Origin of the sequence: Yersinia sp. Marseille-Q3913 (assembly GCF_963892745.1) — a bacterium.
Classification (GTDB): Bacteria; Pseudomonadota; Gammaproteobacteria; order Enterobacterales; family Enterobacteriaceae; genus Yersinia; species Yersinia bercovieri.
In genome coordinates, this window is the sequence record NZ_CAWQAF010000003.1 from 1 (window position 1) to 57671 (window position 57671).

The following is a 57671-nucleotide window of genomic DNA, read 5'->3' on the forward strand; positions in this document are numbered from 1 at the left end:
TTGATGCCTTTTTCTGGTGTGGCGGTGGCCACAGCTTCAGGGGCAACACTATTTTCCGCAGCGGCATCATCCTCAACAGGTAAAATGTGTTCGGATGGACTCACTTCGGACATCAGGTTTTGATCATCGACCACTTTTTGATCCGGCAGGATCTTCTGCCTGATCGTCAGCCAGGTGTGCAGCAATGGCTGATAAACCCGATTACTTTTCCTTCTCCTGGGCGCGATTCTGCCCATGGTGACCTCTCTTCAACGGCGTAAAACGACATAAAAAATAATATGGTGGTGGATCTTAAAGTCTTCTAAGTATATACCCTTCCTACCTAAAATTGCCGCGTTGCTAACTGTCTGATGGCAAAAGGCAGAAGATTATAATACCTAAAAGGGGTATTTCCCGTTAGCCTGCTGTCATTGTTTCTTTTTCTACGACAAAAGTCATCATTCACCACGCAAGATTTTACCGCGCTCCCCTGCTGCTGTTATGCTTGCGGCTTCGACATAAATAAGCGACTAAAGGAAAATCCATGACAACCCCTTCTTTTGATAGCGTTGAAGCGCAAGCGAGCTACGGAATTGGTTTACAAATCGGGCAGCAATTGCAAGAGTCCGGGCTGGAAGGTTTATTGCCAGAAGCACTGTTGGCAGGTTTGCGTGACGCGATGGAAGGGAATACACCGACTGTCCCTGTTGATGTGATACATCGCGCGTTACAAGAAGTGCACGAAAAGGCTGATAAAGTGCGTGTTGAGCGCCAGCAAGCACTGGTAGAAGAGGGGAAAACCTTCCTGGAAGAGAATGCCAAGCGTGATGACGTCACCACCACTGAATCTGGCTTGCAGTTCTCTGTGTTGCAGGCTGGCGACGGCCCAATCCCATCTCGTCAGGACCGTGTTCGTGTGCACTACACTGGCCGTTTGGTTGACGGTACGGTATTTGATAGCTCTGTTGAGCGCGGTCAGCCAGCAGAGTTTCCGGTCAGTGGCGTTATCCCCGGCTGGATCGAGGCGCTGTCCATGATGCCTGTTGGCGCTAAATGGAAGTTATATATCCCCCACAATCTGGCCTATGGCGAACGTGGCGCGGGTGCAACTATTCCACCATTTAGCGCATTGATGTTTGAAGTCGAGCTGCTGGAAATTCTGTAATTTTTATATTTTCCAGATGCAGTGTTATGACAAAGGGCGACGTGATGTCGCCCTTTGGCTGTTTATTTGCTGTGATAATCAATGCCCGCTAAATCATTCACCCTTTAGCGCACGAGGGAACAGCAAATTATTTTCCAGATGAATATGTTCCATTAGATCAGTCATGAATTCATTGATGCCAGTGTAAAGCGCGCGCCAGGTATTGCAGGCACCTTCTGGCGGGGTCACATTTTGCGTCAGCTGTTTTACCACTTCCAACTGTTGTCCAACCGCATCGTGTTCAGCTTCCATCACAAATATCGGGCCGCCCGCCTGAGAGCCCATACCACGCTGGATCATTGGGAACAGGATCTGCTCCTCTTTGTACATATGCTGGGTTAGCTCTTCTAAAATAGCGGTGAGTTCTGCCGCTAATCCACGTGGACATGCCGGCTTCTCGCCATGTACCCGTTCAACTTTCTCCGCCATCAGAATCAATTCCGGTAACTGCTCGCGATGGCGGTTATGGTAGCGGCTGATAATGAAATCAATGAGGTTTGTCAGCGGCTGCTGTTGCCAATCTTCAGATGATTGCGGCTCAGCTTGTAATGCACTCAGCTGTGCTTCCAGCTCATCAATATCCAACTCTAATTTATTCGCCGCGCGTAATAGTGTTTGCTTACCCCCGCAACAGAAATCGAGTTGATAATGACGAAATAGCTTTGTAGCCCGTGGAATGGCGATAGCCAGCGCACCCAGAGATTGATTGCGGTAATCCATAATGACACCTCATTGAGTAATTAAATATCTATAAGATGTATAATAAATACATGTTATATATTGTGATATAACCATAAAGAGGTATAAAGGAAACCACAGCACCCGGTAGAGCGCTGTGGCCAGAGATTATTTATGCTGTAAATCGAGTCGATAAACTTCAAAGCCAATCTCATCAGTACCCTGTGCTGTCATTGGATACTGCGCTTTTTGTTTAATAAATTCAGCGGCTTTGGTGCCTGGCGAGGTTTCAAAGCGGATATCCAGTGGCTGTTTGCTCTCCAACGTTGCCAGACGCCAGTTATTATCAGCTTGTGGGGTCACCTGCCCATGTTTTTTGGTTTCAGCGCTGATATAGGCAGACAGCACGGCTCGGTTTTCATCTGGTGACGCGAAAGCAATGTGACTATCACCCGTGCCAGCAAACTTACCGCTGTAAGCACGGTAATTATTGGTGGCGATCAGGAACCTGGCTTTGGGATCGATAGGTTTGCCATTAAACGTCAGATTTTTAATACGCTCGGCTTTATCGTTGATCAGCGCACATTCACCGTCATAGCGTGCCGGTTGGCTGACATCGATCTCATATTTAACTCCATCAATGACATCGAAATTATAGCTGCGGAAGCCATCCCAATTGATTAGTGATTGCGGCTTACTGCTGTTCACATCAATTTGATTGAATTGCGCCGCAGAGCACTCTAGCCACTGTTTCACTTCGGCACCACTGGCTTTCACCACCACCAGCGTATTCGGGTAAAGGTAGAGATCAGCGGCATTGCGGAAGGTCAGCTCCCCTTTTTCGACTTCGACAAAACTGGCGGGATCATTTTTGCGGCCACCGGCTTTAAACGGCGCAGCGGCAGAGAGCACCGGCAGTCCGGCCAAATCAGGATCGCCCTGGATAAAGTGCTCGGTATAGGCGCGCTGGGCATTATTCACGATCTGCACCGTTGGATCATCTTGGATCAATGCCAAATAGCTGTACATATTATCTGACGCTTTGCCGATCGGCTGGCTAACAAAATCCCGCGTCCCCTGATGGTCTGCCGCCAGCACTTTGACCAAATCCGCATTTTCTGCGGCTAGCGATTTTTGCGCGGTTTTATCGTAAATAGGGCGAGCTTCTGCTTTGGCCTGAGTCACCTGCCACTGGCCCTGGTCGTTATTCAACACAAAATCGACCACCCCCAGATGGTCACCCCACTGGCCCGGCATCACCGCCGGAACACCGTTTAAGGTGCCCTGCGCGATATCTGCCCCTTTAATGGCGGCAAAATCTTTGCTTGGGAAAACGGCATGGGCATGGCCGAACATGATGGCGTCAATGCCCGGCACTTGGCTGAGATAATAAACCGAATTCTCAGCCATGGTTTTATACGGATCGCTGGAGAGACCAGAGTGCGGGATTGCCACCACCAAATCTGCCCCTTGCTTGCGCATCTCTGGCACCCATTTTTTAGCGGTTTCGGTGATGTCGTTGACGGTGACTTTGCCGCTGAGGTTCGCTTTGTCCCAAATCATCACCTGCGGAGGCACAAAACCAATATAGCCGATGCGCAGGTTATGGGTTTTTCCCTCACGATCTTTTACTGGCGTGTCGACAATCAAATAGGGCTGGAATAGCGGCTTACCACTCTTAACATCAATCACATTGGCATTCACATAGGGGAATTTGGCACCCGCCAGTGATTTTTTCAGGTAGTCCAAACCGTAGTTAAACTCGTGATTACCGATGTTACCCACCGCATAATTCAGTGTATTCATCGCCTTATAAACAGGATGAATCTCACCGGCTTTCAATCCCTTAGCGGCCATATAGTCGCCAAGCGGGCTGCCCTGAATAAGATCGCCGTTATCCACCAGTACACTGTTGGTCGCCTGCTGGCGAGCCGCCTCAATCAGACTTGCAGTACGCACCAGGCCGAACTTCTCGGTAGGTTTATCTTTGTAGTAATCGAAATCCATCATGTTGCTATGCAGGTCGGTGGTTTCCAGAACGCGCAAATCAACGGTGGCGGCCTGTGCCGTGGCCACCGACACGGATGTCGCGACAGCAATCAGGCTGGCAAGCAGGGATAACGTCAGGGGACGCTTGATCATGGCTTTCTCCATTAAGAACTATTAGACGTGTATCGCAAAAGAACATGTAACTTTAAATAATTGCTAAAGCAAAGTGTGAAGTTTGGCAGAAAGTAGCAGCGGATACCGCGCAGAAGTTCACAGTTGTAGCAGGTTAATGCCACTGATTTTATAAGCAGTTTTCTTGCGAATATGGCTATTTAGCAGGAATATTATTAGTCTGCAGGGGGTGGATAAGTCTTGAGATGATTAATGCTTTACGTTCTAAAATGAATATAAGACCAGTGAACAGTTCCAGGAGCCACTATCGATAACGTGTATTCTGACTATCAATATTCAATACCAAGGGGTGGATGATGTTAGAGCAAATTTGCCAGTTAGCCCGCGAAGCAGGCGTGGCGATTATGGCGGTCTATCAGGGTGATAAGCCCCTTGATGTGGCCCATAAAAAAGATGATTCACCGGTGACTGCGGCTGATCTCGCGGCTCACCAGATTATCAAAGCCGGATTAGCCACATTGACCCCTGATATTCCGCTGCTGTCTGAAGAGGACCCGCCGGCTTGGGAGGTGCGTCAGCATTGGCAGCGCTATTGGCTGGTTGATCCGCTGGATGGCACCAAAGAGTTTCTGAATCGCAATGGCGAGTTTACCGTCAATATCGCATTGATTGATAAGGGTGAGCCGGTACTGGGCGTGGTGTACACCCCGGTGACTGAGGTGATGTACAGTGCCGAAAATGGTCAGGCCTGGAAAGAGGAGGGTGGGCGGCGTATGCAGATTCAGGTGCGTGATGCACTGCCGCCGCTGGTGGTCGTGAGTCGCTCCCACAGCGATGCTGAACTGGAGGATTATCTGGCGCAACTGGGCGAACATCAGACAGTATCGGTCGGTTCGTCACTCAAGTTTTGTTTGGTGGCAGAAGGGAGGGCCCAGCTCTATCCTCGCTTTGGGCCAACAAATGTGTGGGACACCGCGGCGGGACATGCCATTGCCCTTGCTGCCGGAGCACAGGTTCACGATTGGCAGGGTAAACCGCTCTCTTATATCCCACGTGAATCATTCCTGAACCCCGGCTTTAGAGTGTCGCTATTCTAATCTATTGCTTAACCAACTGGTGCAGGTGGTCGATGACCTGCTGCACCTCTTCTGGTGTCAGTGCGCCATCTTTGACAAAATTCACATTCCCTTGCTGATCCAGCACCACGATGGTGGAGCCTTTATCCGCTAAGGCCCATGCCTTTTTGACATTGCCGTTGCTGTCGACCACAAACTGCGACCAAGGGAATTCGCGTTTATTGCTTTCAATGCTATTACGCACAAACATGGCGGTGCCAATAATGGCGTCATCAGTATTGACGATTGTCGTCGTTTGGTAATGTTCGTGTGGCAGATTAGCGTGCTTGATGGCTTCCACTAAGGGCGCATTCAGCTCTTTTGCTGAGGTCCGCCCAGCGATATGTTGGATGACTCGCACTTTGCCGGGCAGCTGCGAGCTATTCCAGTTTTTATAGCTAAACTGATCAGTAGCCTTATCGTAATTCAGTTCGCCTTTATCGCTGACACCAACCGGTGGCACACGTTGGTTGTTTTGAATGGAATGGGCGCTGACCAGTAGCGGTGTGAATAGTAGCGACAGTATCAGCAGGCTATTTTTTATCATGTAATGTCCTTGGGGATCTTATGGGTAGACTCGACTTATCCCTGAATACAGGCTACAGGTAAGTTTTCCAATCATAGGTGCTGATCAGTGGTCTGTCCTGTCAGTTGAAAAAAATTATTTCCGACAGTAACTAGATGGTTATTCTGTTAATAAGTCTCATTTTATCTATCTGATACTGTAATTTTATGTAAACCCAGCATCAATGACTGAATATGGGGGAACTTAAGCCCATACTCTAGGTCTATTACTCTGCAATTATCTTACGCTACCTGTGATCTTGGTCGCTAATGCGCCAGAGGGTGTGTATTGGTGTTATGGAGGAAAGTAAAACAATGAGGATCTTCTCACGCTACAACCCGGCAAAAGTCGCGATGTATGTTAAAACGTTATTCCGTGGCCGTCTGTACATCAAGGATATGGGGGCTTTTGAGTTTGATAAAGGCAAGATTTTAATCCCGAAAGTTAGGGATAAACGCCACTTTGAAGTGATGTCGGAAGTGAATCGGCAAGTGATGCGTTTGCAGTCTGAAATGGGCTGACACCCACTTAATTGAAGTGACGGTGTTGTTAGCAGCACAGGTGCTGTCTAGCTGTCACTCTAATGACTTTGGGTATGACACTACTCTGAACAAAATTAATTGCGGCCCCTATATTGGGGCCGCTAATGTTTTACCGGGTAACTCAAGCAGTAGATTTATGCATCACTGCTTTCGTGCGGGGCTTTTGGCAGTATGGGCGCGGGTAGGTCGCTGAGTTTGGTCACCAGTAGCTGATCGATTTTGTAGCTATCGATATCCACCACTTCAAACTTGTAGCCAGCATATTTGACGAAATCAGTGCGTTTTGGAATTTTGCGCAGCATATACATCATAAAGCCGCCGATGGTTTCATAATTACCCGATTGCGGGAATTCATCAATATGCAGTACGCGCATGACATCTTCAATTGGGGTGCCCCCCTCAATCAACCATGAGCTTTCATCACGGGCGACAATCTGTTCTTCCTGCCCTTGCCCCACCAAATCTCCCATCAGCGTGGTCATCACGTCATTCAGGGTAATTATCCCAACCACCAATGCATATTCGTTGAGAATAACGGCAAAATCTTCACCGGCAGTTTTAAAGCTCTCAAGCGCCTCAGAGAGTGTCAGGGTGTCCGGGACAATCAGTGCTGAGCGAATTTGCACTCCACTGCTCAATACCAGACTCTGATTGCCCAATACCCGGTTCAGCAAGTCTTTGGAGTCAACATAGCCCACTACCTGATCGATATGACCATCGCAGACTAAGAATTTTGAGTGTGGATGGGTGGAAATCTTCTCTTTTATGCTGTCTTCGCTCTCCCGCAGATCAAAATAGATCACACTTTCGCGCGAGGTCATGGAGGAGGGAACTGTGCGTGACTCCAACTCGAAAACGTTTTCAATCAGCTCGTGCTCTTGCTTGCGTAACACGCCGGCCAATGCACCAGCCTCTACCACGGCATAGATATCATCTGATGTGATGTCATCATTACGAACCATTGGCAGCTTAAATAGACGGAAGATCAGATTCGCCATCCCATTGAAGAACCAAACTAATGGGCGACAAATCATCAGGCAGAAGCGCATCGGGTTGACGATCCGAACGGCAACCGCTTCAGGCGAAATCATACCGATGCGTTTCGGGGTTAAGTCGGCAAACAGAATAAATAAGCTGGTGACCAGAACGAATGAGCAAATAAAGCTGACCTGGTCGGCAAGTTCAGGTGACATAAAGCGTTCAAACACCACTCTGAAAGAGGGCGAGAACGCAGCATCACCGACGATACCCCCGAGGATGGCCACGGCATTCAAGCCAATTTGCACCACGGTGAAGAAAATTCCCGGTGTTTCCTGCAATTTAAGGACCCGTGTGGCGTTGATATCGCCATCATCGGCCAGAAGTTTTAACTTAATTTTGCGCGAAGCGGCCAATGAAATCTCTGATAACGAGAAAAAGGCGCTCACCGCAATTAAAAAAAGAATCAGTAAAATACTGTTTAACATAATCTATCCGTGTCGTACCGACGATGCGCCGGCGATCGTAAGGAAGGGCGATACTGCTTAATTGGGTTAATTCAATTGGTGCAATGTTGTATTCAAGATAATGGTAGAAAACCGCTTTCGGGCTGAGTGAACAGCCCGAAAAGAGTATAGCAGCAGCGATAAGAGCGCCGCCAGCCTTACAAATTGGGTGGCATACAAACACCAATACCACCCAGCCCACAATATCCATGTGGATTCTTATACAAATATTGCTGATGGTCATCCTCGGCATAGTAAAACGGCAGGGCAACGGCAATCTCACTGGTAATCGCACGATGATCACCGGCTTGCGCCATCGCTTGCTGGAACTGGGTTTTGCTCTCGTTAGCTTGTGTTTCCTGCTCAGGAGCCAAAACGTAAATTGCTGAACGATATTGTGTGCCAATATCACCCCCCTGGCGCATTCCCTGAGCCGGATCGTGATTTTCCCAGAAGATCTGCAATAGCTGTTTATAGCTGATGATGGCGGGATCAAAGACCACACGAACCACCTCTGCATGGGCAGTGCGGCCGCTGCAAACCTCATGATAGGTGGGGTTCGGCGTATAGCCACCGCTGTAACCGGCTGCGGTGCTATAGACCCCCGATTGTTGCCAGAACAGGCGTTCGACACCCCAGAAGCAGCCCATGGCGAAGATGGCCACTTCCATCCCCTCAGGAATATGAGTCATTGAGTGACCATTCACCACATGGAGAGTTGCGACCGGCATTGGCGTCAGTCGTCCCGGCAAAGCATTTGCCGCATCAATGACGGCAGATTTATCAAAATTTTGCACCAAAATAGTCTCCAATGTGTACAGTGAATCCTAAGTTTACAGTAAATTACTAACAAGATGTTTACAGTGAATGGCGATAGACAGTTGTATCTGATTACGAGTTTGCACACAATAAGAGCCATCCTGCGATAATGTAGCGGTTTAAAGTGGAATTTTAGGCATAACGCGCTTAAATCTGGCTTTAAGTGCGGGATGATTGTGTCAGTGATGAAACGTCCGTGAGATGGTTTTTTACAGGAAAGTATACCCAACAGGTTTCAATATGCGGGAAGGGCGCGCGAAGGCAGCCGGCCACCGACAACCTGAAACACGAAGGGAATAAAATTAATTAGGAGCGCGCGTGCCACGATACCCAATCTTGTGTTTTTTGTGCGTATTGCTCGCCACACCTCTCGCCTATGCTGCCAATGTGCGGTTGCAGGTTGAAGGTCTTAGCGGGGATTTAGAGAGAAACGTCAGGGCACGTTTATCCACAATTGGGACTGATGAAGTCACCGCCGATGGTCGTTTCCGCTCGCGGGTGGATGAGGCTATTCGTCAGGGGCTGCGCGCTTTAGGCTATTACGACCCCACTATCACCTTTGATTTACAAGAGCGCCCAGCGCCTGCTCGTTCTATTTTAATTGCCAAAGTGGTTCCCGGCGAACCGGTATTGATTGCCGGTGTTGATATCGTCTTGCAAGGCGGGGCGAAAACCGACCCCGACTATCTGGCACTGGTGCGCCGCGATACCCCAAAAATAGGCTCGGTCCTCAATCATGGCGATTTTGATAATTTCAAAAGTTCGCTGACCGGTTTGGCACTGCGCCGTGGTTACTTCGACGCCAATATGATCAAAAGCCAGTTGGGTGTTGCCGCCGAGCTGCGCAAAGCATTCTGGGATATCGATTTCGACAGTGGAGAGCGCTACCGCTTTGGCAAAGTTGTCTTCCAGGGATCGCAAATCCGCGAGGATTTCCTGCAAAATTTAGTGCCTTTTCATGAGGGTGAATACTATACCTCTGATGAGCTGGCTGAGCTAAACCGCCGTCTGGCGGCGACTAACTGGTTTAACTCGGTGGTGGTCTCACCTGATTTCCGTGATGCGCGAAAAACCAAAATCCTGCCACTTGATGCGGTTGTCACCCCGCGAACAGAAAATACCATCGAACTGGGGGGCGGCTATGCCACTGATGTGGGGCCACGCCTGACCGGCAGTTGGCGCAAACCATGGATGAACTCCTACGGGCACAGTCTGACCACCAGTACCACACTCTCCGCACCTGAGCAAACACTGGATTTCAGCTATCGTATTCCGCTGCTGAAGAGCCCGCTCGAACAGTATTACCTGCTACAGGGCGGGTTTAAGCGCACTGACCTCAATGACACCAACTCTGATACCACCACGCTGAACGTGGCTCGATTCTGGGATCTCTCCAGTGGTTGGAAGCGCTCGGTTAACCTGCGTTGGAGTCTGGATCACTTTACCCAAGGTAGTGTCACCGACACCACCATGCTGCTCTATCCGGGGGTGAGTATTAGCCGTACCCGCCAGCGGGGCGGGGCGATGCCAGTCTGGGGGGATAGCCAAAATTATTCCATTGACTGGTCTGATACCACATGGGGGTCTGATGTCGATTTCGGCATATTCCAGGCGCAAAACGTCTGGATTCGTACCCTGGGCGAGAAAAACCGCTTTGTGGTGCGCGGTAATTTGGGCTGGATCGAAACCAATAATTTTGACCGTGTGCCCCCCTCACTGCGCTTCTTCGCTGGGGGTGACCGCAGTATTCGTGGCTATAAATTCCGAGATATCTCACCACGCGACAGTGAAGGCAAACTGACCGGTGCCTCTAAATTGGCCACCGGTACACTCGAATATCAATATAACGTGACGGGCCGCTGGTGGGGCGCGGTATTCGTCGATTCAGGTGAAGCCGTTAATGACATTCGCAAGAGTGATTTCAAAACCGGTGCCGGGGTGGGGGTACGTTGGGCCTCTCCGGTCGGCCCGATCAAGCTGGATATCGCCAAACCTATTGGTGACAACACCGCACATGGCGTGCAATTTTACATCGGTTTGGGGCCTGAACTATGAGGTGGATAAAGAGACTTAGCATCGCATTTTTGCTCATTATCCTGCTGTTGGTGGGGGCGCTGGCGGGTCTGCTTGGCACCACCAGTGGTTTGCATTTGCTGATTAACAGCGCTGCGCGTTGGGTGCCGGGCCTGGATATTGCCAGTGTCAGCGGCGGCTGGCGTGATCTCACCCTAAAAGGTGTTCAGTACCAAATGCCGGGTGTCACCGTGCAAGTGGGCCAATTTCATCTCTCATTGCAGCTATCTTGCCTCAAGCGTAGCGAGCTATGCGTCAATGCCCTGACCGCGCAAGATGTAGATGTGGTGGTCGATACCAAAGCCCTGCCTCCTGCGGCAGAAACACCGGCTAGCACTGAGCCGATGGGTGAGCTGAGTACCCCGTATCCCATCACTTTGCGCATGTTGTCGCTGAATAATGTCAAAGTCGCCATTGATGACACCGCGATTTCGTTGGATGAATTCCGCACTGGCGCGCACTGGCAGCAGCGCGCGCTCAACTTAATGCCAACTAAAATCAGTGGGTTATTGATTGCATTGCCGAAAACGGTGCCCGCCATTGTCCCTGATGCTGCCAAACCGGCGGTTGAAACCGCCATTGCGGTAAAAGAAGCGGTTGAGCAGCAAGCGGCACCCCCTGCCCCTACCGCGCCGGAGACCCCGCTCGGTGAAAGCTTAAAAGCCTTATTTGCCAAACCGTTATTACCAGAGCTGCCGGACTTCCGGTTGCCACTGGATTTGCAGATTAAATCGATCAGCGGGCAGCAGCTTAGGCTGACGGGTGATACCGATGTGCTGATCAGTAGTCTTTTGTTGCAAGCCAGCACTCAGGATCAGCGCATCACACTGGATATGCTGGAGATTAAGTCGCCACAGGGCGGGCTGTCAGCCCAAGGTGAGGCGACACTGGCCGATAAGTGGCCGCTGAGTATGGTGGTCAACAGCACCTTGAACGTGGAGCCACTGAAAGGCGAAAAAATGAAGCTGACCCTCGGTGGCGCATTACGCGAGCAACTCAAAGTGGCGCTGAATTTATCTGGCCCGGTGAGTGCGCAATTGGATGCGCAGACCTCACTGGCACAGGCGGGTTTGCCATTGGCGTTAACCCTGCAAAGCAAGCAACTGCGCTGGCCGCTGACGGATGAATCTGAGTATCAAATCGATAATCTCAGAATGCGTCTCAATGGGCAGGCGACAGATTACGCACTCTCGATCCGCACTGATTTGAAAGGCACCGACTTGCCGCCTGCGGTATTGACGTTCGATGGCAAAGGGAATGTCGAGCAATTCAATTTGACACGTCTACGTCTGGCGGCGCTGCAAGGCAACACTGACCTGACCGGTGTGGTGGACTGGAGCAAGGCGGTGAGTTGGAACTCGGTATTGACCCTGTCGGGCATTAACACCGCGAAACAGTGGCCGGAGTGGCCAGCAAAACTGAATGGCAAGATTGTAACGCGCGGCAGTATCCACGGCGGCAGCTGGCAGTTACAGGTGCCAGAGCTGACGCTAGACGGCAATGTAAAACAAAACCGGGTGACGGCACGTGGTTCATTGACGGGGAATGCGGCGGGTCAGTGGCATATTCCGGGCATCAATCTGGCATTGGGCCGTAACAAGCTGGATGTGAGAGGTGATCTTAACGATCAATGGCAGCTTGATGCCAATATTGATGCACCACAGCTGGACGGGGCACTGCCTGGATTGGCCGGTGTGGTGAAAGGGACGTTGAGATTACGCGGCAACCTTAAAGCGCCGCAACTGCTGGCGGATCTCACCGCCAACCGCCTGCAATGGCAAGAGTTGAGCATCAATCGAGTGAGGATTGAGGGGGACGTTCGTTCGACAGATCAAATTCAGGGCCAGCTCGCCATCAGGGTTGAGCAGCTCAAGCAAGCTGATTTAGTGGTCGGCCTATTGACGCTGGATGCCCGTGGCAGTGAACAACAGCATCAGTTGCGGCTGAATATGCAGGGTGGGCCGGTCTCCGGTCAACTGGCGTTGGAGGGTAGCTTTGACCGTCAGCAAGAGCGCTGGCGCGGCACCCTCAACAATACGCGCTTCGATACACCGGTAGGTGAATGGCGTTTAAGTCGTGCCATCGCCCTGGATTACCAAAATACTTTACAGCGGGTCACTATCGGGCCGCATTGCTGGCTTAATCCGAATGCGGAACTTTGTGTTCCAAGGGCTATTGAAGCTGGCCCTAGCGGGCAGGCGAGTGTGGTGCTTAATCGCTTTGATTTAGCCATGATAAAACCTTTCCTCGGCCCGGATACCACCATGAGCGGGGTGTTCACTGGGCGGGCGGATGTCAGTTGGAAAGCGGGTGGTAGCCTGCCGGATGTGCGGGTATCACTCAGTGGTAACGGCGTCAAAGTGCAGCAAGTGGTGCAGGGTAATCCGCTGCCCATCGCATTTGAAACTTTGAATCTAAATGGCGGGTTGGCCAATGGGCAAGTGCGGGCCGACTGGCTTATCAAGCTGGTGAATAACGGCCAGTTCTCCGGGCAGGTGCAGGTCGCAGACCCGGAAGGGCGGCGTAATTTATCCGGTAACATTGCTATCAGCAATATCTCACTGGCAATGATTAATCCGATTCTCAGTGATGGTGAAAAAGCCGCTGGCCTACTAAATGCCAATCTACGCCTGGGGGGCAATGCCAAAAGTCCGTTAGTTTTCGGTCGCTTAGCGCTGGATAATGTGGATGTCGATGGCAGTTGGATGCCATTTGATATTACCGAAGGGCGGCTGGCGATGAACTTCGACGGCATGACCTCAACCTTGGATGGCTTGATTCGTACTTCTCAGGGGCAGCTCAATCTATCCGGCGATGCCGATTGGCGTGATATCAATGCCTGGCGCGCCCGCATCGCGGCAAAAGGCAACAAATTGCGTGTCACTATCCCACCGATGGTGCGAATAGATGTCTCTCCAGACATTGTTTTTGAAGCCACGCCGCAGCTGTTTACTCTTAATGGTTCGGTGGATATCCCGTGGGCGCGTATCACGGTGCAGGAAGTGCCTGAAACGGCGGTTGGCGTCTCATCAGACGAAGTGATGCTCAATAACGATCTGCAGCCAATTTCGCCACGTTCGACCAGCATCCCTATCAACAGTAATCTGGTTATTCGGGTCGGTAATGATGTTCGTCTGAATGCCTTTGGCCTGAAAGCCCGCTTGCAGGGCGATTTGAAAATGGTTCAAGATCAGCGCGGATTAGGTTTGAACGGGCAAATTAACATCCCATCCGGTAGCTTCCGGGCTTATGGACAGGATTTGATCGTCAATAAAGGGGTATTGCTGTTCTCCGGCCCGCCGGATCAGCCGTTGCTTAATATTGAAGCCATACGAAATCCTGATGCGACCGCTAACGGTGTGACCGCTGGCGTGAGGGTGACAGGGATGGCGGACTCGCCACGGCTGGAGATATTCTCAGATCCTGCGATGTCACAGCAAGAGGCGCTATCTTACCTGCTACGTGGGCAGGGGCTGGGTAATTCAGGGGCCGACAGCGGCCTGATGACCTCAATGCTGGTCGGCATGGGGGTTGCGCAAAGTGGTAAGCTTGTGGGTAAAATCGGCGAGGCATTTGGTGTCAGCAACCTGGCACTGGACACTCAGGGGGTTGGCGATAGCTCGCAAGTGGTTGTGAGCGGTTATGTCACCAAGGACCTGCAAGTAAAATATGGTGTGGGTATATTTGACTCGCTGGCAACGTTAACATTACGTTATCGGTTGATGCCAAGGTTGTATCTGGAAGCGGTGTCTGGTATTGATCAGGCATTAGATGTGCTTTATCAGTTTGAGTTCTAACAATGCGAATTATTGTCTACGGTAGTTTACGACGCAAACAAGGTAATAGTCATTGGATGACGGACGCTCAGTTGTTGGGCGAACATGATCTCGAAGGCTATGAAATGTACAATTTAGGTCACTATCCGGCGGTTATCCCCGGAGACGGCACTGTGCATTGTGAAGTTTATCGAATTAACTCGTCGATTATGAATGAGTTAGATGAGCTTAAAAGTAATACCAAAGATTATCGGCGTGAATTGATTCAGACGCCTTATGGCAGTGCGTGGATATATCTTTATCGTTTACCGATCGAAGGGGTGCCACGTATCTACAGTGGCGATTGGCTTAAACGCCATGAAGAAAGTGATAAACCGTAACTTTTGATTGTAACCAATACGAGTTTGAAATAAAAAAACACCGCCCAGATGAGCGGTGTTTTTTTTCGACTAAACAAAGAGTTACTTCTTCGCGCGTTCGAAAGAAGACAAGATCTCGGCTTTAGCCGCTGCGGTATCTTCCCAACCGTCAACTTTTACCCACTTGCCAGTTTCCAGATCTTTGTAATGCTCAAAGAAGTGCTTAATCTGCGCTTTCAGCAGTTCTGGCAGGTCTTGCACGTCTTTAACGTGATCGTATTCTTTGGTCAGTTTGCTGTGCGGAACAGCCACCAACTTGGCATCTTCACCCGCTTCATCAGTCATTTTCAACACGCCAACTGGGCGGCAACGAATAACGGCACCAGGCTGCAACGGATAAGGTGTTGGCACCAGCACATCAACCGGGTCCCCATCTAATGACAAGGTGTTGTTGATGTAGCCGTAGTTGCATGGGTAGAACATGGCGGTAGACATGAAACGGTCTACGAACAGAGATCCAGTCTCTTTATCGATCTCATATTTGATCGGGTCAGCGTTAGCAGGGATTTCGATCACAACATAAATATCTTCTGGCAGGTCTTTACCTGCGGGTACGTCGTTCAAGCTCATGTCGGTTTCCTTTTATCAAACCAGAAATGGAGTGCTGGCTATTATAGCCAAGTCTTATGTGAATTCCCGCCCTTTTCACTGCTATACCACGGTGAGATTGCCTGAATCAGGGCCATTTCATTGAGATAAAATCCCGTCATTAGCTAAATGCATCTATTTTAAGCTGTTTTTCCGGTGATTGTTCAAGCCGACTCATGTATAGCCGATAACTTAATCAAACAATAAGAGAGTCCGCTGTACTGCTAACGCTTTGTAATCTTAACCATTTGCACACAACCGGAAAAAAACCGATGTTAAAAAAGATTACCATTAAGAGTGGGCTTATTGCCCAGTTATGCCTTATGTCATTGATTCTATTAGTTGTCAGTGTAATCGGAATTAATTCAATTCAGGAAAGCTCACGCTCATTGCAAATCATCAATCAAATTCAGGGGGAGGAATTAGGGTCTTTGTCGAATAGCTTCACTGCCACATTGAGCGCCAGAACTGAAGCGGCACTGGCGATCCATCAACTAGAAATTGGTTTGATTGATGAGTCGTTACAAACTGCAAAGCAGGCAGAAGGCTCACTGGCATTATCGCAAAAAGAGATGGCCCGTTTTGTTAGCGCGGTATCTGAGCGGGGAGATGGACAGAAACTGGCGACTAACATTCAAAAAAGCTATAAAAATTATGTTGATAAAGGCGTGTTACCTATGCTTGCTGCCATCAAGGCGGGTTATGCAGACGAGTATTACGAGGTGCTGGAAAAGAGTATCACTGATATCAGCAAAGTTTTTAATAATGACGTTGCGACCTTTCGCAGCTATGCACTGGATGCCGGCCAACTGCAAATCGATCAAGCTAACAGTGCTGCCAAAATCAAGTTGGCAATTATTGTTGCAGCGGGTGTGATCACTTTGATCTCCGCAGTGCTTGCATGGTTTGCACTCAAATACATTATTTTGCAGCCCTTGGAGCAATCAATTCATCAGCTGGAATTTATAGCCTCTGGCGATTTGACCCACAATATCAACAGTGAGGGCAATACGGAACTGGCGCGGCTAGCCAAAGCGTTACAGGTCATGCAGCAATCGCTGGTGGAGTCAGTGAGCAATGTACGCGATGTTGGGGGACAGATCGGTATCGGTTCGCGGGAGTTGGCAGCAGGTAACACTCATTTGGCGGAACGTACCGAAGAGTCGGCATCTTCACTGGAGCAAACGGCGGCCAGCATGGAGCAGTTGACCTCGACGGTAAAAATGAATGCTGAAAACTCCGATCAGGCGAATCGTTTGGCGATGAGTGTATCGGACATTGCCAATAAAGGCAGTGAAGCCGTCAGCCATGTGGTTGATAAGATGCAGGCGATTACCTCCAGTTCACGGCGTATTTCCGACATCATTGCCGTGATTGACGGTATTGCATTTCAGACCAATATTCTGGCGCTGAATGCCGCGGTTGAAGCCGCCAGAGCCGGTGAGCAGGGGCGGGGTTTTGCTGTGGTCGCCGGCGAAGTCCGTAATTTGGCCCAGCGCAGTGCGCAATCAGCCAAAGAGATCAAAGATCTGATTGTGGAATCACAAAATAGAGTGCGGGAAGGTGCAGACATGGCGGGATCTGCGGGTAAAACCATGCATGAGATCGCCAGTGAAGTCAGTCGGGTGACGGCATTGATGCGCGAAATATCAGCCGCAAGTTATGAGCAAAGTAGTGGGATTGAGCAGGTGAATGTAGCTATCGCGCAAATGGATCAGGTTGCCCAGCAGAACGCGACATTGGTTGAACAAGCTGCGGCAGCAACGCGCTCATTAGAAGAGCAAGCTGATGCATTAGCAGCCAGCATGGCGGTATTTAAGTTGCAAGGGGATAAATTGGCGATTAAAGCATAAAAAAACAGCGGCTTAGGGCCGCTGCTTTCTGTCGCCAACGGCTAATTACTTAGCTTCTTCATCCGGGAATTTGGCAATAAAGCCTTCCGCGTCTTCAACCATGGATTTAGTACCCACGAAGAACGGCGCGCGCTGATGCAGTTTCTCCGGCACGATATCCAGAATGCGGTTAACCCCATCCGTTGCTTTACCACCGGCTTGTTCCGCCAGGAACGCCATTGGGTTGCATTCGTACAGCAAACGCAGTTTCCCTTGTGGGTGGCTGGCGGTGCTTGGGTAAATATAGATGCCGCCTTTCAATAGGTTACGGTGGAAGTCCGCTACCAATGACCCAATATAGCGCGAAGTGTATGGGCGCTGGGTGGCCTCATCCTGCTCCTGGCAATATTTGATATATTTCTTCACACCTAGTGGGAATTTAATGTAGTTCCCTTCGTTGATGGAGTACATGCAACCGGTTGCGGGATAACGCACTTTTTCGCCGGATAAACAGAAAACGCCCAGCGATGGATCATAAGTGAAAGTATGAACACCATAACCGGTGGTATACACCAACATGGTTGAAGAGCCGTAGACCACATAACCTGCCGCCACCTGTTTGGTGCCAGGTTGCAAGAAGTCAGCTTCAGTAATTGGTGTGCCAAATGGGGTGATGCGACGATAGATAGAGAAAATAGTACCGACGGACACATTCACGTCAATATTTGATGATCCATCCAGCGGATCCATCAGAACCACATATTTGGCATTTTCTGCCCGCCCACCATCAAAGATAACAATGTCATCTTCTTCTTCAGAGGCGATACCGGCAACTTCACCGCGTGCTTTTAGGGCCGCTTTCAATTTTTCATTGGCAAACAGATCCAGTTTCATCTGGTCTTCGCCCTGAATATTGGAAACACCGCTGGCACCTAAAATATCAACTAAACCTGCTTTGTTGATATCACGATGAATAATCTTTGCGCCGAGTTTGATTGCTGAAAGTAATGCAGTTAATTCGCCGGTGGCGTGAGAGAAGTCTAGCTGTTTCTCAACGATGAATTCGCCTAACGTTTTCATGACTCAATCCCTGGATCTACGGTTAAATATCGATTTATTAACGAACAACTCACCTGATGGCAGCAGTGTAGCCCAAAGATAAGAATGATTCATAGGCAATTCCATTTCTTCTCTTTGATTCTGAGCGGTAGAATAGCTGCAAACTCGAAGCTTATTAATACGGAAAATTTATGCGCATTCACATATTAGGTATCTGCGGCACTTTTATGGGCGGTCTGGCAATGCTTGCTCGTTCATTAGGTCACGAAGTGACGGGAGCGGATGCTAACGTGTATCCACCGATGAGCACACTGCTGGAGAATCAAGGAATTGACTTGATCCAGGGATACTCTCCGGCTCAACTGAATCCCGCCCCGGATTTGGTGATAGTCGGTAATGCCATGACCCGTGGTAACCCTTGTGTCGAGGCCGTATTAGAGCAAGGTATTCCTTATGTTTCGGGGCCACAATGGCTACATGACCATGTGTTGCCAGAGCGCTGGGTATTGGCGATTGCCGGCACTCATGGCAAAACCACCACGGCCGGAATGGTTACCTGGATATTGGAAGCCTGCGGCTATGAGCCAGGTTTTGTGATTGGCGGCGTGCCGGGCAATTTCGATGTCTCAGCCCGTTTAGGCAACAGCCCATTCTTTGTTATTGAAGCTGATGAATATGATTGTGCCTTCTTTGATAAGCGCTCTAAATTTGTTCACTACAGTCCAAGAACACTGGTGATGAATAATCTTGAGTTCGATCATGCTGATATCTTTGATGATCTTAAGGCGATTCAGAAGCAATTCCACCATCTGGTGCGTTTAGTTCCGGGTAAAGGCAAAATCATCGTGCCAGATAATGATAATCATCTGAAGCAAGTGATGGCGATGGGGTGCTGGAGTGAGCAAGAGTTGGTGGGTGAAACGGGCAGCTGGTCTGCACGTAAAGTTTCTACCGATGCCAGTGTTTATGAAGTGTTTCTCGACAATGAATTAGTGGGCGAGGTCAGTTGGTCACTGGTGGGTGAACACAATATGCATAACGGCCTGATGGCCATCGCCGCCGCCCGTCATGTGGGTGTCTTGCCAGCAGATGCTTGCCGGGTTCTGGGTGATTTTATTAATGCCCGCCGCCGCCTGGAGCTGCGCGGCGAAGCCCATGGTGTCACGGTCTATGATGATTTTGCTCATCATCCAACCGCCATACTCGCTACTTTGGCGGCACTGCGCAGTAAAGTCGGTGGCACCGCACGGATTCTGGCGGTTTTAGAGCCGCGTTCTAACACCATGAAATTGGGGTTATGTAAGAACGAGCTGGCACCTTCATTGGGTCGTGCGGATGAAGTGTTCCTGTTCCAACCGCAGCATATTCCCTGGCAAGTGGTGGAAGTGGCGGAAGCCTGTATTCAGCCGGCGCATTGGAGTGCTGATATCGATACGCTAGTCGATATGATTGTGAAAACAGCCCAACCCGGTGATCACATCTTGGTGATGAGTAATGGCGGCTTTGGTGGTATTCATGACAAGCTATTGAGTTCACTGAGTAAAAAAGCAGAGTTAGAAGCTGAGTCTCAGGATTAGACAGGACAAAAAAAGCCCCCGCATAGCGGGGGTAAAAGGGTTCGTCGGATAGACGACAAGGGATTATTCTGCTGCTGCGGTGCTCACTGGGTTCACCGGTTCAATTAATACTCTATTCAGTCGATTTAAAATTAATTTTCTCTCTATTTTCAACCGATTGAATCAACCATCAAACTCGAAAGTATGCCCCTCGAACGGGGCATAGAATTTCATTCTTAGCACATATTCTTATTTGTAAGCTTTAGCCGTAGCGTGCCAGTTATTTTCTTCACGCACTTCGATGACTTTATAAGCTTTAGCGCCCATTGCATCTGCTTTATCAGACAGTGCCTGACGGATATCAGAAGGTGCGCCATTAAGGCCACTGACGGTAATGGTGCCAATTGGCTGCATGTTAGCGGCTTGAGAATCATTGATGGAATCAGCTGCAAACACACCAAATGACAGTGCAGATAGAACGCTCATGGTTGCGATAGTCGTTTTAATATTCATCTTATTGCCTCTATTTATTCTTTTATCACTTCAAAGGAAGTGTGATTTACGTCACGAAAATGAGTATACATCTAGTAACTGAGAATATTAATAGCGCACTAATAATATTTAACGTCACTTTATCGGTGGTTACTACTTTTTAAGAACGAAATGGAATAAAAAATGGCTAAAAAACAGCAGATTTTAGTTAAAAGCTAACATTTTCAAATGGATAAGTGTTTTTGACTAAAAGTGCGAATTAATATGGTGAATTTGACCATGAAGAGATAAAAAGCAGTGTTATCTTGAGGTTTTAAAATAATTAGGCAGTGAGATGCCCTATTTGATTGTGAGAGTTTAAGATGAGGAGTTAGGGACGATAGGCGTTAAATAGCAACAATGCGGCACATAGGGCCGCATCTATACACACCAGATATTAAAGAGTGGTATTAAAGCTCTTGATCGAATAGCCCGAGGATGGCTTCATGCAGCTGCTTAACGGTAAAACCTCTGGCTGGTGTAGTGAAGATAGTATCATCACCGGCAATACTCCCCAGAATACCTTCAGCCTTGCCTAATGAGTCCAGCAGGCGGGCGATCAGTTGGGCCGCACCTGGGCTGGTATTAATCACAACCACTGAATCATTATAATCAACATCTAGTACCAGGTTCTTTAGCGGGCTGCTGGTTGTCGGTACGCCTAACTCTGCGGGTAGGCAGTAAACCATCTCCATTTTTGCATTACGCGTCCTGACTGCGCCGAACTTGGTCAACATGCGTGAAACTTTGGATTGGTTAATATTTTCAAAACCTTCTTCCTGCAAGGCCAAAACGATCTCACCTTGAGAACTGAATTTCTCTTCTTTCAATAACGCTTTGAACGCCTTGATAAGATCTTCTTGTTTTGCGGGATTACGCATTTGTTATGCCCTGAGTAGTCAACAGTGAATAGGATTATTATGCATATAAATGAATTTTTATTCAACATGACTCTGGAGTATTGGTGATAAAAGCATTGATATCAAGCAATGGCGAAATTTTAACATCACCATACTGTTACGATTATGCTAAATCATCACTTATTGAGATTTAGTTTAAGTAAGCAAAATGTTATTAAAATGATGTTGTTTTGATGTTGCGGAAGGGTGTAATGTAACCGCGGATTAACCTGTCATGAATACTCCAGTAAATTTTAGAATAATGTGCGCTATATCATTAACGAATAAGCGATTTAATCTAAAATACATAAGCCCTATGCGCCTTTTTGATGCGTGATATCTCAATCTGACTGTTAATAGATTGTGTTTAAAATTACAATAAATTAAGGTGCGTAACTAGATGAATTCACGGCAAATTTAAATTAAATATAACAAGGAGTATAGGATGAAAGTTGCAGTTCTCGGTGCCGCTGGTGGTATCGGCCAGGCCCTCGCTCTTCTTCTCAAGACCCAGCTTCCTTCAGGTTCAGATCTCTCTTTATATGACATCGCGCCAGTAACCCCTGGTGTTGCGGTTGATCTGAGCCATATCCCGACCTCTGTTAATATCAAAGGCTTCAGCGGCGAAGATGCTACCCCAGCACTGCAAGGGGCAGATATTGTTCTGATTTCTGCTGGTGTTGCTCGTAAACCCGGCATGGATCGTTCAGATCTGTTCAATGTTAATGCCGGTATCGTTCGTAATCTGGTTGAGCAAATTGCACGTACTTGCCCTAATGCTTTAATTGGTATCATTACCAACCCAGTTAACACGACGGTCGCGATCGCCGCGGAAGTGCTGAAAAAAGCCGGTGTTTACGACAAAAATAAATTATTTGGTATTACGACACTGGATACCATTCGCTCTAACACCTTCGTTGCTGAATTAAAAGGTAAGCAGCCTCAGGATATCGAAGTGCCCGTTATCGGCGGTCACTCTGGGGTTACCATCCTGCCATTGCTGTCACAAATTCCAGGCGTTAGCTTTACAGAGCAGGAAGTTGCCTCTCTGACTAAGCGCATTCAGAACGCAGGGACTGAAGTTGTTGAAGCAAAAGCCGGTGGCGGGTCAGCGACACTCTCTATGGGGCAGGCTGCGGCACGTTTTGGCCTTTCTCTGGTTCGTGCTCTGCAAGGCGAAAGCAATGTAGTTGAGTGCTCTTACGTTGAAGGTGATGGCAAGTATGCCCGCTTCTTTGCTCAACCAATCTTGTTGGGTAAAAACGGCGTTGCAGAACGTAAAGACATCGGCAAACTGAGTGCTTTTGAGCAGCAAGCGCTGGAAAGTATGCTTGATGTATTGCACCAAGATATCGAGTTGGGCGAAAAGTTCGTCAATAACTAATATACCTTTTTACATGGCGTTGCAGAGGTGCAAACGATCCCATTCACCATTGAGCTAGCTTATTGGGGTTTGTTCGTTTACCACCTTATTGCAACGCCACTGACTTTAGGTATATGTGTGGAGGCAGGGGTAGCTCTACCCTTAAAATGACATTATCAACCGCCGAAGCAACTCATCGGCGGTTTTTTTATGGCTTGCCGTATCCTCACTTTTCGATCGAGAAGGGCTCCTGTTTTGGAATCAAAATAGCGTGTTGGCCAGATTTCGGAAGGATGAATGTTCAGACATTCTGCAATCAACCATTCCCCTTTTGGCCAGGGGCGAGTCAATGCATTGGCAAGTGTGGATGAACTTAATCCCGCTTTGCGAGAAAGTGCGGCCAGAGTTGTGCCTTCTTTACGTAGTGCAGCAATGATGTCGGCTGGGTGCCAATCAGATTTCCTTAAAATCATCTTTAATCCTTTTTTTTTCTAAGCAGCTGACGCGTTAGTGATATAAATAACGGTACATTGTTAATCGGAACGTGAACACAAAGTGACCATTTAGAAAGATCATATCATTTATTTTCCCAAAAATTTTAAATGTTTTCTAAATATTCCTTTTTTGTGTCACAACGCATATTAGGAAGCAACGCCATGAAAAAAGAGTGGTTTGCCGCTAAGGAATTGGCAGGTCTTGAGGGGTTACCGTCATCACCACAAGGAGTAAACCTCATGGCTAAACGTGAGGGATGGGAGCAGCGTCGCCGTCGTGGTGTTCAGGGAAAGGCGGTGGAATATCATGTTGAAAGTTTGCCCAGCACGATACTGAATTCATTACAACTCAGGGAAGAACCAGCGCAATATACGCCGGTACGGCAAGATCCAGTGAATATATGGATAGAAGCCTATTACCAACTCACAGAAGCTGAACGTGCACAGGTCATCGCATTTTTGCTGCGTGAAGGAATTGGGGCGTTAATGAAACGCTTGGTTTGAGAATAAAAAGGTGTCAGTGCGGGAGTAAAAAGAAACTCGGGCAGCAATGCCCAGAGTTTCTAGATAGTTTCTTAAAATGCGCGCTGTACAGCAATATGTGCCAGCCCTTCTAGTGCTAGTCGATATTCACTCTCTGGCAGGATCTGTAATGCGGCAATGGCTTTATCTGCCTCTTCTTCGGCGCGCTGGCGAGTGTAGTCCAGTGAGCCACACTGCTGCATTGCGGCCAACACGGGCTCGAGTAGATGGCGGCCATTCCCCTGTTCAATGGCTTGTCGAATCATTGTTTCTTGCTCTGGAGTGCCATTACGCATCGCATGTAGCAATGGGAGTGTCGGCTTACCTTCGTTCAGATCATCACCGGTATTTTTACCCAAGGTGGTGCCATCAGAGCTGTAATCCAGCAGATCATCAATCAACTGGAAAGCGGTCCCCAGATAGCGGCCATAATTCTGCAATGCCAACTCCTGCTCTTCACTGGCATCCGCCAATACAGCCGCTGATTGTGAGGCGGCTTCGAACAAGCGAGCTGTTTTGCTGTAAATAACCTGCATATAATTTTCTTCAGTGATATCAGGATTATTACAGTTCATTAACTGCAACACTTCACCTTCAGCAATGACATTCGTCGCTTCTGACATCAATGTAAGAACACGCAGTGACTCCAGACTCGTCATCATCTGGAATGAGCGGGTATAGATATAGTCACCCACCAATACGCTGGCAGCATTACCAAATGCCGCGTTTGCTGTAGCCTTGCCACGGCGCATGTCGGACTCATCAACCACATCATCATGCAGCAGTGTTGCTGTGTGGATAAATTCAATCAATGCTGCGACAGTGATATGCTTACAGCCCTGATAGTGCAAAGCTCGAGCGACCAACACGACGATCATGGGGCGGATTCGTTTTCCACCGCCACTGATGATGTAATGGCCCAATTGATTGATAAGGACAACATCAGAGTTCAATTGCTCGAGAATTGTTGTGTTTACTGCCGCCATATCTGGCGCGGTTAACTCGATAATCTTTTCTAGGTTCATTGTTATATTCAGCTGTTTTTCTCTTTAACTGCGATGAGATTACCGCCCACATTATTACATGACGTTCCCTGAGACCATGATTGTACTTGAAAAATCCAGCAAATAAACGAGATGTAAGAAACTGTGCTTTTTTTCTTCTCTTGTGCTGATTATATACTTGTCATTCACTACGTTTTTGCGTAGAATTCGCGCCCTATTGTGAATATTTATAGTGCGCTCTGGACTACAAAAGTGGAGTGTGCGGAAAGCGGAGTTTTATATGTACGCGGTTTTCCAAAGTGGTGGTAAACAACACCGAGTAAGCGAAGGTCAGACCATTCGCCTGGAAAAGCTGGACATCGCAACTGGTGAAACTGTTGAGTTTGACCAAGTTCTGATGATTGCTAACGGTGAAGAAATCAATATCGGCGCTCCTTTAGTCGATGGTGGCAAGATCAAAGCTGAAGTGGTAGCTCACGGTCGTGGCGAGAAGATTAAGATTGTTAAATTCCGTCGTCGTAAGCATTACCGTAAGCAGCAAGGTCATCGTCAGTGGTTCACTGATGTTAAAATCACCGGCATCAGCGCTTAAGATTTAGGAGAGCGGACAAATGGCACATAAAAAGGCTGGTGGCTCGACCCGTAACGGTCGTGACTCCGAAAGTAAACGTCTTGGCGTAAAACGTTTTGGCGGCGAAGCAGTATTGGCAGGCAGCATCATCGTTCGTCAGCGTGGAACTAAATTCCACCCAGGCACCAACGTAGGTTGCGGTAAAGACCATACTCTGTTTGCTTTGTCTGACGGTAAAGTCAAGTTCGAAATTAAAGGCCCGAAAAACCGTAAGTTTATCAGCATCGAAGCTGAATAAGTCTTTCGCGTCTTGCAAATAGATATAAGCCCTGCAATTTTGTTGCGGGGCTTTTTACATTTCTGGCTCCTCCCACCCGGTAAAAAATGGATACGAAACAGCAGGCTGGTTTAGGTATTTTTCTGGCATTAACCACTGCCGTATTCTGGGGTGCGCTGCCGATTGCAATGAAGCAAGTGCTTGAGGTTATGGAGCCTTTTACCATTGTCTGGTATCGCTTTACCATGGCGGCTATCGGCTTGGGGATCATTCTGGCTTCGCGTCGTCAATTGCCCTCCCTTAAACTTTTTCGCCAACCTCGCTGGCTGCTATTACTGATCGTTGCGACCTGTGGCCTGCTGGGGAACTTCATCTTCTTCAGCTCATCATTACAATACCTTAGTCCGACGACATCTCAGGTTATTGGGCAACTCTCACCGGTAGGGATGATGATTGCCAGTGTGCTGATTTTAAAAGAGCGGATGCGCGTCACTCAGGTTATTGGTGCGGGTATGCTGATTTGCGGTCTGCTGCTATTTTTTAATACCAGTCTGCATGAAATATTTACCCGCCTGACTGATTACACGCTTGGCGTAGTATTGGGCGTCTGTGCAGCAACGGTCTGGGTCAGTTATGGTGTTGCCCAGAAAGTGCTATTAAGACGTATGGCATCGCAACAGATATTATTATTGCTCTATGTATTGTGCGCGATTGCATTGTTCCCAATGGCAAAGCCAGCCGTTATTTTTCAGCTCAATGGGTGGCAGTTCGCCTGCTTACTGTTTTGTGGGGTTAATACTCTGGTCGGTTATGGCGCTTTAGCTGAAGCCATGGCACGCTGGCAGGCCGCGCAGGTGAGCGCGCTCGTCACATTAACGCCGTTGTTTACCTTGTTTTTTTCAATTCTATTGGCGCTAATTTGGCCCGATAACTTCGTCGCACCGTCCCTCAACCTTGTGGGATATGTGGGGGCATTTGTTGTGGTGGCTGGAGCTATGTTCTCTGCCATTGGGCATCGTTGGTGGCCACGTCGGGCAGAAATAAGCCTGGTGATCCCGCCAAAATAGCCGTTCAGTGTGCTCTGTTTGTCGAGGTATTGATAAGCTGCTAACTACCATCTCAGCCAAGAGGGTGCTTTTTTCGGGTTGATTGTCTATTTTTAATACAGATGAAATTTCCCATAGAAGCGAGTATAATACGCGCCCTTGTTCGTGCCGGTTCTGGTGCGTTCGTGTTTTTACGATATGCTGTATACGTTTGGTGTATCACGAGAGCTAGAAAATACGCCGAAAAGAACCGATAAAGTTAATGTAAAACAAGTAGATAAAATCTATTGGTTTTTTACGGAGAAAGTAAATGAAGTTTGTAGATGAAGCTACAATTTTGGTTGTAGCCGGTGACGGTGGTAACGGTTGTGTTAGCTTCCGCCGTGAGAAATATATCCCGAATGGTGGCCCTGATGGTGGCGACGGTGGCGACGGTGGCGATATTTATCTGCTGGCTGATGAAAACCTCAACACACTGATTGATTACCATTTTGTGAAATCTTTCCGTGCTGAACGTGGGCAGAATGGTCAGAGCCGTGACTGTACTGGCAAACGGGGTAAAGATATCACCATTAAAGTTCCTGTCGGTACACGCATTCTGGATCAGGGAACCGGTGAGATTGTGGGTGATATGACCCGCCATGGTCAGCGCCTGATGGTAGCAAAAGGGGGGTTCCACGGATTAGGTAATGCCCGTTTCAAATCCTCAGTTAACCGTGCCCCGCGCCAGAAAACGATGGGTACTGAAGGCGAGACTCGTGACCTGACGTTAGAGCTGTTGCTACTGGCTGATGTGGGGATGCTGGGGCTGCCTAATGCCGGTAAATCTACCTTTATCCGCGCAGTTTCTGCGGCTAAGCCAAAAGTTGCTGATTATCCATTTACTACCCTGATCCCAAGCCTGGGTGTAGTGCGTATGGATTACGAGCAGAGCTTTGTGGTTGCCGATATTCCTGGTTTGATTGAAGGCGCTTCAGAAGGTGCTGGTCTGGGTATTCGTTTCCTGAAACATTTGGAACGTTGCCGCGTACTGTTGCATTTAGTGGATTTGGCGCCGATTGATGAATCTGATCCGGTCAAAAATGCCAAAGTCATTATCAATGAGTTGCAGCAATACAGTGAAAACCTCGCTGAGAAGCCACGCTGGCTCGTTTTCAATAAGATTGACCTGGTAGACCCTGAAGAGGCTGAAACCCGCGCTAAAGCCATTGTAGAAGCACTGGGATGGGAAGGTAAGTATTATATGATCTCTGCTGCGAATCGCGAAAACGTGAATGCGCTGTGCTGGGATGTAATGAACTTCATTAATTCACAGCCAAAAGAGATGGCTATTGCTGAAAGCGCGCCAGAAAAAGTTGAATTCATGTGGGATGATTATCACCGCGAACAACTGGCTGAAGTGGAAGCAGAAGCGAAAGCAGAAGATGACGATGATGATTGGGACGAAGAAGACGACGACGGCGTAGAGTTCATCTACGAACGTTAAGTTCCCTCCCCAATGAAGACTCGGTAATATCGCATGATTCGAACAAGGGCTGCCATTTTGTGGTGGCCCTTTTGTTTGAGCTGATATCAGCTAAATTTAGGCAACACCTTGCTATGGGTGGTTGCAGGTATCCAGCATTGCGCTTTTAACCCGGAACGGTCAGTGCGGTTCTCCAGTGTTAGCCTGCCTTGGTGTAACTGAACTGTGCGGATCACGATATTCAATCCTAAACCACTGCCTCCGTAGCGCTGATCCATGCGACGGAAAGCTTGGGTCAGCTCACCGGCTTGTTCTTGCTTTATTCCTGGCCCTTCATCGATGACTTGTAACAGTGCGCCCTGAGTTTCAGCGGAGAGTTTGACCCAAATTTGGCTAGCTACCGGGCTATAGCGATGTGCGTTCTCAACCAGATTACGCAGCATCAAACGCAGCAAAGTGGCGTCACCCTCTGTTTGGGCGCGAGGGGGAAGTTCCCACATGATGGTTTGCTGGCGAAGCGCACACATCTCCTCCAACTCCTCTTGCAGCGGTTGCACCACATTTTCAACCCAATCCAGTGTTTGATACAGGCCACTGGCAAAATTCTGCCCCGCTCTGGACAACATCAGTAATTGTTCGATGGTATGCATTAACAAGTCGATACGGTTAATGAGCGACTTACTTTCCGTGATCCCCTGTTGCTCCATCAACTCAAGGTGCAGGCGGATCCCAGCAAGCGGTGTGCGCAGCTCATGTGCAGCATCTGCGGTGAACAGGCGCTCCTGCTGAATGGTATTCGCGAGGCGAGATAACAACTGATTCAGTGTCGACGTCACAGAGACAATTTCTTGCATATCACTGTTAACAACCACTGGTGTGAGATTATCAGCCGAACGTTCCGCCAATTTTTGCTGCAACTGATCGAGTGGGCGGATAATCCAACTGATTGCCCAGAAAGAGAGTAATAAAGTAATGGTCATCATGATGAGCGAGGGGGCAAGCAGTGAAGCAACGGCTTCTGCTATCTCGGTGTCAACCCGCTCATTACGCACTTTAGCGCTCAGTGTCTCATCAACCAAAAAGCTTATTTGCTCCTGACTTTCATGCCATAGCCAGAATGCGCTGATTAATTGCGTAACCAGCAATATTAGCGCCAGCATTAAGATCAGACGGCGGCGCATACTGATCATGATTGTGCTTCCAGACGATAGCCGATGCCACGGATGGTGCGGATACGATCTTTACCTAATTTACGGCGCAGATTATGGATATGCACTTCTAGGGTGTTGGAGCCGAGATCATCATTCCAGGTGTAGAGATCCTGCTGCAACAATTCACGATTGACGGTTTGGCCCGCTCGCATGATGAGGCGCGAGAGGATAGCAAACTCTTTGGGGGTGATCTCCAGCGGCTGATCCTGCAAACAGACTTGCTGGGTGGATAAGTTGAGGCTCAGGTCATCTTGTTGCACCAAATTGTCACTCTGCCCTTGGTAGCGGCGGATCAGCGCGCGAACACGGGCCAGTAACTCAGCGAGCGCGAATGGCTTGATCAGGTAATCGTCCGCACCTGCATCCAACCCGTCAACCCGGTCTTCGAGTGCATCACGGGCGGTGAGTATCAGCACGGGCAGAGTGACATGTTGACGACGCCATTGGCGTAGCAATACAGCACCATCCTGATCCGGCAAGCCGAGATCGAGAATGACCATGCTGTACTGACTGCTTTGTAACAAACCCTGCGCTTCTGCTGCCGTACCGGCACAGTCACAGGCGTAGCCCTCGCTGGTCAGTGCCATTGCGATGCCTCGTTGCAGCAGTTCATCATCCTCAACAATCAGTAGTTTCATGGTTCTCAGTTATTCTGATAAATATCTTTATACAGGCGGCTTTCGAAGCGGACCAATGGCGCCCGACGATTTTTTTGATCTTCTGGTGGGACCGCGTAGCCGGACAGAAATTGTACAAATGCCATGCGTTGCCCACTGGCCGTGGTGATAAATCCGGCCAAATTGTACACGCCTTGCAGTGCACCCGTTTTTGCCGACACCTTGCCGTCAACGCCCGCTTCATGTAGCCCGCCACGATAGCGTAACGTGCCGTCATAGCCGGAAAGTGGCAGCATTGAAATAAAGTTAAGCTCTTGATCATGCTGAGCAATATATTGCAAAGCCTGCATCATAGTTGCTGGTGAAATCAAATTATGGCGTGATAAGCCAGATCCATCCACAACAATGCTGTTGCCCAGATCCACCCCCGCTTTCTGACGTAAAACCTGCCGCACTGCATCAGCACCCGCACGCCACGTGCCTGGCACCCCAAAACGCTGATGGCCAATTGTTCTGAAAACAGTATCGGCAATCATATTGTCCGATTTTTTTAGCATGATTTTCAGTAAATCATGCAGCGGTGCTGATTGGGCTTGTGCCAACACGCTTCCTGCCGGGCTCGGTGTTGTCTGGCGGCGCAGGCTGCCATCAATCTGGATATCAGCCTTTTTCAGCTCGTCTTTCAAAATAGCCCCGGCATAGCTGGCCCCATTTTGCACGGCGAAGGCCAGTGGCAGGGGTTCACTGCGCTGAGTTAGGCAGCCGGTGAGTGTGAAGCGGTTTAACTCGCCAGGAACGACGTCTAATTCGCAATATTGCGCATCAGGCGAGCCTTTGGCTAAGGTGCGGACTTCACTGAACATCTGCACTGGATAGTAGGAGGCGACTCGGATAAATGCCATGTCACCAGGGTTCGGCGCGCTGTAAAGAGAGACGGAAAAACAGTTACGATCGACGATAGCCGCAGCAGGAGGCACGCTAAAGCATTGCGTCATATCATTCCATGGCCAACCCGGCGCTTTGTCATGGCTGGCGAAAACGGAAGTGTCGATAATTAAGTCGCCAGCAACTTGCTTAACACCCGCTTTTCTTAAGGTGGCAACCATATTTCGCAACTGTTGGCGTGTTAACGTCGGATCGCCATCAAAACGGGCAATTAAGTTACCCTGCAATACACCATCAGTTATCGTGCCATGGCTCTCTAACGTGGTCACGAAGCGAAAGTCTGGGCCGAGCTGTAATAACGCAGCCAGGGCCGTCAGTACTTTTTGCGTACTGGCGGGTAACGCCATCTGCTGGGCGTGATAGTCTATTGCCGGGCTTGTCGCCCCGATTTTTTGTACGATTAGTGCAAGATTTGCCCCATCAGGCAGATACTGTGTGTAATTTTCGACCTGAGCCGCATTGGCGTTAGATATGCTGATATTGAGCGCAATAGCACAGGCCAATCCACTGACAATTCGTGAAAAATGCATAATTTCGGTATAACTGCTGGATAATGTGTTGCCATACTACGGTGCAACGAGGGCGAAAGTAAACGATGACCCTAAAGGAACTCTACGTTAAAATGCATATCAAAATGCAAAATTGATCCTGACTTGGGTTTTTTGCTCCAGGGGTGATTATTTTTGTTTATCACCAGGAGGCGGGTAGGATATCAAGCTAACCGTATTTTCATTCGATGACGTTAGGATGACGGTTTTTGAACAGGATAGATTTAGAGGTATTTAAAAGATGAAACAGATTCCGATGACGGTACGTGGCGCAGATAAACTGCGTGAAGAACTGGACTTTTTAAAAGGCGTTCGTCGCCCTAAAATTATTTCTGATATTGCCACCGCCCGTGAGCATGGCGATTTGAAAGAGAATGCGGAATATCACGCAGCCCGCGAACAGCAAGGGTTCTGTGAAGGTCGTATTCAAGAAATTGAAGCAAAGCTCTCTAATGCGCAGGTGATTGATATCACCAAAATGCCAAATAATGGCCGCGTTATTTTTGGTGCCACTGTTCGTGTATTAAACGTGGATATCGAAGAAGAGCAGCAGTATCGGATTGTGGGTGATGATGAAGCTGATTTTAAACAAAATCTTATTTCAGTGAACTCACCTATCGCTCGTGGCCTGATTGGTAAAGAAGTCGATGACGTCGTTGTTATTCGAACTCCAGGCGGCGAAGTAGAATATGAAATTCTTAGCGTGGATTATGTGTAATACTTGTTCATCCGAGCAGATCTTTCGCATTATTTCTCAAAAATGAAGTTGTAAAGAAAAGTAAAAGGCCGCATGCGGCCTTTTATCAGAACAAAGTGCATGGCACCTTTTCTCTAAAACAAGCGTCATTAACGCGGTAAAATAATTTTGCGCTCTTTCGCCGGGCGATAAAGCACTAAAATATTACCGATGATTTGGACGTTAACGGCACCGGTTTCACGCACGATGGCATCAGCAATTAGGGCTTTGGTTTCACGCTCTTCAGCAGTGATCTTCACCTTAATAAGTTCATGATGTTCCAGCGTTTGTTCGATTTCAGCCAGCACACCTTCGGTTAGTCCGTTATTGCCCAGCATCACTACTGGTTTTAACGGATGGGCCAAGCTTTTCAGGTGCTGTTTTTGTTTGTTATTCAGATTCATCGTCTTTTTTGCTTAAGTTGGGATTGAAAACGGTTCATTCTACCGCCATCTCATGTGTATCACCAAATCGGTCTACGTCGATGGGGAGTTTACGCGAGCTAAGCAATAGATGCGCGGGCTCTTAATTAAGATAGTTGGAAAAATAGATGTCTAATAAAAAGCGTTCGGGTAGCTCCAGTCGCTGGTTGCAAGAACACTTTAGCGATAAATACGTCATTCAGGCGCAGAAAAAGGGGCTACGCTCTCGCGCCTGGTTTAAACTTGATGAAATACAACAGAACGATAAACTTTTTAAGCCCGGTATGACAGTTGTCGATTTAGGCGCTGCACCTGGTGGTTGGTCCCAGTATGTTGTAACCCAGATCGGTGGTAAAGGGCGGATCATCGCATGTGATCTTCTACCAATGGATCCTATCGTTGGTGTCGATTTCCTTCAGGGCGATTTTCGTGATGAACTGGTCCTGAAAGCTTTACTTGAGCGCGTTGGGGATAAAAAAGTTCAGGTGGTCATGTCTGATATGGCCCCGAATATGAGTGGTACTCCGGCAGTCGATATACCTAAATCAATGTATCTGGTTGAATTAGCTTTGGAAATGTGTCGTGATGTACTTGCACCAGGCGGAAGTTTCCTGGTGAAGGTGTTCCAGGGAGATGGCTTTGATGAATACCTACGGGAAATTCGCTCCCTGTTTACGAAAGTTAAGATTCGTAAGCCAGACGCTTCTCGTGCGCGATCGCGTGAAGTGTACATTGTAGCGACAGGGCGGAAACTGTAGTACCCTAACGCTGTTTGTTAACACAGTTGTAATATGAGGTTAATCCCTTGAGTGACATGGCGAAAAACCTAATTCTCTGGTTAGTTATTGCAGTCGTACTGATGTCTGTATTCCAGAGCTTTGGACCCAGCGAATCGAATGGCCGTAAAGTGGATTACTCTACTTTCATGTCCGACGTAACCCAAGAGCAGGTTCGTGAAGCACGTATCAATGGACGTGAAATCAACGTCAGTAAAAAAGATAACAGCAAATATACGACTTTCATTCCGGTCAACGATCCAAAGCTGTTAGATACCTTATTGACTAAAAATGTGAAAGTTGTTGGTGAGCCACCGGAAGAGCCGAGCTTGCTGGCCTCTATCTTTATTTCTTGGTTCCCAATGCTGCTGCTGATTGGGGTCTGGATCTTCTTTATGCGTCAAATGCAGGGCGGCGGTGGCAAAGGGGCAATGTCCTTTGGCAAGAGCAAGGCCCGAATGTTGACCGAAGATCAGATAAAAACCTCTTTTGCTGACGTTGCTGGTTGTGACGAAGCAAAAGAAGAAGTCAGTGAATTGGTTGAATATTTGCGCGAACCAAGCCGTTTCCAAAAGCTGGGCGGTAAGATTCCGAAAGGCGTGTTAATGGTCGGTCCTCCAGGGACAGGTAAGACCTTGCTGGCGAAAGCTATTGCAGGCGAAGCCAAAGTGCCATTCTTCACCATCTCCGGTTCTGACTTTGTAGAGATGTTTGTTGGTGTGGGTGCATCCCGTGTCCGTGACATGTTTGAACAGGCTAAGAAAGCCGCGCCTTGTATCATCTTTATCGATGAAATCGATGCGGTCGGCCGTCAGCGTGGCGCTGGCTTGGGTGGTGGTCATGATGAACGTGAACAAACCCTGAACCAAATGCTGGTCGAGATGGATGGCTTTGAAGGTAACGAAGGCATCATTGTCATCGCAGCAACTAACCGTCCAGACGTTCTTGACCCAGCTTTGCTGCGCCCAGGCCGTTTCGACCGTCAGGTTGTGGTTGGTTTACCGGATGTTCGTGGTCGTGAACAGATTCTGAAAGTCCACATGCGCCGCGTACCATTAGATACTGATATTGATGCTTCCGTGATAGCTCGTGGTACACCTGGTTTCTCTGGTGCTGACCTGGCGAACCTGGTCAATGAAGCCGCATTGTTTGCCGCTCGCGGTAACAAACGCGTCGTTTCAATGGTTGAGTTTGAGAAAGCGAAAGACAAAATTATGATGGGTGCGGAACGTCGCTCCATGGTAATGACAGAAGCACAGAAAGAGTCTACGGCATACCATGAAGCAGGGCACGCGATCATTGGTCGTCTGGTGCCTGAGCATGACCCAGTACATAAAGTGACTATCATTCCACGTGGTCGTGCGCTGGGTGTGACCTTCTTCTTACCAGAGGGTGATGCGATTAGTGCTAGCCGCCAGAAACTGGAAAGCCAGATCTCTACCTTGTATGGTGGTCGTCTTGCTGAAGAGATCATTTATGGCCCGGAAAAAGTCTCTACCGGTGCATCAAATGATATCAAGGTTGCTACGTCTATCGCGCGTAACATGGTGACACAGTGGGGCTTCTCCGAGAAGTTAGGGCCATTGCTGTATGCTGAAGAAGAGGGTGAAGTATTCCTCGGTCGTTCCGTCGCAAAAGCCAAACATATGTCTGATGAAACCGCGCGTATTATCGATCAGGAAGTTAAATTGCTCATTGAGCGCAACTATCAGCGTGCACGTAAATTGCTGTTAGAAAACATGGATGTTCTACACTCCATGAAAGATGCGCTGATGAAGTATGAAACGATTGATGCGCCGCAGATTGATGACTTGATGAATCGCAAAGAAGTTCGGCCGCCAGCCGGTTGGGACGATGCGACCAAAGCTAAATCATCTGACAATGACAGCACGCCAAAGGCACCTACGGCGGTTGAAGAACCACGTACGCCAAGCTCGGGCAATACAACGCCAGGTAACACAACGCCAGGCAACACAAATAACATGCCAGAGCAGTTGGGTGATAAGTAAGTCAACAGTTGGCATCTAAAAGCGTTGTGATTAATATAAACCTCGGGCTTGCCCGGGGTTTTTCTTTTTCTTCTATCGATTTCTCTTTTTTTATTGATATAGCATCAAAGTGAATTGCCACTTTTAAGGCGTAAACACATGCAGTTAACTGCCAGAGGCCGGGTTTTGGATCTCTCTCACCCACAAGTGATGGGTATTTTGAATGTCACTCCGGATTCGTTTTCGGATGGTGGACATCACAACAATCTCGATAAAGCATTGCAACATGCTCAACTGATGTTATCCGCAGGTGCTACTCTGATTGATATCGGTGGTGAATCCACACGCCCTGGTGCTTTGGAAGTCAGCGAGCAAGAAGAGCTTGATCGGGTTGTACCTGTCGTCGAAGCGCTGGCAAACCGCTTTGATGTTTGGCTCTCTGTCGATACATCTAAAGCTGCGGTAATAACAGAATCAGCTCGTGCTGGTGCCCACTTGATCAATGATATTCGTTCATTGCAAGAACCTGGCGCACTTGAAGCGGCAGCACAGACTGGGCTGCCAGTATGCCTAATGCATATGCAAGGGCAACCGCAAAGCATGCAGCAATCACCTCATTACGACGACCTACTGGCCGATATAAACCAGTTCTTTGAGCATCATATTGAACGCTGTGTTGCGGCCGGTATCGCAAAAAACAAATTGTTACTCGACCCAGGCTTCGGTTTCGGTAAAAATCTGGCGCATAATTACCAGCTCTTGGCACGTTTGGCCGAACTTCATCATTTTGAATTGCCACTATTGGTGGGGATGTCGCGAAAAACGATGGTTGGTCAGCTACTAAATGTTCCGCCACAACAGCGGGTTATCGGGAGTGTCGCTTGCGCTGTCATTGCAGCAATGCAAGGCGCGCAGATTGTCAGAGTGCATGATGTCAAAGAAACCGTCGAGGCGATGCGTATCGTCGAGGCAACACTTTCAGCGAAGGAATAGAGATAAATTATGAGCGACCGTAAATACTTTGGTACAGATGGCATTCGCGGCAAAGTGGGTGAGAGTCCGATTACGCCTGATTTTGTATTAAAGCTCGGCTGGGCTGCCGGTAAGGTGCTAGCTCGACATGGTTCTCGTAAGATTATTATCGGTAAAGATACGCGTATCTCAGGCTATATGCTGGAATCAGCGCTCGAAGCTGGTTTGGCAGCCGCTGGGTTATCAGCATCATTCACCGGCCCGATGCCAACTCCGGCTGTTGCTTATCTGACCCGAACCTTCCGTGCTGAGGCGGGGATTGTCATTTCAGCGTCTCACAACCCTTTTTATGACAATGGCATCAAATTCTTTTCAATTGATGGCACCAAACTGCCTGATGATGTTGAAGAGGCGATTGAAGCAGAGATGGAAAAACCATTAACCTGCGTAGAATCCGCTGAATTGGGTAAAGCAAACCGTATCGTTGACGCTGCTGGCCGTTACATCGAGTTTTGTAAGGGAACATTCCCGAGTGAACTTAGTTTGAATGAGCTGAAAATTGTGGTCGATTGCGCTAACGGGGCAACTTACCATATCGCGCCAAGTGTCTTGCGTGAACTCGGCGCAACAGTGATCACCATCGGCTGTGAGCCGGATGGGATGAACATCAATGAAGAGTGTGGTGCCACGGATGTCCGCTTGCTACAAGAGCGGGTACTTGCCGAAGGCGCACATGTTGGTCTGGCATTTGACGGTGACGGTGACCGGTTGATGATGGTCGACCACTTGGGAAACAAAGTCGATGGCGATCAAATTCTTTATATCATTGCTCGTGAAGGTTTACGCCAAGGGCAGCTTAAAGGTGGTGCTGTTGGCACACTGATGAGCAACATGGGTCTGCAACTGGCGCTGAAAGAGCTAGGTATTCCTTTTGTTCGTGCCAAAGTGGGTGACCGCTATGTATTGGAAGCGATGCAGGAAAAAGGCTGGCGCATTGGCGCTGAAAACTCAGGCCATGTGATCCTGTTGGATAAAACGACTACCGGTGACGGTATTGTGGCTGGTTTGCAAGTGCTCACCGCGATGGTACGCAACCATATGAGTTTGCATGACCTGTGCAGCGGCATGAAGTTATTGCCGCAAATATTGGTGAATGTGCGCTTCTCTGGTGAGCATAATCCACTAAAATCAGATAGCGTTGAAGAAGTTACTCGCCAAGTTGAAAAAGAACTGGGTGATCGTGGCCGTGTGCTGCTGCGTAAATCAGGGACTGAGCCACTAATCCGAGTCATGGTTGAAGGTGATGCAGAAGAGTCACTGATTGCCGAAATGGCTAACCGAATTGCTGATGCAGTAAAAGCAGCAGGCTAATCAAATTTGTGAGGGAGGGGTCACTCTCCCCTGAAAAATGCGCCGAGGTTGGATGAGTTGGCGTTTTTTTCTGCAAATAGAACGGCGTAATGAAATTGCCCTTGCGTGTACTAGACGCTTTGGTTAGTATTCACACCCGCTTAAGTGGGTGAATAAGTCCCCGCTGATGGGTGAGAAGCATTTAGCATGCGGTGAACCCGCAAGGATACAGGTACAACTATGTACGAAGCTCTTCTGGTATTTTTCTTGCTGATTTCGATTGGGCTAGTTGCTCTGATCATGTTGCAGCAAGGTAAAGGCGCGGATATGGGAGCCTCATTCGGAGCAGGTGCATCTGCAACTCTGTTCGGTTCGAATGGTTCCGGTAACTTTATGACCCGTATGACGGCTGTATTGGCGGCGCTGTTCTTCGTCATTAGCTTGATTTTGGGCAATATGAGCACCAACCAGGGCCATAAAGGCAGCGAGTGGGAAAACCTGGGTCAGCCAGCAAAAACTGAGCAGACTACAGCTCCGGCAGCGCCAGTTACGCCGAGTAGTGATATCCCGAAATAATGTTTTAAAAGCAGTTAGTAGTAAAAGACAAAAAGAGAGTTTTAAAATGGTTGCAACGACTTAAACAGTAAAAACAACCATTTAAATCAGTGCCGGGGTGGTGGAATTGGTAGACACGCTACCTTGAGGTGGTAGTGCCCGATTGGGCTTACGGGTTCAAGTCCCGTCCTCGGTACCAAATAAGTCAGATAACTTGCTTTTTTGTCTTGATCAACGTAATATTTGCCACGTTTTCGGACGCGGGGTGGAGCAGCCTGGTAGCTCGTCGGGCTCATAACCCGAAGGTCGTCGGTTCAAATCCGGCCCCCGCAACCACTTTCCTAAAGTGTTTTTTTTCAAATGTTGTATTCGGTAGACCTCAGATACTTTCGATTTCAATTTGAAAAAAATACTTGTCAGAAAGTTGCACCGAAGCCGCTATGCGGCAAACAGGGTCCAGTTGCATAAAGCCCCGAATTTCGGGGTTTTTTGTTATTTGACAGCAGAATCACTGGGCTATTAGGCCCTTTTTTTATGTCTTGGGGGTGGGCTTGTCCACATTAGAACAAAAGTTAACAGAGATAATTTCAGCACCGGTTGAGGCCCTAGGCTACGAATTAGTCGGCATCGAGTTCATCCGGGGGCGCCAATCGACGCTACGAATCTATATTGATAGTGACGACGGAATCACTGTTGATGCTTGTGCTGATGTCAGCCACCAGGTCAGCGCTGTATTGGACGTAGAAGATCCAATTACGGTAGCTTACAACTTAGAAGTTTCCTCTCCGGGCCTTGATCGTCCCATGTTCACCGCTGAACACTATACTCGTTACCTCGGTGAAGAAGTCACTCTGGTTTTGCGTATGGCAATGCAGAACCGCCGTAAATGGCAGGGCATTATCAAAGCGGTTGATGGTGAAATGATCACAGTTACTGTGGATGGAAAAGATGAAGTGTTCGCACTGAGCAACATCCAGAAAGCGAATCTGGTACCCCACTTTTAAAGTTTGGATGAGGCAACTAGGATGAACAAAGAGATTCTGGCTGTTGTAGAAGCAGTTTCCAATGAGAAATCCCTTCCGCGCGAGAAGATTTTTGAGGCGTTGGAAACAGCTCTAGCGACAGCGACCAAGAAAAAATACGAACAAGAAATTGAAGTTCGCGTCAGTATTGACCGTAAAACCGGTGATTTTGACACTTTCCGCCGTTGGGTCGCCGTTAATGAAGTCACGATGCCAACACGTGAAATCACGTTAGAAGCCGCTCAGTATGAAGACCCTTCGCTCCAGTTGGGCGATTATGTCGAAGACCAGATTGAATCTGTTACTTTTGACCGCATTACGACTCAAACGGCCAAACAAGTTATCGTACAAAAAGTACGTGAAGCTGAGCGGGCCATGGTCGTTGAGCAGTTCCGCCAGTACTTGGGCGAAATTGTCACTGGTATAGTGAAAAAAGTTAACCGTGACAGTATTGCGCTGGACCTGGGCAACAACGCTGAAGCCGTTATTGGTCGTGAAGACATGCTACCGCGTGAAAACTTCCGTCCAGGCGACCGTATTCGTGGCGTTCTGTATGATGTGCGCCCAGAAGCTCGCGGTGCGCAGCTGTTTGTTAGTCGCTCAAGCCCTAAAATGCTGGAAGAATTGTTCCGTATTGAAGTGCCAGAAATCGGCGAAGAATTGATCGAAATTAAAGCCGCTGCCCGTGACCCGGGTTCGCGTGCTAAAATTGCGGTCAAAACCAACGACAAACGTATCGACCCAGTCGGTGCTTGCGTCGGGATGCGTGGTGCCCGTGTTCAGGCTGTTTCCAGCGAACTTGGTGGCGAGCGCATTGATATTGTATTGTGGGATGATAATCCAGCCCAGTTTGTTATTAACGCCATGGCGCCAGCTGATGTTGCGTCTATTGTGGTTGATGAAGACAGACACACGATGGATGTTGCCGTTGAAGCTAGTAATCTGGCACAGGCAATTGGCCGTAACGGCCAGAACGTACGTTTAGCAGCACAATTGAGTGGCTGGGAACTGAACGTAATGACGGCGGACGATCTTCAGGCGAAACATCAGGCCGAGGCTCATGCCGCTATTGATACCTTCACCAAATATCTTGATATCGATGAGGACTTTGCCACTGTATTGGTAGAGGAAGGTTTCTCTTCTCTGGAAGAGTTGGCTTACGTGCCGATGAAAGAACTTCTGGAAATCGATGGTCTTGACGAAGATACGGTTGAAGCGCTGCGTGATCGCGCCAAAGCTGCATTGACCACGCTGGCCCTGGCACAAGAAGAGAGTCTTGGCGACCAAAAACCCGCTGATGATCTGCTGAACCTGGCGGGTCTGGAACGTAGCATGGCATTCAAATTGGCTGCGCGCGGTGTGTGTACGCTGGAAGATCTTGCCGAGCAGGGTATCGACGATCTGGCAGATATTGAAGGGCTTAGCGATGAGCAGGCCGGCGAGCTGATTATGGCCGCACGTAATATCTGTTGGTTTGGCGATAACGCGTAATAAACTGTAGCAGGAAGGAACAGCATGACAGATGTAACCGTAAAATCACTGGCCGCTGAGATTCAGACACCAGTTGATCGCCTGGTACAGCAATTTGCTGATGCAGGGATCAACAAAACTGAAGTAGACTCAGTTACCCAGCAAGAAAAAGAAACATTGCTGGCGCACTTAAACCGTGAACACGGTAGCGCGCCTAATAAACTCACGTTGCAACGCAAAACGCGTAGCACCTTGAATATTCCGAGCACCGGCGGAAAAAGTAAATCGGTGCAAATCGAGGTCCGCAAGAAACGCACTTATGTAAATACGCCGGAAGCTGAACAAGCGAAAGCGGAAGAGCAGGCACAGCGTGAAGCGGAAGAGCAGGCACAACGTGAAGCGGAAGCAGCAGCGCAGAAAATCGCTGAAGAAAAAGCTAAACGTGCGGCCGAAGAACAAGCCAAACGTGAGGCCGCTGAAAAAGCTAAACGCCAAGCAGCGGAAAAAGAAAAAGTGACGAATCAACAAACCGACGAAAAAACCAAGCCAGCTCAGACTGATAAAGCACGCCGTGAAGCTGAAGCTGCCGAGCTGAAACGCTCAGTAGAAGAAGAAACACGCCGTAAGGTCGAGGAAGACGCTAAACGCGTTGCTGAGGAAGCCCGTAAGATGGCAGCCGAAAACGAAGGTAAATGGCCAGAACCTGTGGCAGAACAAACCGAATCTGCTGACTACCATGTCACCACTTCACAACATGCACGCGCCGCGGAAGATGAAAACGACGCCAAAGTTGAAGGTGATCGCCGTAGCCGCACTCGTGGTGGAAAGGCAACCAAGCAGAAGAAAGGCAATAAACTCTCTGAGTCTAAAGCTGATCGCGAAGAAGCACGTGCTGTTGGCCGTAAAGGCAAACGTAAACCAAGCACACTGCAGCAGAGCTTCAACAAGCCTGTTGTTGCGGTTAACCGCGATGTAGTGATTGGCGAGACCGTAACTGTCGCTGAATTGGCGAACAAAATGGCTGTTAAAGGCTCTCAGGTCATCAAAGCGATGATGAAACTGGGCGCAATGGCAACCATTAACCAGGTTATCGACCAAGAAACAGCACAGATGGTTGCTGAAGAGATGGGCCACAAAGTCATCCTGCGTCGTGAAAACGAACTGGAAGAAGCGCTGATGAGTGACCGTGATACTGGCGCTGAAGCTGCTGCCGAGCACCGCGCACCCGTTGTGACCATTATGGGTCACGTTGACCACGGTAAAACCTCTCTGCTGGACTACATCCGCTCCACGAAAGTAGCGTCAGGTGAAGCTGGCGGCATTACTCAGCATATCGGTGCTTATCACGTTGAAACCGAAAACGGGATGATTACCTTCCTGGATACCCCAGGACACGCCGCGTTTACTTCAATGCGTGCCCGTGGTGCTCAGGCAACGGACATCGTGGTACTGGTTGTTGCTGCTGATGATGGCGTGATGCCACAGACTATCGAAGCTATTCAGCATGCCAAAGCGGCCAACGTGCCGGTTGTGGTTGCAGTGAACAAAATCGATAAGCCAGAAGCTGATCCAGATCGCGTTAAAACCGAACTGTCTCAGTACGGTATCCAGCCAGAAGAGTGGGGCGGTGATTCCCAGTTCATCAACGTATCTGCGAAAGCCGGTATCGGTATTGATGAGTTGCTGAACGCCATCCTGCTGCAAGCTGAAGTACTGGAACTGAAAGCAGTTCGTACTGGCATGGCAAGTGGTGTTGTTATCGAATCCTTCTTGGATAAAGGCCGTGGCCCTGTCGCTACCGTGTTGGTTCAGCAAGGAACCTTGAACAAAGGTGATATCGTACTGTGTGGCTTTGAGTATGGCCGTGTGCGTGCGATGCGTGACGAGTTAGGCCGCGATATCACGTCTGCTGGTCCATCTATTCCGGTTGAGATCTTGGGTCTGTCCAGCGTTCCTGCTGCCGGTGATGAAGTTACCGTTGTTCGTGACGAGAAAAAAGCTCGTGAAGTTGCACTGTATCGTCAGGGCAAATTCCGTGAAGTTAAGCTGGCTCGTCAGCAGAAATCCAAGCTGGAAAACATGTTTGCTAACATGACCGAAGGCGAAGTTTCTGAACTGAACATTGTCATCAAGTCTGACGTTCAGGGTTCTTGTGAAGCTATCTGCGATTCACTGGAAAAACTGTCTACCGACGAAGTAAAAGTCCGCATTGTGGGTTCAGGCGTTGGTGGTATCACCGAAACTGATGCAACACTGGCTGCTGCTTCTGGCGCGATCATCCTTGGCTTTAACGTTCGTGCTGATGCTTCTGCGCGTCGTGTGGTAGAGACCGAAGGTCTGGATCTGCGTTACTACTCAGTAATCTATAGCTTGATCGACGAAGTTAAGCAGGCGATGAGTGGTATGTTGGCACCTGAGTACAAACAGCAAATCATTGGCTTGGCTGAAGTACGTGATGTGTTTAAATCACCGAAATTTGGCGCTATTGCAGGTTGTATGGTTACTGAAGGTGTGATTAAGCGTAATAATCCAATTCGTGTTCTGCGTGACAACGTGGTTATCTATGAAGGTGAGCTGGAATCTCTGCGCCGCTTCAAAGATGACGTTAACGAAGTTCGCAACGGCATGGAGTGTGGTATCGGCGTTAAGAACTACAACGACGTCCGTACTGGCGATGTAATCGAAGTCTTCGAAATTATCGAAATCAAACGTACTATCGATTAATCGCCTCAGATCTGCTTATATCCATTTGGGGGGCCTTGGCCCCCCAACTTGTCTGGAGAATCCAAATGGCAAAAGAATTCAGCCGTTCTCAGCGTGTTTCGCAGGAAATGCAGAAAGAGATCGCACTCATCTTACAGCGTGAAATCAAAGACCCGCGTGTTGGCATGGCTACCGTATCAGGTATCGAGCTGTCTCGTGATTTGGCTTACGCTAAAGTTTTTGTGACCTTTTTGAACGTATTAACCGATAATGCAGATCCGGATACGGTAAAAAATGGCATTAAAGCACTACAAGATGCCTCCGGTTATATCCGCACTTTGCTGGGTAAAGCGATGCGTCTGCGTATCGTGCCAGAGCTGACCTTCGCTTATGATAACTCTTTGATTGAAGGGATGCGGATGTCTAACCTGGTGACTAACGTCATCAAAAATGATGAAGAACGTCAGGTTAATCCAGGTAGCGCCGAGGAGAAGTAATGGGCCGTCCACGTCGTCGCGGCCGTGACATTAACGGCATTCTGTTATTGGATAAGCCGCTGGGCCTCTCCTCTAATGACGTTTTACAAAAAGTAAAACGCCTCTTTAGCGCTAACCGCGCAGGGCATACGGGGGCGCTTGATCCACTGGCGAGCGGTATGCTGCCTATCTGCCTGGGAGAAGCGACTAAGTTTTCCCAATTTTTGCTGGATTCAGATAAACGCTACCGCGTCGTTGCTCGTTTAGGGCAACGTACTGATACTTCGGATGCCGAAGGCGCATTAATCAGCGAGCGGGAGGTCAAGGTGACTCAGGCTCAGATGGATGCCGCTCTGGAGAGTTTTCGTGGTGATAGCCAGCAAATTCCATCGATGTATTCTGCGCTAAAGCACCAAGGTAAACCGCTGTATGAATATGCCCGTCAGGGGATTGAAGTCGAGCGTGAAGCCCGCAGTATCACAGTGTACGAGTTGCTCTTTATCCGCTGGGATGGCAACTTTCTTGAGTTGGAAATCCACTGTTCCAAAGGCACTTATATTCGCACCATCATTGATGACTTGGGTGAATTGTTAGGTTGCGGTGCGCATGTGAGTTATCTGCGTCGGTTGCAAGTGGCTACCTATCCAAGTGACCGCATGGTGACTTTAGAACAGCTGAAAGCGATGGTTGAAGCGGCGCAGGTAGATGAGCGCTCGCCAAATCCAGAACTGGATCTGCTACTGCTGCCGATGGACAGTGCGGTATTAAACTTCCCTGAAGTCAATCTGTTACCCGCGGTAGCTGCCTATGTTAAGCAGGGGCAGCCGGTGCATGTATCTGGCGCACCTGATGAAGGAATGGTCCGTATCACTGAAGGTGAAGAGCGTAACTTTATTGGTATCGGCACCATCGCAGAGGATGGCCGAGTTGCACCGAAACGTTTGGTTGTGGAATACGCCGAGTAGGGCCTAGCGGCCTTTCTTGCGATCCCGTGGTTCAAAGAGTAGAATAGTGCGGCTTACATATTGGGTTGCTGAATTAGAGATCGGCGCCTGTCTTAATTTATCTATATATTTGGAGTTGTATCATGTCTCTAAGTGTTGAAGCGAAAGCTAAAATTGTTGCTGACTTTGGTCGCGGTGAAAATGACACCGGTTCAAGCGAAGTTCAGGTTGCTCTGTTGACTGCTCAAATTAACCATTTGCAAGGTCACTTCTCCGAGCACAAAAAAGATCACCATAGCCGTCGTGGTCTGCTGCGTATGGTATCCACGCGTCGTAAGCTGCTGGATTACCTGAAGCGTGAAGATGTAGCGCGTTATGCTTCCCTGATCGAGCGTCTGGGTCTGCGTCGCTAAGTCTGCGAGTTTCGGGAAAAAGGGGCCAATAGGCCCCTTTTTTCTAAGAAGCAATGATAAAATACGTTAGTATATTGTTGTCGCTTATTACTCAAAGTGGTAGCTAACACCGCTTCCACTTCAAGTAAGAAGAGTAAATTTTAAAAATAGGATCTTCCGGTGCAGAGGTTCGCGCGGCTAATGAGAGACTTTAACTCAATGCGGGTTAAGGATTGTCATTAGTCGCGAGGATGCAGTGTGAAGGTAATAGTGATAGGTGGATGAGATCGTCAATACGATCCGGCACCGCATAGTATAAGGATACTATTTTGCTGACTCCGATTATTCGTAAATTCCAGTACGGCCAACATACCGTAACCATCGAAACGGGCATGATGGCTCGCCAGGCAACTGCTGCTGTCATGGTAAGCATGGACGACACCGCAGTATTTGTGACAGTTGTTGGCCAAAAGAAAGCCAAACCAGGTCAGAGCTTCTTCCCGCTGACTGTTAACTATCAGGAGCGTACTTACGCTGCTGGCCGTATCCCAGGCAGCTTCTTCCGTCGTGAAGGCCGCCCAAGTGAAGGCGAAACACTGACTTCACGTCTGATTGACCGCCCGATTCGCCCACTGTTCCCAGACAGTTTCCTGAACGAAGTTCAGGTGATTGCGACCGTTGTTTCTGTTAACCCACAGATTAACCCAGACATCGTGGCACTGATTGGTGCATCAGCTGCGCTGAGCCTGTCAGGCATTCCATTCAACGGCCCAATCGGTGCTGCTCGCGTTGGTTTCATCAACGACCAGTATGTGCTGAACCCAACGACTGACGAACTGAAAGAGAGCCGGCTGGACTTGGTTGTTGCCGGTACTGCGGGCGCAGTATTGATGGTTGAATCTGAAGCAGACATTCTGTCTGAGGATCAAATGTTGGGCGCGGTAGTCTTCGGCCACGAACAACAACAAGTTGTGATTGAAAACATCAATGCTCTGGTTGCCGAAGCTGGTAAACCGAAGTGGGATTGGCATGCTGAGCCAGTTAACGAAGCGCTGCACGCGCGCGTTGCTGAGCTGGCTGAAGCTCGTCTGGGTGACGCATATCGCATCACTGAGAAACAAGAGCGCTATACTCAAGTTGATGCTATCAAAGCTGATGTGATTGAAGCTTTGCTGGCACAAGACGAATCGTTGAATGCATCTGAAATTCAGGACATTCTGGGCGATGTTGAGAAAAACGTCGTTCGTAGCCGCGTATTGCGTGGCGAACCGCGTATCGATGGCCGCGAAAAAGACATGATCCGTGGTCTGGATGTGCGTACTGGCGTATTGCCACGTACCCATGGTTCTGCGTTGTTCACCCGTGGTGAAACTCAGGCACTGGTTACTGCAACACTGGGTACTGCACGTGACGCGCAAAATATTGATGAGCTGATGGGTGAGCGTACTGACTCATTCCTGCTACACTATAATTTCCCTCCATATTGCGTTGGTGAAACCGGTATGGTTGGTTCACCGAAACGTCGTGAGATTGGCCATGGCCGTCTGGCGAAACGTGGTGTGTTGGCAGTTATGCCAAGCCCGAGCGAGTTCCCTTATACTGTTCGTGTGGTTTCTGAAATCACCGAATCTAACGGTTCTTCCTCGATGGCTTCTGTTTGTGGTGCTTCTTTGGCCCTGATGGATGCAGGCGTGCCAATTAAAGCCGCTGTTGCGGGTATCGCGATGGGTCTGGTTAAAGAAAACGAAAACTTTGTGGTTCTGTCTGACATTCTGGGTGACGAAGATCACTTGGGCGACATGGACTTTAAAGTGGCCGGTAGCCGTGACGGTATCACCGCATTGCAAATGGACATTAAAATTGAAGGCATCACCCGCGAAATCATGCAGGTGGCTCTGAACCAGGCCAAGGGTGCGCGTCTGCACATTCTGGGTGTTATGGAACAGGCTATCAGCACTCCTCGTGGTGATATCTCTGAGTTCGCTCCACGTATCTACACCATGAAAATCAATCCTGAGAAAATCAAGGATGTGATCGGTAAAGGTGGTTCTGTGATTCGTGCGCTGACTGATGAAACTGGCACCACGATCGAAATCGAAGATGATGGTACTATTAAGATTGCAGCAACCGACGGCGACAAAGCAAAACACGCTATTCGTCGCATTGAAGAAATTACTGCTGAAATCGAAGTGAACCGTATCTATGCGGGTAAAGTGACCCGTATCGTTGATTTTGGTGCATTTGTGGCAATCGGCGGCGGTAAAGAAGGTCTGGTTCATATTTCTCAAATCGCTGATAAGCGCGTAGAGAAAGTGACAGACTACCTGCAGATGGGCCAAGAAGTGCCAGTTAAAGTAATGGAAGTTGATCGTCAGGGCCGTATCCGCCTGAGCATCAAAGAAGCCACTACTCCTGACGCAGAAGCTCCGGCACCAGAAGCAGCAGAGTAATAAAGCATTCCATAGCCCCTGACTGATGAGTGAGGGGCTATGTTATCTCGAGGGCAGGATGCTCTTGTGTTAAACAAATGGATGAAAGGATATTTATCCAATGTTTGTCTTCGGGAGTAGGAAATGAAGCCTTTCTTGCGCTGGTGTTACGTTGCGACAGCACTCATGCTGGCAGGATGCAGCAACCATGATTGGCGTAAAGACGAGGTGTTGGCTATCCCGTTGCAACCGACGTTGCAGCAGGAAGTGATTCTGGCGCGCATGGAACAAATCCTTGCAAGTCGGGCACTTACGGATGATGAGCGCGCACAGCTTTTATATGAGCGCGGAGTGCTGTATGATAGCCTCGGGCTACGGGCACTAGCGCGAAATGATTTTTCGCAAGCGTTAGCTATTCGTCCTGATATGCCAGAAGTTTTTAACTATCTGGGCATTTATTTAACGCAGGCAGGCAATTTTGATGCTGCCTATGAAGCGTTTGATTCTGTACTAGAGCTTGATCCAACTTACAATTACGCGCGTTTAAACCGGGGTATCGCTCTGTATTATGGCGGTCGACTCCCGTTGGCGCAGGATGATCTGCAGGCGTTTTATCAAGACGATCCAAATGATCCCTTCCGTTCGTTGTGGCTGTATCTGGTGGAAAGAGAAATCGATCCCAAGGCAGCGGCAGTAGCGCTACAACAGCGCTATGAAAAATCGGACAGAGGGCAATGGGGATGGAATATTGTCGAATTCTACCTGGGCACGATCAGCGAAAAAACGCTGATGGAAAGGCTCAAGGCAGATGCAACGGATAACACTTCGCTCGCTGAGCATCTCAGTGAAACTGACTTCTATTTAGGTAAACATTACCTAAGTCTGGGGGACAAGAACACCGCTTCGGCGCTGTTCAAACTGACGGTAGCTAACAACGTTCATAACTTTGTTGAGCACCGCTATGCATTGTTGGAATTGGCGCTTTTGGGCCAAGAACAAGACGACCTATCGGAATCGGACCAGCAATAGCTGACGAGCAACTATCAGCCTGAGATACCTTGGTTTTTACCAATGTTAATCACCCTAACAGGTGATGGCCTTTTTGTTCGTTTTATAATCTAATTTGAGCCGGTTCACACTTTTCAATGAAAATGACTGAAAATTTTCTCGACGAGTTATGTAGACTGGCTGCCATTATTAATGAGGCACGTGTACATGACTACTGAGCTTGAAACCTCTTTTGCTGATCTGGGGCTGTCCGCTCCTATTCTTTCCGCTCTAACTAGCCTTGGTTATGAAAAACCATCGCCAATCCAGTTAGAATGTATCCCACACCTGTTAAACGGCCGTGATGTTCTCGGCATGGCGCAAACAGGCAGTGGCAAAACAGCCGCGTTTGGTCTGCCGCTGTTACACAATATTAAAGCTGAGCTGAAAGCACCACAGGTTCTGGTATTAGCACCAACCCGTGAGCTGGCTATTCAGGTCGCTGAAGCACTCTCCAGCTTCTCTAAAGACATTAATGGCGTCAACGTAGTGGCCCTGTACGGCGGTCAGCGTTATGACGTTCAATTACGCGCTTTGCGCCAAGGTCCACAAATTGTTGTTGGTACTCCAGGTCGTCTGTTAGATCACCTGAAACGCGGCACCCTTAACTTGTCCAACCTGAGCGGTTTAGTGTTGGATGAAGCAGATGAAATGCTGCGTATGGGCTTTATCGAAGACGTTGAAACTATCATGGCGCAGATCCCGGCTGAACATCAGACCGCGCTGTTCTCTGCAACCATGCCAGAAGCGATTCGTCGTATTACCCGTCGCTTCATGAAAGATCCACAGGAAGTGCGCATTCAGTCTAGCGTGACTACCCGCCCTGATATCAGCCAGAGTTTCTGGAGAGTGGGTGGCGGTTACAACAAAAAAGAAGCTTTGGTTCGTTTCTTGGAGTCTGAAGATTTCGACGCAGCTATCATCTTCGTGCGTACCAAAAACGCGACGCTGGAAGTTGCAGAAGCTCTGGAACGCAGTGGTTATAGCAGTGCTGCACTGAACGGCGATATGAACCAGTCTTTACGTGAGCAGACACTGGATCGCCTGAAAGATGGCCGTCTGGATATTCTGATCGCAACTGATGTTGCTGCTCGTGGTTTGGACGTTGAGCGTATCAGCCTGGTTGTAAACTATGATATCCCTATGGATTCAGAGTCTTACGTTCACCGTATCGGCCGTACTGGTCGTGCCGGTCGCGCTGGCCGTGCGTTGCTGTTCGTTGAGAACCGTGAACGTCGCCTGTTGCAGAACATTGAACGCACCATGAAGCTGACCATTCCAGAAGTTCAGTTACCAAATGCAGAATTGCTGGGCGAACGTCGTTTAGCGCAGTTTGCTGCTAAAGTCGGCCAACAGCTGGAAAGCAGTGATTTGGATCTGTACCGCGCATTGCTGGCTAAGCTGCAACCAGAAGAAGAGTTTGATCTCGAAACTCTGGCTGCTGCACTGCTGAAAATGGCACAGGGCGAACGTCCTCTGATTCTGCCACCAGAAGCACCGCGTCGTCCGCAACGTGAATTCAATTCCCGTGATGACCGTGGTAGCGATCGTGGTAATGACCGTGGCCGTGACCGTGGTGATAGCCGTCGTGAGCCTCGCGCTGACAGCCGTGATGGTGGCGAGCGTCCAGCACGTCGCGAACGTCGTGATGTTGGCGAGATGGAACTGTACCGCATTGAAGTGGGCCGTGATGATGGTGTTGAAGTTCGTCATATCGTTGGCGCTATCGCTAACGAAGGTGATATCAGCAGCCGTTATATCGGTAACATCAAGCTGTTTGCTTCTCACTCAACTATCGAGCTGCCAAAAGGTATGCCGGGCGAAATGTTATCTCACTTCACCCGTACTCGTATCCTGAACAAGCCGCTGAACATGCAGCTGTTGGGTGATGCGCAGCCACACGAACGTCGTGAACGTCCAGCTGGCGGTAATGGTGGTGAGCGCCGTGGTGGTCCTCGTTCAGCCGGTGGCGAACGTCGTGATGGCGCAGGTGCTCCTCCTCGTCGTTCATTCGGCAGCGACCGTGCTCCAGCCGGTAATGGTGGTGGCGAACGTCGTGGTAGCCGTGATGGTCAGCGTTCAGCTGCACCACGTCGTGATGATGCCGCGGCACCAGCCGCAGCAGCGCCAGCGCGTCGTCGTTTCGGTGATGCATAAGTCTTAGTCATCTCTGATGATTAAACGTAAAAAACCAGCCTTCGGGCTGGTTTTTTTATGTCTGCGGATCCTTCGCCAGAGAGGGTCTTACAAGCGGTCAACCGACTGTAAATCTTGCTGCAAGCTCGCGACTATCTCAAAGGAGTGCAATCGCGCCTGATGATCAAAAATCTGACCATTGATCATCAACTCATCGGCCTGAGTTTCCCGCAACAGTGACTGTAGCCCATGGCGTACTTTGCTTTTATCGCCAATGATGGATAACCGCAGCGCCTGATCGACCCCAAACTGTTCCGCTGGCGAGCAGATCTTCTCCATCTCTTCCACTGGCGGTGGTAGCTGACCCGGCGTGCCACGGCGCAGGCTGACAAACTGCTGCTGCATCGAGGTAAACAGGAAACGTGCATCACGTTCTGTATCCGCGGCCACCACATTGACGCAGACAATGGCGTAAGGTTTTGGCCACTGTGCTGACGGCTTAAAGTTTTCCCGATACAACGAGAGCGCCTGGAACAGCATATCTGGTGCGAAGTGTGAGGCGAAGGCAAACGGCAGGCCCATGGCTGCGGCGAGTTGCGCACTGTACAGGCTTGAACCCAGCAGCCACAGCGGCACATGTAAGCCCTGACCCGGTACCGCTTGCACTGCCTGTCCTGGCTGCACTTTTGCAAAGTAATTTTGCAGTTCACGTACATCCGATGGGAAGTTATCAACCTCAGCTGACAGATGGCGGCGCAGCGCCATCATGGTGCGCTGATCACTGCCGGGCGCACGGCCAAGACCGAGATCAATACGATCAGGGTAGAGGGAGGCGAGGGTACCAAACTGCTCGGCAATCACCAGCGGCGAATGGTTAGGTAGCATGACACCACCAGAGCCTACGCGGATTGTGTTGGTGCCACCGGCAATATAGCCAATCAGGACCGAGGTCGCGGCACTGGCAATGCCGGTCATGTTGTGGTGTTCGGCGAGCCAGTACCGGTGATATCCCCAGTTTTCGGCATGTTGCGCTAAATCCAATGAAGCATGGAAAGCATCCCGTGGGGTTTTACCTTGAGCTATCGGTGATAAATCGAGCACCGACAGGGGAATTGTATTTTTATCAGTGATAGAAACATTATTATCAATCATAGAATCGTCCATCTTAACCTTGTGTCGAGTCGCTTGAAGGGCGAGTGCGCTTATGTGTAAACGCGTTGTATGCAGATAACAGCATAAACTAAAGGGCGATCTTCTGAAGGGGAATAAATGCGGCCAAGGGAGGGGGATAAATTACTATTCTGAATTACTGGGAGAGTGGCTATGCTCTCCCAGTGATATTTAGGAGACCAATTCTAGTCCGGCGAGTCGCCGCCAATAGCCGTTGCAATCCGCTTTATCTGTCAGTGCCAGCGGGGCCAAACCCTGCTCGTTGGCGCGGAATTGATCGATAACCTCCAGTGTCTCAATGCCTTGTGGCGAAAGACGGACGATATCCACCAACCCCTGCATAGAGATCAGATCATTACCGAGGTTATAGCAGTAACCGCTCTGTGTCTGAATGCCGTTGAGGATGAAGACCTGCTGCTGCTCCTGCGACAACACCTTGCGCCCTTGTGGATACTTAATGCAGCAAGTTTCGCACTCATCTTTGGCGCGATCTTCTGAACGGGCGGTAAAGCAGCGGGCAGAATACGCCAGCGGCAGATGGCCGTAACTCAGCACCTCCACCTCAAACTGATGGCGAAAACCCAACTCTTCGCACTGCTGTAAGACATTACTCAGCCAGTCGCGAGAAAGCTCCACTGGCATACACCAGCGCATCATGCCCTGACGGTGCAAAATCCGCAGGGTATAGGCGTTGTAGCAGTTAAGGGCGTGACCCGCGATAAAAGGAAGGCCGCGTTCAGCCGCCATATTCACCGCACCCAAATCATTCGCTTCTAGCAAAAACTCGCCGTTCTCCACATAGCGCTTCAATTCATTCAGTTCGGATGGGGCCTGCAACAGTGCCAGTGTGGAAATGACCACCTGTTTGCCGCTGGCGGCAACCTCTTTGGCTAAGGCCAGCCAGTCGCCGACTCTCATTTCACGGCGCTTGGTGCAGACATTCTCGCCCAGATAAATAATGTCGGCGCTGCTATTGGTTGCTGCTTGATAGAAGGTTTCAATATCTGTTTTTGGCCAGTAATAGAGCACTGCGCCTAAGGCGTACTTCATATTTCCTCCGGCTACTGCCACTTGCGATGATAAGCGCCCAGTGTCGTCTGGGTTCCTTCGGACATTGCGCCCAGTTGTTCCATCCACTCTGCTTTGGCGGCAAATTGCGCCGGATTGGCCTGGTAGCGGTCAATCGCCTGTCGCCAGACTTTGGCAACCTGACTGACATAAGCGGGGCTGCGCTGGCGGCCCTCAATTTTTACCGAGGCGATATTCGCGGCAAATAATTCCGGCAACAGCTCAAGGGTATTCAGGCTGGTCGGCTCCTCCAGAGCGTGGTAGCGCTGACCATCTACCAGATAGCGCCCTTTGCACAATGTGGGATAACCGGCGTTTTCATTGTCGTCATAACGGTCAATCAGCACCTCATTGAGGCGTGACTCCATCCCTTGCGGGGTCTGCTGCCAACGGACAAAGCGCGCGGGTGAACAGGCACCCACGGTATTGGGGGATTCACCCGTCAAATAGGATGAGAGATAACAGCGGCCTTCCGCCATAATGCATAAACTGCCAAAGGCGAAAACTTCCAACGGTACCGGGCTGGTACGTGACAGCTGTTTCACCTGATGCATTGAGAGTACGCGCGGTAGAACCACCCGTGCCACATCGAAATGGCGCTGATAAAAGCGGATGGCCTCGTCGTTAGTCGCTGAGGCTTGCACCGAGACATGGCGCTCCACTTCGGGATAACGTTCAGCGGCATACTCCAGCATGGCGAGATCCGCCAAAATCAGGGCATCAGCTCCAAGTTGCGCCGCCATATCCACTGCCCGCTGCCAACGGGAATAGCCGTCGGGGTGGGCGAAGGTATTGATGGCGATATGCAATTTGCGTTTACGGCTATGAACGTAATTAACGGCTTCCTGTAGCTTTTTATCAGTGAAATTAAGGCCGGCAAAATGGCGGGCATTAGTATCATCTTTCAAGCCGATATACACCGCGTCAGCACCATTATCGATTGCGGCTTTCAATGCGGGTAAATTGCCGGCAGGACAAAGCAGCTCCATAGAATTTTCCCCATCCGAAGATGATATTCGTATTTTATCGAGTGGCGATTTTAGTTAACCTACTTTGAACTGACCTTGATGTAAGGCAGTTTCTTTCGCATTGGTGGCACTCTTCTGATATTTAGCCCAGTTCTGATGCAAATTTTATTGATTTAACGCGCTTTCATGTTTTGCCAATGTGGCAATATAGACGTAATTATCGAGATCTAAACCCAAAGTCATTGGCGTTGCAGGTAGGCAGCAAGCTAACACCCCTGCAGCTTCAAGGAGGAGGGTATATCACCAAATAAGGAGTCCAGCCTGTGTTGGGAAAACTACGAGCACGTCTTGTGCGCCAAGGGCCTGCGCTGTTGCGGGGGCCGCTAAAGTTGACACCATTTGCCATACAGCGGCAGGTTATAGAGCAAGTGCTGGGGTGGCAATTCCGCCAGGCATTGTTGGACGGCGATCTGGAGTTTCTGGAGTCTCGCTGGTTAAAAATTGAAGTACGCGATCTAGCGTTGCAATGGTTTATGACGGTAGAAAACGGTAGGCTGGTGGTGAGCCAACAAGCTGAAGCGGATGTTAGCTTTAGTGGTGATGCCAACGATCTGATTTTGATCGCTGCCCGTAAAGAAGATCCGGATACGCTATTTTTTCAGCGCCGGTTACGAATTGAAGGGGATACCGAATTGGGCTTGTATGTGAAAAATCTGATGGATGCCATTGAATTGGAGTCCATGCCAACCTTGCTGCGAGTGGGTCTGCAACAACTGGCAGAGTTTATTGAAGCGGGTCAGCAAGAGGGTGTGGCAAGTGCTTCCCGCACATTAGCATCATGTTGATCAGAGTAGAAATTCCGGTGGATGCTCCGGGAATAGACGCGCTATTACGCCACTCATTTGAGAGTAATGACGAAGCTGAACTGGTGCAGCAACTGCGTGAAGATGGCTTACTAACGCTGGGGATTGTAGCGACTGATGACGAAGGCGGTGTGGTTGGTTATGCCGCATTCAGCCCGGTCGAGGTTGGTGGTGAAGACCGTCAATGGGTCGCGCTGGCACCACTGGCGGTGGATGAGAGTCTGCGTCGGCAAGGTTTGGCTGAAAAACTGGTGTATGAGGGGCTAGATTCGCTCAATGAGTTTGGTTATGCCGCCGTCGTGGTATTGGGTGATCCGGCCTACTATCAACGCTTCGGTTTTGTTCCGGCTGCCCGTCACCAATTGACTTGCCGCTGGCCTGGCACCGAAGAGGGTTTTCAGGTTTATGCTTTGGCGGAAGATGCCCTGACTGATGCTGATGGCGAAGTGGTGTTTTCTGCTCCGTTCAGTCGGTTCTAACCGCTAACGGTTTTATCGCTAAGCATGGCGAGCAGTGAAAGAGGCTGGTTAATCACCAGCTTCTCTTTTTGCGGCTTACTGAGCTGTTTCACCCGATATTCTAGCTTCAATGCAGTCGAACGATCCCCTGCTTCACAATGAAATACCAGAGTTAACTCGCCTTTCCCTCGCAGCGCTTTTGCCCCTTTTCCACTCTGATGCTGTGCCAATCGCCGTACCACATCGGTGGTAATACCGGTATACAACATGCCGGAGGCGGTGCGCAGCAGATAGAGATACCAAAGGCTATCCGTCATAATCTTCTTCCAGTCCGGGGGTAGCGGTTTGGAACATTATTACCGGAATTGCGGGTCGTATCCTGACTTTTTTATCTGCTGGCACCTGATCCTGCTAAATCAACGTACTGATTGTTTTTTTCTGATTACTTTCTTTTTACTGATTATTTGGTCTTTGCTGCAAATTCAAAGCGTGGTGAAACCAAACCGTACAGTGTCCAACCGAGGAAGGTCACAATCGCCCCCCAAGTCATGGCTTCCTGACCTGAGCTATAGAGCGCATAGAAGCTGTACATCGCGCCGATAAAGGCAATGATATTTGCTTTGCGGGCCTTCGCCGGCGGGACATTGGCGGTTTTCTGAATAATCACCAGTGCTGCCATCGACAGAATATAAGGGATGATATTGGTCACCACCGCCAGATTCACCAGCACGTTGAACTGCTTGTTCAGCGACGGGCTAATGGTCATCAGCGACAGTACACTCTGGATGATAACAATGGTCAGCATCCCTTTGACCGGCGCATCTGCTTTACTGACTTTAGAGAAGATTTTCGGGAAGAAACCTTCATCGGCAGAGGATTTGAACACCTGAGCGATGGTGAACTGCCAGCCGAGCAGTGATCCCACGCAGGACATGATCATCAATGCCATGATGATTTTACCGACTGCTGGGGTGAACATATAAGCGAACGCCAGACCAAACGGCGCGGTAGAGTTAGCCAGATCCATATTCGGCACAATACCGGCAATCACGTTGGTTGAGATGATATAGATAACTGCTGCACCTAAAGTCCCACCCAATACGGCGATCGGAACGTTACGTTCAGGGTTTTCTACGGCATCGGTATTGGCGCAGGCAGATTCCAAACCCAAGAAAGCCCACAGTGTCATTGAGATAGAAGAGCCGATAGCTTCGAAGGTTGGTACGCCATGTGGATTCCACGCCGCCATATAGGCAGAGCCGCTAAACCAGAACCAGCCAACAATTGAGATACCCACCACTGGGATAATCACCCCCCAGATAGTCACACTACTGATTTGACCGGTAATACGTGCGCCACCAAAGTTAGCCACGGTTGCCAGCCACAAAACACCAATGGTCGCGATACAAATGCCCAGTGGTGTCAGGGTCGCGCCCAGTAATTCAGTACCATAACCCACGGCTGAAATGGCAATGGCGATATTGGCAATCAGCAGCGAAGCACCATAGGTATAGTTAGCCATAAAGTTGCCGGACTTACCGAAGGCATACTCTGCGTAACCCCCCATCCCGCCTGATTTACGACTGAACATCCCACATTGGGCGAAAGCATAGGCCAGCGCCATAGAACCCACTGCTGTGACTAACCACGAGACAATAGAGATCGTCCCAACTTCGGCGAGTTTGGTTGGCAGCATAATTATGCCAGACCCCATCATATTGACGGCGGTCAGAATAGTCAGCTGTACGACTCCCATCTTATTATTTGTTTTACTCATTTTTATTATCTCTTTTTTAATTTCAGAGACTGCGGGAATAAGCTATTCCCGCAGATTGAGCGAAAGCTAGTATTGGTGTTGTAAAAATAAAAAGTATTTTATTATTATTTCATCATGTAGCCGTATGCACGGTTCCATCCATCTTCATCGACTTGCAAATAAACACCTTGTAATTCAGGTGCGAAACCAGGCAGTAAATTAATACTCTCTTCTAATGCCAGGAAATAACGCTGAGCTGCGCCACCCCAAACTTCACCAGGGACTACACACAATACTCCCGGTGGGTAAGGAAGTGCGCCTTCAGCGGCAATTCGACCTTCTGCTTTACACAATGGTACTAATTCAGCATGACCACGGACGAATTCAATATTCGCATCCTGCGGATTCATCATAACTTTAGGGAAATACTGTTTACGGAACATCTCTTTTTGTAACTGCTTAACATCGTAGCTAACATAAAGATCATGCATCTCCTGACACAATTTACCGATGGTATAACCTTTGTAGCGAGTTTCATTATTACGATACACAGTTGGTAATACATCGCTTAACATGGCATCTTCTTCAATGAAACGTTCAAATCGGGCAATTTGCGCGACCAAATGTTGCATTTTCGCCAAATCTTCTGCTGGCGTTAATAAGAATA

At 49.1% G+C, this 57671-nt stretch carries 53 protein-coding genes, 2 tRNA genes and 1 pseudogene (1 of these 56 running past the window's edge); 34 read left to right on the forward strand and 22 right to left on the reverse strand.

Features of this window, described 5'->3' with window-relative positions:
• Positions 1-236, reverse strand: a pseudogene (locus AACW11_RS01420) (lysine transporter LysM); the annotation flags it as partial.
• Positions 237-523: 287 nt separating this feature from the next.
• Here AACW11_RS01420 and AACW11_RS01425 point away from each other — a divergent pair.
• Positions 524-1144 carry a peptidylprolyl isomerase gene (locus AACW11_RS01425; RefSeq protein ID WP_005272644.1) on the forward strand — a complete coding sequence of 207 codons (621 nt, stop codon included), beginning with the start codon at positions 524-526 and terminating at the stop codon, positions 1142-1144.
• A gap of 93 nt (positions 1145-1237) precedes the next feature.
• Here AACW11_RS01425 and ytfE read toward each other — a convergent pair whose 3' ends face one another.
• Both ytfE and AACW11_RS01435 read right to left on the reverse strand, forming a co-directional pair.
• On the reverse strand, positions 1238-1903 hold the full coding sequence (gene ytfE / locus AACW11_RS01430; protein WP_212585660.1) for an iron-sulfur cluster repair protein YtfE: 666 nt from the start codon (positions 1901-1903) through the stop codon (positions 1238-1240).
• A gap of 126 nt (positions 1904-2029) precedes the next feature.
• Complete coding sequence (locus AACW11_RS01435; RefSeq protein ID WP_212585661.1) at positions 2030-4015, reverse strand: bifunctional 2',3'-cyclic-nucleotide 2'-phosphodiesterase/3'-nucleotidase; 1986 nt, start codon at positions 4013-4015, stop codon at positions 2030-2032.
• Positions 4016-4338: 323 nt separating this feature from the next.
• Between AACW11_RS01435 and cysQ the strand changes: the two genes are divergently transcribed.
• Positions 4339-5079 (forward strand): 3'(2'),5'-bisphosphate nucleotidase CysQ, encoded by a 741-nt coding sequence (gene cysQ, locus AACW11_RS01440; RefSeq protein ID WP_032897153.1) that lies wholly within the window; start codon positions 4339-4341, stop codon positions 5077-5079.
• Between the two features lies 1 nt (position 5080).
• Here cysQ and AACW11_RS01445 read toward each other — a convergent pair whose 3' ends face one another.
• Entirely contained in the window at positions 5081-5644 is a 564-nt protein-coding gene (locus AACW11_RS01445; protein WP_005272640.1) for a YtfJ family protein, read from the reverse strand.
• Between the two features lie 332 nt (positions 5645-5976).
• On the opposite strand from AACW11_RS01445, the gene AACW11_RS01450 reads away from it, so the two are divergent.
• Complete coding sequence (locus AACW11_RS01450) at positions 5977-6183, forward strand: DUF1107 domain-containing protein (protein WP_212585662.1); 207 nt, start codon at positions 5977-5979, stop codon at positions 6181-6183.
• A gap of 155 nt (positions 6184-6338) precedes the next feature.
• Here AACW11_RS01450 and AACW11_RS01455 read toward each other — a convergent pair whose 3' ends face one another.
• Together AACW11_RS01455 and msrA are read right to left on the reverse strand one after the other, a co-directional pair.
• Positions 6339-7670 (reverse strand): hemolysin family protein, encoded by a 1332-nt coding sequence (locus AACW11_RS01455; protein ID WP_212585663.1) that lies wholly within the window; start codon positions 7668-7670, stop codon positions 6339-6341.
• A 176-nt stretch (positions 7671-7846) separates the two neighbouring features.
• On the reverse strand, positions 7847-8485 hold the full coding sequence (gene msrA, locus AACW11_RS01460; RefSeq protein ID WP_212585664.1) for a peptide-methionine (S)-S-oxide reductase MsrA: 639 nt from the start codon (positions 8483-8485) through the stop codon (positions 7847-7849).
• Positions 8486-8825: 340 nt separating this feature from the next.
• Between msrA and tamA the strand changes: the two genes are divergently transcribed.
• From tamA to AACW11_RS01475, 3 genes are read left to right on the forward strand one after another with little or no spacing between them, the layout of a single operon-like run.
• A complete protein-coding gene (tamA, locus tag AACW11_RS01465; protein ID WP_212585665.1) occupies positions 8826-10562 on the forward strand; it encodes an autotransporter assembly complex protein TamA in 1737 nt (578 codons plus the stop codon).
• Positions 10559-14377, forward strand: coding sequence for an autotransporter assembly complex protein TamB (gene tamB, locus AACW11_RS01470; RefSeq protein ID WP_212585666.1), 3819 nt, complete (start codon positions 10559-10561; stop codon positions 14375-14377). The genes tamA and tamB overlap by 4 nt, the downstream gene beginning before the upstream one ends.
• A 2-nt stretch (positions 14378-14379) precedes the next feature.
• On the forward strand, positions 14380-14736 hold the full coding sequence (locus AACW11_RS01475) for a gamma-glutamylcyclotransferase family protein (RefSeq protein WP_032897138.1): 357 nt from the start codon (positions 14380-14382) through the stop codon (positions 14734-14736).
• Positions 14737-14817: 81 nt separating this feature from the next.
• Here AACW11_RS01475 and ppa read toward each other — a convergent pair whose 3' ends face one another.
• Positions 14818-15345: an inorganic diphosphatase gene (gene ppa, locus AACW11_RS01480; protein WP_212585667.1), complete on the reverse strand. Its 528-nt coding sequence runs from the start codon at positions 15343-15345 to the stop codon at positions 14818-14820.
• A 290-nt stretch (positions 15346-15635) separates the two neighbouring features.
• Between ppa and AACW11_RS01485 the strand changes: the two genes are divergently transcribed.
• A complete protein-coding gene (locus AACW11_RS01485) occupies positions 15636-17216 on the forward strand; it encodes a methyl-accepting chemotaxis protein (protein WP_212585668.1) in 1581 nt (526 codons plus the stop codon).
• Between the two features lie 45 nt (positions 17217-17261).
• Here AACW11_RS01485 and fbp read toward each other — a convergent pair whose 3' ends face one another.
• Positions 17262-18275 carry a class 1 fructose-bisphosphatase gene (gene fbp / locus AACW11_RS01490; RefSeq protein WP_004875434.1) on the reverse strand — a complete coding sequence of 338 codons (1014 nt, stop codon included), beginning with the start codon at positions 18273-18275 and terminating at the stop codon, positions 17262-17264.
• A gap of 170 nt (positions 18276-18445) precedes the next feature.
• Here fbp and mpl point away from each other — a divergent pair, with 170 nt between their 5' ends.
• Positions 18446-19831: a UDP-N-acetylmuramate:L-alanyl-gamma-D-glutamyl-meso-diaminopimelate ligase gene (gene mpl, locus AACW11_RS01495; RefSeq protein ID WP_212585669.1), complete on the forward strand. Its 1386-nt coding sequence runs from the start codon at positions 18446-18448 to the stop codon at positions 19829-19831.
• 228 nt (positions 19832-20059) lie between these two features.
• Here mpl and yhcN read toward each other — a convergent pair whose 3' ends face one another.
• Both yhcN and argR read right to left on the reverse strand, forming a co-directional pair.
• The gene (gene yhcN / locus AACW11_RS01500) at positions 20060-20323 is read right to left on the reverse strand and encodes a peroxide/acid stress response protein YhcN (protein WP_212585670.1); all 264 of its coding nucleotides are present in this window, start codon (positions 20321-20323) and stop codon (positions 20060-20062) included.
• A gap of 428 nt (positions 20324-20751) precedes the next feature.
• A complete protein-coding gene (argR, locus tag AACW11_RS01505; RefSeq protein ID WP_004875431.1) occupies positions 20752-21222 on the reverse strand; it encodes a transcriptional regulator ArgR in 471 nt (156 codons plus the stop codon).
• Between the two features lie 463 nt (positions 21223-21685).
• Here argR and mdh point away from each other — a divergent pair, with 463 nt between their 5' ends.
• Positions 21686-22624, forward strand: coding sequence for a malate dehydrogenase (gene mdh, locus AACW11_RS01510; protein WP_212585671.1), 939 nt, complete (start codon positions 21686-21688; stop codon positions 22622-22624).
• A gap of 155 nt (positions 22625-22779) precedes the next feature.
• Here mdh and AACW11_RS01515 read toward each other — a convergent pair whose 3' ends face one another.
• A complete protein-coding gene (locus tag AACW11_RS01515; RefSeq protein ID WP_212585672.1) occupies positions 22780-23076 on the reverse strand; it encodes a helix-turn-helix domain-containing protein in 297 nt (98 codons plus the stop codon).
• Positions 23077-23259: 183 nt separating this feature from the next.
• Between AACW11_RS01515 and AACW11_RS01520 the strand changes: the two genes are divergently transcribed.
• Positions 23260-23601, forward strand: a complete 342-nt coding sequence (locus tag AACW11_RS01520; protein WP_212585673.1) for a DNA-binding protein — start codon at positions 23260-23262, stop codon at positions 23599-23601.
• 71 nt (positions 23602-23672) lie between these two features.
• On the opposite strand, the gene ispB is transcribed toward AACW11_RS01520, so the two are convergent.
• Positions 23673-24644 (reverse strand): octaprenyl diphosphate synthase, encoded by a 972-nt coding sequence (ispB, locus tag AACW11_RS01525; protein ID WP_212585674.1) that lies wholly within the window; start codon positions 24642-24644, stop codon positions 23673-23675.
• A 259-nt stretch (positions 24645-24903) separates the two neighbouring features.
• Between ispB and rplU the strand changes: the two genes are divergently transcribed.
• The 4 genes from rplU to cgtA all read left to right on the forward strand — a co-directional run bounded on the left by rplU (position 24904) and on the right by cgtA (position 28003).
• A complete protein-coding gene (gene rplU, locus AACW11_RS01530; protein ID WP_004707048.1) occupies positions 24904-25215 on the forward strand; it encodes a 50S ribosomal protein L21 in 312 nt (103 codons plus the stop codon).
• Between the two features lie 19 nt (positions 25216-25234).
• On the forward strand, positions 25235-25492 hold the full coding sequence (rpmA, locus tag AACW11_RS01535; RefSeq protein WP_005272614.1) for a 50S ribosomal protein L27: 258 nt from the start codon (positions 25235-25237) through the stop codon (positions 25490-25492).
• A gap of 86 nt (positions 25493-25578) precedes the next feature.
• The gene (locus tag AACW11_RS01540; RefSeq protein ID WP_212585675.1) at positions 25579-26538 is read left to right on the forward strand and encodes a DMT family transporter; all 960 of its coding nucleotides are present in this window, start codon (positions 25579-25581) and stop codon (positions 26536-26538) included.
• Positions 26539-26827: 289 nt separating this feature from the next.
• Entirely contained in the window at positions 26828-28003 is a 1176-nt protein-coding gene (gene cgtA / locus AACW11_RS01545; protein WP_212585676.1) for an Obg family GTPase CgtA, read from the forward strand.
• 86 nt (positions 28004-28089) lie between these two features.
• Here the strand turns inward: cgtA and pmrB are convergent, their stop codons facing one another.
• The 3 genes from pmrB to dacB are packed head-to-tail and all read right to left on the reverse strand — an operon-like array spanning position 28090 to position 31285.
• Positions 28090-29172: a two-component system sensor histidine kinase PmrB gene (gene pmrB / locus AACW11_RS01550; RefSeq protein WP_212585677.1), complete on the reverse strand. Its 1083-nt coding sequence runs from the start codon at positions 29170-29172 to the stop codon at positions 28090-28092.
• On the reverse strand, positions 29169-29831 hold the full coding sequence (pmrA, locus tag AACW11_RS01555; RefSeq protein ID WP_212585678.1) for a two-component system response regulator PmrA: 663 nt from the start codon (positions 29829-29831) through the stop codon (positions 29169-29171). The genes pmrB and pmrA overlap by 4 nt, the downstream gene beginning before the upstream one ends.
• 5 nt (positions 29832-29836) lie before the next feature.
• Positions 29837-31285 carry a serine-type D-Ala-D-Ala carboxypeptidase gene (dacB, locus tag AACW11_RS01560; protein WP_212585679.1) on the reverse strand — a complete coding sequence of 483 codons (1449 nt, stop codon included), beginning with the start codon at positions 31283-31285 and terminating at the stop codon, positions 29837-29839.
• A 259-nt stretch (positions 31286-31544) separates the two neighbouring features.
• On the opposite strand from dacB, the gene greA reads away from it, so the two are divergent.
• Entirely contained in the window at positions 31545-32021 is a 477-nt protein-coding gene (gene greA, locus AACW11_RS01565; RefSeq protein ID WP_004875420.1) for a transcription elongation factor GreA, read from the forward strand.
• 128 nt (positions 32022-32149) lie between these two features.
• Here greA and yhbY read toward each other — a convergent pair whose 3' ends face one another.
• Positions 32150-32443: a ribosome assembly RNA-binding protein YhbY gene (gene yhbY, locus AACW11_RS01570; RefSeq protein WP_004389225.1), complete on the reverse strand. Its 294-nt coding sequence runs from the start codon at positions 32441-32443 to the stop codon at positions 32150-32152.
• Between the two features lie 146 nt (positions 32444-32589).
• Between yhbY and rlmE the strand changes: the two genes are divergently transcribed.
• From rlmE to AACW11_RS01650, 17 genes are all read left to right on the forward strand, one after another.
• Entirely contained in the window at positions 32590-33219 is a 630-nt protein-coding gene (gene rlmE / locus AACW11_RS01575) for a 23S rRNA (uridine(2552)-2'-O)-methyltransferase RlmE (protein ID WP_005272605.1), read from the forward strand.
• Positions 33220-33275: 56 nt separating this feature from the next.
• The gene (gene ftsH, locus AACW11_RS01580) at positions 33276-35246 is read left to right on the forward strand and encodes an ATP-dependent zinc metalloprotease FtsH (RefSeq protein WP_212585680.1); all 1971 of its coding nucleotides are present in this window, start codon (positions 33276-33278) and stop codon (positions 35244-35246) included.
• A gap of 138 nt (positions 35247-35384) precedes the next feature.
• Positions 35385-36218 carry a dihydropteroate synthase gene (gene folP / locus AACW11_RS01585; RefSeq protein ID WP_212585681.1) on the forward strand — a complete coding sequence of 278 codons (834 nt, stop codon included), beginning with the start codon at positions 35385-35387 and terminating at the stop codon, positions 36216-36218.
• A 9-nt stretch (positions 36219-36227) separates the two neighbouring features.
• Positions 36228-37568, forward strand: coding sequence for a phosphoglucosamine mutase (glmM, locus tag AACW11_RS01590; RefSeq protein WP_005272598.1), 1341 nt, complete (start codon positions 36228-36230; stop codon positions 37566-37568).
• Positions 37569-37787: 219 nt separating this feature from the next.
• Positions 37788-38123 carry a preprotein translocase subunit SecG gene (gene secG, locus AACW11_RS01595; RefSeq protein ID WP_032897119.1) on the forward strand — a complete coding sequence of 112 codons (336 nt, stop codon included), beginning with the start codon at positions 37788-37790 and terminating at the stop codon, positions 38121-38123.
• A 91-nt stretch (positions 38124-38214) separates the two neighbouring features.
• A tRNA-Leu gene (locus AACW11_RS01600) sits at positions 38215-38301 on the forward strand.
• A gap of 60 nt (positions 38302-38361) precedes the next feature.
• Positions 38362-38438, forward strand: a tRNA-Met gene (locus tag AACW11_RS01605).
• Between the two features lie 215 nt (positions 38439-38653).
• Complete coding sequence (rimP, locus tag AACW11_RS01610; RefSeq protein WP_002222054.1) at positions 38654-39106, forward strand: ribosome maturation factor RimP; 453 nt, start codon at positions 38654-38656, stop codon at positions 39104-39106.
• A 21-nt stretch (positions 39107-39127) separates the two neighbouring features.
• Positions 39128-40615 carry a transcription termination factor NusA gene (nusA, locus tag AACW11_RS01615; protein WP_049608853.1) on the forward strand — a complete coding sequence of 496 codons (1488 nt, stop codon included), beginning with the start codon at positions 39128-39130 and terminating at the stop codon, positions 40613-40615.
• 24 nt (positions 40616-40639) lie between these two features.
• Positions 40640-43318: a translation initiation factor IF-2 gene (gene infB / locus AACW11_RS01620; protein WP_212585682.1), complete on the forward strand. Its 2679-nt coding sequence runs from the start codon at positions 40640-40642 to the stop codon at positions 43316-43318.
• Positions 43319-43383: 65 nt separating this feature from the next.
• Positions 43384-43794: a 30S ribosome-binding factor RbfA gene (rbfA, locus tag AACW11_RS01625; RefSeq protein WP_212585683.1), complete on the forward strand. Its 411-nt coding sequence runs from the start codon at positions 43384-43386 to the stop codon at positions 43792-43794.
• Positions 43794-44738 (forward strand): tRNA pseudouridine(55) synthase TruB, encoded by a 945-nt coding sequence (gene truB, locus AACW11_RS01630; RefSeq protein ID WP_212585684.1) that lies wholly within the window; start codon positions 43794-43796, stop codon positions 44736-44738. Before rbfA ends, truB begins: the two co-directional genes overlap by 1 nt.
• A 122-nt stretch (positions 44739-44860) precedes the next feature.
• A complete protein-coding gene (gene rpsO, locus AACW11_RS01635; RefSeq protein WP_004875409.1) occupies positions 44861-45130 on the forward strand; it encodes a 30S ribosomal protein S15 in 270 nt (89 codons plus the stop codon).
• Between the two features lie 308 nt (positions 45131-45438).
• Complete coding sequence (gene pnp, locus AACW11_RS01640; RefSeq protein WP_212585685.1) at positions 45439-47559, forward strand: polyribonucleotide nucleotidyltransferase; 2121 nt, start codon at positions 45439-45441, stop codon at positions 47557-47559.
• Between the two features lie 123 nt (positions 47560-47682).
• Complete coding sequence (nlpI, locus tag AACW11_RS01645; protein ID WP_050080885.1) at positions 47683-48567, forward strand: lipoprotein NlpI; 885 nt, start codon at positions 47683-47685, stop codon at positions 48565-48567.
• Between the two features lie 122 nt (positions 48568-48689).
• The gene (gene yrbN / locus AACW11_RS20790; protein ID WP_223499600.1) at positions 48690-48764 is read left to right on the forward strand and encodes a protein YrbN; all 75 of its coding nucleotides are present in this window, start codon (positions 48690-48692) and stop codon (positions 48762-48764) included.
• Positions 48754-50742, forward strand: a complete 1989-nt coding sequence (locus AACW11_RS01650; protein ID WP_212585686.1) for a DEAD/DEAH family ATP-dependent RNA helicase — start codon at positions 48754-48756, stop codon at positions 50740-50742. Before yrbN ends, AACW11_RS01650 begins: the two co-directional genes overlap by 11 nt.
• A gap of 87 nt (positions 50743-50829) precedes the next feature.
• On the opposite strand, the gene AACW11_RS01655 is transcribed toward AACW11_RS01650, so the two are convergent.
• The 3 genes from AACW11_RS01655 to ubiU form a co-directional block, all read right to left on the reverse strand.
• Positions 50830-51885, reverse strand: coding sequence for a luciferase-like monooxygenase (locus AACW11_RS01655; protein ID WP_212585687.1), 1056 nt, complete (start codon positions 51883-51885; stop codon positions 50830-50832).
• 177 nt (positions 51886-52062) lie between these two features.
• Positions 52063-52941 carry a U32 family peptidase gene (locus tag AACW11_RS01660; RefSeq protein WP_212585688.1) on the reverse strand — a complete coding sequence of 293 codons (879 nt, stop codon included), beginning with the start codon at positions 52939-52941 and terminating at the stop codon, positions 52063-52065.
• 11 nt (positions 52942-52952) lie between these two features.
• Positions 52953-53948, reverse strand: coding sequence for a ubiquinone anaerobic biosynthesis protein UbiU (gene ubiU / locus AACW11_RS01665; RefSeq protein WP_005272578.1), 996 nt, complete (start codon positions 53946-53948; stop codon positions 52953-52955).
• 302 nt (positions 53949-54250) lie between these two features.
• On the opposite strand from ubiU, the gene ubiT reads away from it, so the two are divergent.
• A complete protein-coding gene (gene ubiT, locus AACW11_RS01670; RefSeq protein WP_212585689.1) occupies positions 54251-54772 on the forward strand; it encodes a ubiquinone anaerobic biosynthesis accessory factor UbiT in 522 nt (173 codons plus the stop codon).
• Positions 54766-55269: a GNAT family N-acetyltransferase gene (locus AACW11_RS01675; protein WP_212585690.1), complete on the forward strand. Its 504-nt coding sequence runs from the start codon at positions 54766-54768 to the stop codon at positions 55267-55269. Before ubiT ends, AACW11_RS01675 begins: the two co-directional genes overlap by 7 nt.
• Here AACW11_RS01675 and AACW11_RS01680 read toward each other — a convergent pair.
• The 3 genes from AACW11_RS01680 to speF form a co-directional block, all read right to left on the reverse strand.
• A complete protein-coding gene (locus tag AACW11_RS01680) occupies positions 55266-55565 on the reverse strand; it encodes a GIY-YIG nuclease family protein (protein ID WP_032897104.1) in 300 nt (99 codons plus the stop codon). The genes AACW11_RS01675 and AACW11_RS01680 overlap by 4 nt on opposite strands.
• 143 nt (positions 55566-55708) lie before the next feature.
• Positions 55709-57025, reverse strand: a complete 1317-nt coding sequence (gene potE / locus AACW11_RS01685) for a putrescine-ornithine antiporter (protein ID WP_212585691.1) — start codon at positions 57023-57025, stop codon at positions 55709-55711.
• A 104-nt stretch (positions 57026-57129) separates the two neighbouring features.
• A protein-coding gene (speF, locus tag AACW11_RS01690; protein WP_212585692.1) for an ornithine decarboxylase SpeF crosses the window boundary here: on the reverse strand, positions 57130-57671 show its final stretch. It continues 1618 nt past the right edge of the window; only the last 542 of its 2160 coding nucleotides appear in the window; its start codon lies off the right edge, out of view; the stop codon is at positions 57130-57132.

What these genes read in the sequence shown, in the direction of transcription:
- ispB (WP_212585674.1), bottom strand. Translation starts at nt 24,644, where the DNA reads ATGAACCTAGAAAAGATTATCGAGTTAACCGCGCCAGATATGGCGGCA.
- AACW11_RS01455 (WP_212585663.1), bottom strand. Translation starts at nt 7,670, where the DNA reads ATGTTAAACAGTATTTTACTGATTCTTTTTTTAATTGCGGTGAGCGCC.
- ftsH (WP_212585680.1), top strand. Translation starts at nt 33,276, where the DNA reads ATGGCGAAAAACCTAATTCTCTGGTTAGTTATTGCAGTCGTACTGATG.
- truB (WP_212585684.1), top strand. Translation starts at nt 43,794, where the DNA reads ATGGGCCGTCCACGTCGTCGCGGCCGTGACATTAACGGCATTCTGTTA.
- AACW11_RS01680 (WP_032897104.1), bottom strand. Translation starts at nt 55,565, where the DNA reads ATGACGGATAGCCTTTGGTATCTCTATCTGCTGCGCACCGCCTCCGGC.
- tamB (WP_212585666.1), top strand. Translation starts at nt 10,559, where the DNA reads ATGAGGTGGATAAAGAGACTTAGCATCGCATTTTTGCTCATTATCCTG.
- ytfE (WP_212585660.1), bottom strand. Translation starts at nt 1,903, where the DNA reads ATGGATTACCGCAATCAATCTCTGGGTGCGCTGGCTATCGCCATTCCA.
- AACW11_RS01485 (WP_212585668.1), top strand. Translation starts at nt 15,636, where the DNA reads ATGTTAAAAAAGATTACCATTAAGAGTGGGCTTATTGCCCAGTTATGC.
- fbp (WP_004875434.1), bottom strand. Translation starts at nt 18,275, where the DNA reads ATGAAAACGTTAGGCGAATTCATCGTTGAGAAACAGCTAGACTTCTCT.
- cgtA (WP_212585676.1), top strand. Translation starts at nt 26,828, where the DNA reads ATGAAGTTTGTAGATGAAGCTACAATTTTGGTTGTAGCCGGTGACGGT.
- AACW11_RS01445 (WP_005272640.1), bottom strand. Translation starts at nt 5,644, where the DNA reads ATGATAAAAAATAGCCTGCTGATACTGTCGCTACTATTCACACCGCTA.
- AACW11_RS01475 (WP_032897138.1), top strand. Translation starts at nt 14,380, where the DNA reads ATGCGAATTATTGTCTACGGTAGTTTACGACGCAAACAAGGTAATAGT.
- cysQ (WP_032897153.1), top strand. Translation starts at nt 4,339, where the DNA reads ATGTTAGAGCAAATTTGCCAGTTAGCCCGCGAAGCAGGCGTGGCGATT.
- AACW11_RS01660 (WP_212585688.1), bottom strand. Translation starts at nt 52,941, where the DNA reads ATGAAGTACGCCTTAGGCGCAGTGCTCTATTACTGGCCAAAAACAGAT.
- mdh (WP_212585671.1), top strand. Translation starts at nt 21,686, where the DNA reads ATGAAAGTTGCAGTTCTCGGTGCCGCTGGTGGTATCGGCCAGGCCCTC.
- nlpI (WP_050080885.1), top strand. Translation starts at nt 47,683, where the DNA reads ATGAAGCCTTTCTTGCGCTGGTGTTACGTTGCGACAGCACTCATGCTG.
- mpl (WP_212585669.1), top strand. Translation starts at nt 18,446, where the DNA reads ATGCGCATTCACATATTAGGTATCTGCGGCACTTTTATGGGCGGTCTG.
- folP (WP_212585681.1), top strand. Translation starts at nt 35,385, where the DNA reads ATGCAGTTAACTGCCAGAGGCCGGGTTTTGGATCTCTCTCACCCACAA.
- pmrA (WP_212585678.1), bottom strand. Translation starts at nt 29,831, where the DNA reads ATGAAACTACTGATTGTTGAGGATGATGAACTGCTGCAACGAGGCATC.
- nusA (WP_049608853.1), top strand. Translation starts at nt 39,128, where the DNA reads ATGAACAAAGAGATTCTGGCTGTTGTAGAAGCAGTTTCCAATGAGAAA.
- rbfA (WP_212585683.1), top strand. Translation starts at nt 43,384, where the DNA reads ATGGCAAAAGAATTCAGCCGTTCTCAGCGTGTTTCGCAGGAAATGCAG.
- ppa (WP_212585667.1), bottom strand. Translation starts at nt 15,345, where the DNA reads ATGAGCTTGAACGACGTACCCGCAGGTAAAGACCTGCCAGAAGATATT.
- secG (WP_032897119.1), top strand. Translation starts at nt 37,788, where the DNA reads ATGTACGAAGCTCTTCTGGTATTTTTCTTGCTGATTTCGATTGGGCTA.
- AACW11_RS01425 (WP_005272644.1), top strand. Translation starts at nt 524, where the DNA reads ATGACAACCCCTTCTTTTGATAGCGTTGAAGCGCAAGCGAGCTACGGA.
- yhcN (WP_212585670.1), bottom strand. Translation starts at nt 20,323, where the DNA reads ATGAATATTAAAACGACTATCGCAACCATGAGCGTTCTATCTGCACTG.
- greA (WP_004875420.1), top strand. Translation starts at nt 31,545, where the DNA reads ATGAAACAGATTCCGATGACGGTACGTGGCGCAGATAAACTGCGTGAA.
- rplU (WP_004707048.1), top strand. Translation starts at nt 24,904, where the DNA reads ATGTACGCGGTTTTCCAAAGTGGTGGTAAACAACACCGAGTAAGCGAA.
- infB (WP_212585682.1), top strand. Translation starts at nt 40,640, where the DNA reads ATGACAGATGTAACCGTAAAATCACTGGCCGCTGAGATTCAGACACCA.
- AACW11_RS01435 (WP_212585661.1), bottom strand. Translation starts at nt 4,015, where the DNA reads ATGGAGAAAGCCATGATCAAGCGTCCCCTGACGTTATCCCTGCTTGCC.
- rpsO (WP_004875409.1), top strand. Translation starts at nt 44,861, where the DNA reads ATGTCTCTAAGTGTTGAAGCGAAAGCTAAAATTGTTGCTGACTTTGGT.
- potE (WP_212585691.1), bottom strand. Translation starts at nt 57,025, where the DNA reads ATGAGTAAAACAAATAATAAGATGGGAGTCGTACAGCTGACTATTCTG.
- AACW11_RS01515 (WP_212585672.1), bottom strand. Translation starts at nt 23,076, where the DNA reads ATGATTTTAAGGAAATCTGATTGGCACCCAGCCGACATCATTGCTGCA.
- yhbY (WP_004389225.1), bottom strand. Translation starts at nt 32,443, where the DNA reads ATGAATCTGAATAACAAACAAAAACAGCACCTGAAAAGCTTGGCCCAT.
- AACW11_RS01520 (WP_212585673.1), top strand. Translation starts at nt 23,260, where the DNA reads ATGAAAAAAGAGTGGTTTGCCGCTAAGGAATTGGCAGGTCTTGAGGGG.
- pmrB (WP_212585677.1), bottom strand. Translation starts at nt 29,172, where the DNA reads ATGATCAGTATGCGCCGCCGTCTGATCTTAATGCTGGCGCTAATATTG.
- argR (WP_004875431.1), bottom strand. Translation starts at nt 21,222, where the DNA reads ATGCGTAATCCCGCAAAACAAGAAGATCTTATCAAGGCGTTCAAAGCG.
- rlmE (WP_005272605.1), top strand. Translation starts at nt 32,590, where the DNA reads ATGTCTAATAAAAAGCGTTCGGGTAGCTCCAGTCGCTGGTTGCAAGAA.
- AACW11_RS01650 (WP_212585686.1), top strand. Translation starts at nt 48,754, where the DNA reads ATGACTACTGAGCTTGAAACCTCTTTTGCTGATCTGGGGCTGTCCGCT.
- ubiU (WP_005272578.1), bottom strand. Translation starts at nt 53,948, where the DNA reads ATGGAGCTGCTTTGTCCTGCCGGCAATTTACCCGCATTGAAAGCCGCA.
- AACW11_RS01655 (WP_212585687.1), bottom strand. Translation starts at nt 51,885, where the DNA reads ATGGACGATTCTATGATTGATAATAATGTTTCTATCACTGATAAAAAT.
- dacB (WP_212585679.1), bottom strand. Translation starts at nt 31,285, where the DNA reads ATGCATTTTTCACGAATTGTCAGTGGATTGGCCTGTGCTATTGCGCTC.
- glmM (WP_005272598.1), top strand. Translation starts at nt 36,228, where the DNA reads ATGAGCGACCGTAAATACTTTGGTACAGATGGCATTCGCGGCAAAGTG.
- AACW11_RS01540 (WP_212585675.1), top strand. Translation starts at nt 25,579, where the DNA reads ATGGATACGAAACAGCAGGCTGGTTTAGGTATTTTTCTGGCATTAACC.
- AACW11_RS01450 (WP_212585662.1), top strand. Translation starts at nt 5,977, where the DNA reads ATGAGGATCTTCTCACGCTACAACCCGGCAAAAGTCGCGATGTATGTT.
- AACW11_RS01675 (WP_212585690.1), top strand. Translation starts at nt 54,766, where the DNA reads ATGTTGATCAGAGTAGAAATTCCGGTGGATGCTCCGGGAATAGACGCG.
- rpmA (WP_005272614.1), top strand. Translation starts at nt 25,235, where the DNA reads ATGGCACATAAAAAGGCTGGTGGCTCGACCCGTAACGGTCGTGACTCC.